The organism is Marinobacter arenosus (assembly GCF_019264345.1).
Taxonomy (GTDB): Bacteria; Pseudomonadota; Gammaproteobacteria; order Pseudomonadales; family Oleiphilaceae; genus Marinobacter; species Marinobacter arenosus.
On the sequence record NZ_JAHVAO010000002.1, the window covers coordinates 281,402 to 334,074 of the forward strand.

The following is a 52,673-nucleotide window of genomic DNA, read 5'->3' on the forward strand; positions in this document are numbered from 1 at the left end:
TGCCCGAGCCCGCGCAGCGCTACTTCCTGTACACCATCGCTCCGGGGACTCCGCTATACACGGTCGTGCGCCTCGAAATGATCGGCAGGTTCGGCATGGGGGATAAGGGTAAGCCGAGCTACCTGACCATGGCCGCGACGCAGGTACTGGCCCCGCTCCAGGGTTTTGTCTGGAAAATGTCTGCCGGGCGAGGGCTGATGCGAGTGTCTGGTTCCGATACGGAACGCTGGACGCGATTCTGGCTGGGCGAACTCATTCCGGTCGCCCGTGCCGGTGGAAATTCCGACCACGCGCTCTCCGCCTTTGGGCGATACGTGGCCGAATCTGTGTTCTGGAGTCCGGCGGCCTTGCTGCCCCGGCCGGGAGTGCGCTGGGACCTGGTGGACGAAAACACCGCGAGGGTGACGGTGCGCAAGGACGGCCTGGAACAGGCCGTTGATGTGACGGTGGCCAAGAGCGGCCAGCCGACACAGGTCAGTTTCCTGCGCTGGAGTGACGCCAATCCCGAGAAGCTGCATCGATTCCAGCCTTTCGGTGGTTACCTTTCCGAGTTCCGGGACTTCGGTGGATTCCGGTTGCCTACCAAGGTTGAGGCCGGCAACTTTTTTGGTACCGCCGATTATTTTCCCTTCTTCCTGGCCGATATTACCGACCTGACGTTCCCCGGTACCTGACTCGGTCGCTCAGCGCACCACGAACACCGAGATGTCACTGTGCCTGACGATGTTGGCCGCGTTCGAATGCAGGATGTGCAGACGATCACCGATGCCGGGTGTGTGCGAGGCCATCACAATCAGGTCGGCCTTGGTGTCGTCGATGGCTTCCAGAATTTTGTCATCAAGCTCCACCGCGGTATCCGGGGTCGACATGACCTTGCTGCTGGTCCGGATGCCGTGGGCCTTGCCTTGCTCCTCGGCGAACTCACGGAGCTTTTCGGAAAGCTCTTCCGGGTTGTGGGCGGCCTGGCCGGGAGCGGTGTTGGTCACGGACAAGTAACACAGCTTGGCGTCGTAATGTTTGGCAATGTCGATGGCCGTGCTCAACGCTTTTGGCATCTTGTCGGTGTGTGCCAGATCAACGGGTACTAGAATCGTGCTGTACATAGCTGCCTCCTTGTAGTGCCTTCCGGGCAATACATTCGTTTCGGGCGCATGTTAAGCATGGCAGTGGGTCTGAAAGGCTGTCAAAAAATGAGGGCATAAAAAAAGGCAGCCGAAGCTGCCTTTTTGCGGTTATTGCTTAATCCGTCAAGGATTAAAGAGCAACAACGTTCTCCGCCTGAGGACCTTTCTGGCCCTGAGTCACGGTGAACTCAACTTCCTGGCCTTCGGCCAGAGTCTTGAAACCACCGCCCTGAATGGCGCTGTAGTGAACGAATACGTCCGGGCCGCCTTCACGAGTAATAAAACCAAAACCTTTTGCTTCGTTGAAGAACTTAACGTTGCCGGTAACAGTAGACATAGATAACTTTCCTGAATTCAATCTTTAATATGCCGCCAGACTATCCTCGTGATAGTTGGTCGACGTTGTGCGGGAAACAAAAAACTGGCGGGATCAAAAACAGGACGTACAACTATTAAAGCGTTAAGGCGTCTTATTGATGAAATGCTTTGCTAAATCTTTCCAACGGCACTCACTGTACTCCACAAACCTGCAGATGCAAAGGAATTTCTTATAAGCACAAACCCGTGGCAACCTCGGGTTGTGGTGCCGGTCACATCCATAAGGGAGGAGCCTATGAAGTTTATCTTCGAAGTTCGAATGAAAGACGGACACACCGCAGAGGAGTACGCCGACGCCTGGGTGAGGGCGAGCCGGCTGATCCAGCAGGCGCCCGGTGCCCGTGGCACGGAGCTGCATCGCAAGATTGGCGACCCCGACACTTTGATTGCCATCGCCAGTTGGGACAGCAAGGCGGCCAGGGACGCCATGGAATCCAAACACAATCCGCGAGTGGCGGAAATCATCCGAAGCGCCGCACCGTTCGTGGACATCACGCCGCTTGGGGAATTCGACGATCCGGAATGGGTGGTGATGCCGCCGGAGAATTCAGATCACTAGTCATTATTCGGATAGACGTTTGTTTTGACGACATGTTTGTAGCTGGCAGTGTGTCACGAAAATACCCGTTACATCCCGTTACACTGAGCCCTCAAAATAACAAGCGGGGACTCTGTTGTGGCGGTAAAGGGAATGACGATCGGTTTGCTGTTCGCTTTTATTCTGGTCGGTTGTGGGGGCAGCGGAAGCGAAGGCAATAATCCGGCAGAGAGCACCGGGTCCGACGCCGAGACGGTGGACAACCAAACGGTTCAGTCAAACACCGGTTACTTTGTTGACGCGCCTGTAAAAGGTCTTCGTTACCGCACTGATACCCTCGAAGGCACGACGGATGCACTGGGCCGGTTCAACTATCAGCCCGGTGAGACAATTTCCTTCCGTATCGGCGGCACAGAACTCGGAGCGAGCGACGCGGTTGGCTTTATGACACCGGGCAGCCTTGATGAAACGGGGCAGTGGGACGGCACCCGCGCCATCAACATTGCCCGGTTATTGCTCACGCTCGATTCAGACCAGAATCCACTTAATGGTATCGTCATTGACGATCAGGCCCACCTTGCATTTGCCGACCTGGGCTTTGACCTGTCCGTCTCTCCCCAACAGCTGACCGAATCCAGCGTTTTGCAGGAAGCACTGAAAAATGCGGATCGCATCGGTCTCGTCACGGTTGACTACGCACGCGACCATCTGAGCTCCGTGGCCGAGCAATTGCCGGATGCGCCCTCAGAGGCCGATATCATTGCCTTGCTTGATACCGGTCCTAACTATTCTGGTCGCCAGACGCCGATGACGGCCACGCCGGATAACCTTCGCCAGGCCGCTCAGGTATTTTGGGCCGACCCCGCGAAACCGGCGCCGGATATTCACTGGCTCTTGAGCCTGTTTGACCCCCAGATTTTGCGAGACGTGTTTGTTCGCTTTGATGGCGATCAGGCCCAGCCCCCGGGTATCCGTGTCTTGGGAAATGTTGAATACGACGAGAATGATAAAACGCTATTTAAGTCAGCGAGTCTCGTGGTGTCATTTGATGATTTTAACTACGGCGGGCGCGCATATAACGGTTCCGTGGTGACGGAGATCCTGCCGGGGGAAGCCTATGAACTTATCTACCTGCCCGAAGATGCAACGGAGACGACGACGGTCAATATAGAAACCTTCGAATACGGTCTTTATTTTTACGATCTTCGGGTCACGGGGGCTGACGGTTCACTTGGCATTCATGGTTGGCAGAGTGTCGTTCAAACGGTTGAGAACCCCTATCGAATTCACCGTGAGTGGACGATGGATGTGACTCTCCGGGAGCTGTACACCGACCGGTTGGTAAGGCTGTTCGCAGAGAACCTCATGAGTTACGACGAAGATCTTGAAGGAATGGGTGCCAACTATGGCCGCACCGCGATTCTGGAGGGCCCGGTTACCGTTGCTCATTCGTCACTTGGATCGTTCGACGTGGATGGGACAATTCGCAAGGATGCTCCTGACGGTATCGTCGAGGAGGCACATCTGGAATTCTATCGTGACGATACGACTATGTTCGGCACAGTGACGGCGATCCTGCCACCTGAATCCGAGGATCCGAATGGTCATGTTCTGTCTGAAGTGTTGTCGCCTGAGACTGGCGAGTCAGTGGCATTTGAACGGTTCGAGCTCAAAACACCTTTGACCAGATCGGACGAGACCGAAAATTCGACTCCCTAGGCGCCGGGCGAGTGTGGTAAGTCAGACGGGTAGGCCCCATTGCTGCATTTGCCTGCTATCTTTAGATACAGTCACTTAGGGTAGTCGGAGCAGGGCATGTTGGAATCCATTGGGGCGGGCACGAGCTCGTGGTTGTATCCGGGCCTGACGGCCATCGTGTCCGTTGTTCTGACCTTTGCCATTTATCGGCTCGTTCTCGCGTTTATCCGGCGGCTGACACGCCGCAAGGCGGTACCCCGGCTGTTTCTGGATGCATCGGCCAGGGCGCTGGGTGTCTTCATCTGTTTGATGGTGCTCAATGGCGTCCTCGAGGCTGCCCCTTCCGAGCTCCCGTTTCTCACCGAATTCCAGCACATCGGGACGCTGCTGCTGATCCTCGCCGGCACCTGGACCCTGGTTCGCTGCACCTCCGCCATCGGCGATGTGATCGTCACCCTGAATCCGGTCCTTGAAGGGGAGTGGAAGCGGGCGAGGAAAGTGGAGACCCAGACCCGCTTCCTTGTCCGTGGCCTGAATATCCTGATCGTGATTCTTGGGCTCGGTGCGGCGCTGATGACCTTCGATTCGGTTCGTCATGTCGGCGGCAGTCTTCTGGCGTCGGCAGGTGTCGGTGGCATCATTCTGGGTTTCGCGGCCAGGCCGGTGTTGGGAAACCTGCTGGCCGGTATGCAGATTGCGCTGACCCAGCCCTTCCGTATCGACGATGTGCTGTACGTCCAGAATGAGTGGTGCTGGGTGGAAGAGGTAACCGCCACCTATGTGGTGTTACGGGTCTGGGATCTGAGGCGCCTGATCGTGCCGCTGCAGTGGTTCATCGAGAACCCGTTTCAGAACTGGTCCAGGAACACTGCCGATCTGATGGGCACCGTGTTCATCCGGCTTGATTACGGTATGCCGATCTTACCCTTGCGCGAGGAGTTTGCCCGGCTGTTACGGCAGGCTCCGCAATGGGATGGCAAGGTGGAAACGGTTCAGGTAACCGATTCCGATGATCGCACCATTCAGGTCCGTTTCCTGATGAGTGCGCCAGATTCCAGCCAGGCCTGGGATCTGCGATGTGCCGTTCGGGAGGGATTGATTACGTTCCTTCAGGAGAATTATCCGGAGTATCTCCCGCGGATCCGTGCCCGCCTGGTGGACGGCGAACCCGTTCTGGAAGCGTCACCGTCGCCACGGTGAGCGCGGCCCCTGCAGACGTTCGCCCTGCCACTCGGGAATTGTGCCGAAACGCAGGCTTTCGGCGTCCCAGTCCTGTTCGGCCTGCACGATCTCTTCCTTGTGATAGCCCACGTAGTTCCACCACATGACAACCTCCTTATCCAGCGGCTCGCCTCCGATAAGGAGGAGCTGGGTCGATGGCTCGCAGATCACCGTCAGCGTTTTCTGGCCAGCCTCCAGATAGGCAAGTTCGTCCGTTTCAAAGCGCTCGCCATTGATTTCGCATGCTCCGGTCAGTGCAAGGATGCCGTATTCAAACTCCGAGTCCAGGTCCAGTTCAAGCGTCTGGGCCAGTTCGCAGAATATGTCCACGCCAACGAGTGGTGAGTACTGCAGGGTGTCTGCCGTTCTGCCGTTAAAGTGGCCGGTCAGTAGCGTCCAGGTTGCTCCCTGGTTCTGCCAGCAGGGTAGGGAAGAATAATGATCAAATCGTGGAGGCACATCCCGGTCTGCCTCGGGCAGCGCGATCCAAAGCTGGGCCGCGTGCAGTGTCCGGTCGCCGAAGAGTGACTCTTCGGTGTGACTGATCCCGTGGCCGGCGGTCATCAGGTTGACCTCGCCCGGCCGAATGGGCTGGGCGGTGCCCAGGCTGTCCCGGTGCAGAAGTTCGCCCTGAATCATCCAGGTGAAGGTTTGCAGCCCGATATGGGGGTGCGGACCGACACGCAGCCCCTGCTGAGCGTCGTCGAAGGTGACCGGGCCGATGTGATCGAGAAAGCACCAGGCACCGATCTGGCGCCGGCCGCGGGTGGGGAGGTTTCGGGCCACGGGAATGCCGCCCACTTCTCCGGTCCTTGGCTGAAAGCGTTGCGTCATGTTTTCCGCCTTTGACAGTGAAACTTCAGCATGGTCTGCACACAAGGAAACGGCAAGCCCCTTTTTTCAGAGGCAATCGGGCTGAACGTATCAGAAATTTGATGGCCCGGGTTGTCGGCTTATGGTTAGCTGGGTAATTATGCGGTGTTGCCAACCAGGCCGGAGCGTCCTGGTTTTACAAACAATGATTATGAAGGAGTCCTGCCTTGTCTGATCTTGCCACCTACGAAAGCTTCACTGTTGAAGTCCGGAATTACGTTGCCCATGTCCAGTTCAGCCGTCCGGATGTGTTGAACACGATGAACAAGGCGTTCTGGCTCGAGCTGCCGAGATGTATGCAGGATATTGAAGCCAATTCCGACGCCCGGGTCATCGTGATTTCCAGCACCGGCAAGCATTTTTCGGCAGGCATGGATCTGGGTGTGTTCAGCGATCCGAAGGCGGTACCGATGAGTGGTGATCCGGGACGTATGGCAGAAAATCTCCGGCGCGTTGTCCTGCAGCTTCAGGACACCCTGACGTCGCTTGAGAAAGTTCGCCTGCCGGTTCTCGCGGCCATTCACGGTGGTTGCATTGGCGGTGCCCTGGATCTGGTGTGTGCGGCCGACAGCCGGTACTGCACCGAAGACGCCTATTTCACTATCAAGGAAACCGAGCTGGGCATGACGGCGGACGTTGGCACTCTGCAGCGGCTGCCGAAACTGATGCCGGAAGGCGTGGTCCGCGAACTGGCCTACACCGGTCGCAAGTTCTCTGCCCGGGAAGCCCAGAACCTGGGCTTCGTGAATGCGATCTATCCGGATCAGGAGGCGTTGCTTGAGGCGGTCATGGATATCGCCGGCCAGATCGCGGCCAATTCACCCCTGGCGGTCACCGGATGCAAGGAGATGCTCAACTACAGCCGTGACCACTCGGTCGAAGACAGCCTTCGCTACATGGCGACCTGGCAGGCGGGCATGTTCCGCCCTGGCGACATGATGACCACCTTCCAGGCCAAAGCCCAGAAGAAGGTTCCGGAGTACGGTGACCTGCTTCCGGTGAAAGGCCTGTTCGAGTCCTGAATGGCTGTGGGACGCGCCCGGTCTGGAATCTCCCCACTGTCCGCCCTGATGTTTCAGGGTGGCATTGGGGTGGTGGGGCTGGTCGCGATTCTCGCGTTCGGCATCCCGGTTCAAAATGACGGGCTGTCCTGGCGACAAGGTATTGCCTGGGGCTGCCTGGGGGCCTTCGCAACCTATGGCGTGCTGATTGCGCTTACCCGCATCCCCGGCCTGTTCCCGGACAATCTTGAACGCCAGATGAGAAACCTCCACGACTTTGCGGCCAGTTTTGGTGCCGCGGTTCTGGTGGCGTTATCGGTTGTGGCCGGGGTCGGGGAGGAATTATTGTTCCGGGGGGCGGTGCAGGGCTGGCTCACGGGCAGCCTCGGTGAAGTGACCGCCATCGCCGTTGCCTCATTGCTGTTTGGCCTGGTGCACTACATTTCCTTTACCTATTTTCTTGTTGCGACAGGGCTTGGATTGGTGCTCGGCTCCGCCTATGCACTGTCAGACAGCCTCGCCATGGTCATGATCTGGCATGCGGTGTACGACATGGTCGCGCTGTTCTGCCTGCTGCGTTTCCCGCACTGGTTTGGCGTGTCGCCGCGACATCACCCCTAGTGGGTATCCTCCTGCGGTGCGCTCTTCCGCGCTTCAAAGCTGGCGAGCTCAACGTTGATGGCGTTGGTGGAAATCTGGATCTCGTAGAGCGAGTACAGGAGTGAGAAAGATAGCAGAACCAGGCTGATGCCGAAGGCCACGATGCCAGGCATCTCCGCGCCCAGGAACAACAGGAACATGGACACGGTGCACAGGAAGAAACTCAGGACGCCATAGGCCTGCATGCGCTTGGTCAGCACAATGCGTTTGCGCAGCATGTTGATCTGGCGGGCAATCAGCCCATGGTCTTCCTCTGTGTCCATCTGTTTCAGCTGACGGATGAGCTGGGCAAGAACCAGAAAGCGATTGGTGTAGGCCAGCAGCAACAGGGAGATTGCCGGGAACAGCAGGGCAGGCGTTGTCAGGTCCAAAATCGGTTCCTTGTCTTTTCGGATAGAGGGGCCTCTTCACCGGACGCCCGATACGATACGCCGGTGAGATGCAACCGGCCTGTTGTAAATATAGACCCAGGCTGAGCCGTGCTGTGTTGCCATGCGGGTGCGCAGGTACAGGCTCTCTTTCGGTGCCGCCGGGAAGTAGTCCTCCAGAATGTCCAGATCCGCAAGGGTGCGGTCGTCGATGGCATACACCTCAACCAGAACCCCCTTCGAGGCCCTGACCACGGCACCCGGGTAGGGGCCGAGATCATACAGCGTCAGCCCGGGCAGGGAATCCTCACCAAGATACGTTGCCCCCCGCAGCCATTGGCTGTTGGAGCCACCGCGCTTCAAGGTGCCATAAACCGCGACCAGGTGTTTCATCGTGGCGCCGGTGCTGTTGTCAGGTCGGGGATACGCCGATCAGCCACTGGTGGGCCCAGACGACGAAGACGACATACACCGCAAGCCCGCCGATGATGGCGATCAGGTCGTTTGCTTTCCCGGCGGGGAGCGCAGGGATCGCCCGCTGGGTGCGTCGTTTCATGGAAATGCGGTCAACAACGGCCCAGGCCAGGAAGGCTCCGAACAGAATCACATCGTGCAGCATGCCGTTTGCCAGCAGGTGGGCCAGGGCCCATAGCTTGACTGCAACCAGTGTCGGGTGTTTGACCGTGGCCTTGATCCGTCCGGGGAAGTAAGTCGCCAGAAACAGTGGGAACACCGGCACCAGCAACAGCATGGCCAGATGCCGTAACCAGCCCGGCGGCGAATAGAGAACGGTCGGGTCCATTCGGGCAGCGCCGTAGCCATTCACGATCAGGGCAATCCCGATCAGGGCGATGATGGAATAGAGGCCTTTGTAGGGCCATTCGCCCAGAGCGGCCTGCAGGCGGTTACGCAGTGGCTCGTTGACGATGGATAGCGAGTGAATACCGAGAAACAGAACCAGGCCGGCAATCAGTGTGGCCATTCCCAGAACTCCTTTAGTAAGTGAATGGTTTGGCGGCGATCAACGCATCGGTCAGTCGATCCATGATGCCGCCGCCGTGGCGCCAAAAATGCCAGTATAGCTGTACCTGCAAGGACTTACCGGGTGCAATGCTCACTAATGTTCCGGCATCGATCTCCCGGCGCGCCTGCATCTCGGGAATCATCCCGTACCCCATGCCCGCCAGGGCGAGTTTTACGAACCCCTCCGAGGACGGGCACAGGTGATGGGGAACGCTGCCATGGAAGCCGCATTGGGCGAGAAAGCGGTGCTGGAGCTGGTCGTTGGGCCCGAACACGATGGCCGGCGCTGTCTCCAGGCTGTGTTCGTTGAAGCCGTCACCGAAGTGTCGCCGGACATACTCCGGGGTGGCCAGCGGGAGATAGGCCATGCTGCCCAGCGGCACGCTGCGTGCGCCGGCCACGGGTTGCGGGCTGCTGCACAGACAGGCGGCCACATCGCCTTCCCGCATGCGTCGCAGGCCAATGTCCTGATCCTCGATGACCAGGTCGAGCAACAGGGCCTCGTCACTGCAGAACGCGCCGATGGCCTCGGCCCACCAGGTCGCCAGGGTGTCGGCATTCAGGGCGATTCGCAAACGGGCGGACGGTTCCGAAATGGCAGGAATCGACCGGGCGAGATCGCGCTCCAATAGCTGAACCTGTTGCACATGGTTCAGCAGCCGCTGCCCGGCGGGCGTGGCTTTCAGGGCAGGGCTGCGCACCAGTACCGGCTGGCCCAGGCGGATTTCGAGCGTCCGTATGCGCTGGGACACCGCAGACTGGGTAAGGCCCAGCGCGGCGCCAGCGCGTTCGAATCCGCCACACTCGATGACCGTCGCCAACGCTTCCAGCAGTTTGTAATCGATCATTAGAAAAACTTATGTAGCATTATGAGTATGAATTTCCAGTATAGCGGGGAATCGCTATTCTTGCGCCATCAACTGAGGAGTTCGCGCTGTGCTGGAAAGTTATCTGACAGGATTGGTGGTCTGCGGTGGCATCATCGTGGCAATAGGGGCCCAGAATGCCTACATACTCAGTCAGGCGATCCGCCGTGAGCATCATTGGTGGTCCGCCGGAATCTGCATGATTGCCGACGTGTCCCTGTTTACCCTGGGCATGTTCGGGGTCAGCGCGGCCCTGATGGCCGTGCCACAGGCACTGGAAATCCTGCGCTGGCTGGGAGTCGTTTTTCTCGGCTGGCTGGCGGTGCAGGCCTTCTACCGGGCCAGTCGCGGGCGGGTGGCGCTGGAAGCCGGCGAAATTACCCGGCGTAGCCTCAAAGGTGTGCTCTTTACCACGCTGGCGGTCACGCTGCTGAACCCCCAGGTCTATCTCGATACCCTGCTGCTGATTCCCGCGGTGGGCGCGCAGCAGGAAAGCACGACCACGTTTCTGGCCGGGGCCAGCAGTGCTTCGATCCTGTGGTTCACCCTGGTGGCGTGGGGAGGCTCGGCGTTGGCGCCCGTCCTGTCGCGCCCGATGGCCTGGCGCATCATTGACGGGGTCATCGGTCTGATGATGGCCGGTATCGCCCTGCAGCTTGCCTTTGGTGGATTGTAAGCCCGGGGACGCCGGAAAAAAATTCAAACGACTGTATGAATTTCTGTTGCATCTGCGGGTGCACCTGTAGAAGATAGGCTGCTATGTAAAGCCGAATTCACTGCAGGGGCGTGCTCATGAACAGAAAAATCCGCGAGTGGTTTGCCAGCGCCGGGGCCATGCGGCGCATGCTGACAACCTTCGGGCCCTACCTGGGTGCCGGCGTCAAGGTGAGCCACATTGCCGACGATTTCAGCGCGGCGACGGTCGAGATGCGTCAGCACTGGTACAACACGAACTACGTGGGTACCCACTTCGGTGGGTCGCTCTACAGCATGGTGGACCCCCTCTACATGCTGTTGCTGATGCGACGGTTGGGTACCGATTACATCGTGTGGGACAAATCAGCCAGTATCGAGTTTATCCGGCCGGGCAAAGGCCGGGTGAGTGCCCACTTCGACCTCACAGACGACCGCGTGGCGGAGATCCGCCGCAAGACCGCAGGCGGTGAGAAATACCTGCCCGAGTGGGACATCGAGATCAAGGATGACAGTGGCGAGTTGGTGGCCCGGGTTCACAAGGTCCTGTACGTGCGTGAGAAACGCTAGAGCGAGTCGGGCTCGCTAGTCGAATCGCCGTGCCTCGGTATACCGGTCCTTCCAGTAATAACCGTCGAGTTTCGACTGGGTGACGCCCACGGACGTGGAGGCGTGAATAAAGCGGTCATCGCCCATGTAAATGCCCGCATGCTGTTCCTTGCCGCGGATTCGGAAGAACACCAGGTCGCCCGGTTGGATGGCATCGGGCGCAACGACTTTGCCATACCGCAGCATCTGTGAAGTCGTCCGCGGCAATTGTTGACCAAGGCCTTCCCGGTACGCGGTCAGGATAAAACCGGAGCAATCGAATCCCCGGGCCGATGTACCGCCATACTCGTAGGGCGCGCCGGCATAACGTTCGTAGACCTGCCAGAGCCGCTGGGCCCTATCCGACGACTGAGCCGGCTCAACCGGCGTAAGCCCTGCATCGTGTCCGGTTTGCAGGTTCTGGTTGCTGGCACAGCCGCCGAGCGCAAAGGCCAGAATCACCAGGATCAGTGATTGTCTGAGCGTGACTGCCATTCCGTAACTCCGGGAAGAAGGTTTACCGCCAACCTTATTATCGAATGGTTGGAATGTCAGGTTACGATTTGGTGTTAATGGGTTGATTTGCTGGGGGGCGTTGCGGCCATCCGGTTCTCGGCGGTTTTTTCCAGGATATGGTCAGCATCCAGGCTGGCGATCGACACCCGGGTATCCCTCGGTATATCGCCGCTCAGTTGCAGGGCAAGATAGCGCATGGCACACACTCTCAGAAACGAAGTGAAGTTTCCGAGATCGTGCCCGGCATCAATGGATTCATGGTAGAGACGCGTAATCATCTGTGGCAGGTTCATGCCATCGCGTTCCGCCAGTTCGGCAAGAACATTCCAGAAGGTATTCTCCATGCGCACGCTGGTCACCATGCCATCAATGCGGAGCGAATGGGTTTTGCTGACCCAGAGATCCGGATCCGCATTGATGAAGAGCTTGCACATGTCGGTCGTCCCCCCGGCGGGTCCGGCCGGGGGAAACCCGGCATCCCGTCCTGTTACTTGTCCAGCAGTTTGAAAAATTGGGCCAGCCAGGCCGGGTGGGCAGGCCAGGCGGGCGCTGTTACCAGATTAGCATCGGTGACGGCCTGATCAACTTCAAGGCCGGCGAAGCTACCGCCCGCCAGTTCCACCTCAGGCTGACAGGCCGGGTAGGCTGAGCATGTACGTCCCTTCAGGACCCCGGCTGCCGCCAGCAACTGTGCGCCGTGGCAAATGGCGGCCACGGGCTTCTCGGTATCGAAGAAATGACGCACCAGGTTTTGTACGTCGGTGTTGAGCCGCAGGTATTCCGGTGCCCGGCCGCCCGGAACCACCAGGGCATCGTAATCGGCCGGGTTGAGGCCCTCAAAATCGGCGTTGAGCGCAAACCGATGGCCGGGTTTCTCGGTGTAGGTCTGATCGCCCTCGAAATCGTGAATCGCCGTGGCGACCGTGTCGCCGGCTTTCTTGTCCGGGCACACCGCATGTACGGTGTGGCCGACGGCCTGCAGAGCCTGGAATGGCACCATGGTTTCGTAGTCTTCGGTGAAATCACCGGTGATCATCAGAATTTTTTTCCCGCTCATGGTTCTCTCCTTGTGTTGGTTCCTCAGACCAGCCAGTGAAAGCTCGGCCCTGATCTCAGGAACCATAGCAGTGGTCCTGCCGCAGCGGGTATTAGCGGGATACTACAGAGGCATCGGGAGCGTCAGATCCTGTTGATCAGATCCGGGGTGTTATGGCGCGGGTTGTTGACGTCCGTGGAGACCCGGAACGCCTCAAGCTGATCCCCCGGCAGGCGGTGAGTGGCAGCGCGAATGCCATCGCGGTCGGTCAGGGACGGATCCAGCCAGCGCGGGAAACAGGCAGGATCAAGCACCACTGGCTGCCGGTCGTGGATGTGCCGAAACGCCTCGCTGGCCGGTTCGGTGATGATCGCGCAGGCCGTGGTGTCATCACCCTCTCTGGGTGTCCAGATACCTGCGAAGAAAATGGCGGGCGTTCGCTCTGGATTGGCCGGTGTGAGGTAGTGGGGTTCTTTCCCTTGAGCGGTCTGTTTCCATTCGTACCAGCCGTTGGCCGGGATCAGGCAGCGGTGGTGGGCGAACGCCTCGCGGAAGTACCTGGATGTGGCCACGGTTTCGGCGCGGGCGTTGATCGGGGCAGGGGCCTTGTCGCCCGCCCAGACCGGCCGGAAGCCCCAGTGCGAATGCGTGAGGATGAGGGGGCCGGTCATGCTGGTTCGAATCATCGGAATGCCCACCCCGGGCGGGATGTTGTACTCCGGGTCGAAGTGGCCGTCGACTTCCAGGCCATCCGGAAAGAAATCGTTGATCAGCGTTTCCGGGGGTGTATAGAAAGTGAATCGTCCGCACATCGCTCCGTCTACCGGGTTTTCGAGGCCTTGAGCCCCGGGATTTGTTACCCTTGTTCCATGCTGAAACTATCCAATGCTGTTGAACTCGCCGACTGGGAGATCGACATCACCCAGATCCGTGCCCAGGGAGCCGGCGGCCAGAACGTGAACAAGGTCGCCTCGGCTGTTCATTTGAGGTTCGATATCCTGCACTCGAGCCTGCCTCCGTTCTACAAGGAACGACTGATGGCGCTGAACGATCAGCGGATCAGCAAGGACGGCATCCTTATCATCAAAGCACAATCCTTCCGCACTTTGGAGCTGAATAAGGAAGATGCCCTGCAACGCCTGAAAGACCTGATCCTGGAAGCGGTAAAGCCACGCAAGGCGCGCAGGCCGACCAAACCCTCCAGGGCCGCCCAGCGCAAGCGGGTCGACCGCAAAACCCAGAAGGGAAAGACCAAGGCGCTTCGAGGCAAGGTTCAGGTCTGAGCCTGCTGCTGGCCGTGGCCGGCTTCAACCTCCTGCAAAAATTCCCGGATATCCTCGAAAGCCTCTTCCGCCTCGGGCAATAACGGGACGAAGATGTGCCACACATGGACCATGCCGGGCCAGGTGTGCAGCACCACCGGCGATCCCTCGGCCTGGGCCTTGGCGGCGTATCGGCGGGCGTTGTCCAGCAGCATTTCGGTGTCGCTCGCGTGGATAAGAGTCGGTGGCAGGTTGCGGAGATCCCCCCGTACCGGCGATGCGACGGCACTGGCCGGAGATACCCGGAAAGCGGCAAGCGTGGCCCACCAGATGACCGGCAGGGGAATTTTTGAGAGCCCACCGAACGCGGGCCCGAGCAGTGGGTCTGTGCGAATGTTGTCGCGATTGCTGGGCGCCGTCAGGGTCAGATCGGTAGACGGGGAGAGTGCCACCGCTGCGTCCGCCTGACGGAGCCCGTTGTCACGGATCCAGGCCAGCAATCCCAGCGTGTGGCTGCCGCCGGCCGAATCACCCGCCACCACCACAAACCTGGCCTCTCCGGGGCCATCCGGCCCATGTTTTAACATCCAGGCGTAGGCCTTTCGGCAATCCCGGACCCCGTCCATGTAACGATTTTCGGGCATTAACCGGTAATCCACCGCAAAAACCGCCGCATTCGCCAGGTGGGACAGTCGGTCGGTAATGGCCCGGTGGCTCCTGGGACTGCCCGCAGCCCAGGCGCCACCGTGGATGTACAGGACTCGCCGGCGTGTGTCGACACCTGGCGCAATCACCCATTCTCCCTGGGGGCTGTGGTTTTTTCGAAATTCCGAATCGAGGTCGAGCCCGTCGCTCAGGCCATCCATGTGTTTCCGCAATGCGGTCAGTCGCGCCTTACCCCTCAACCCACGGGAACTGTGGCCGAGTTCGCGAATGCGACCAAGGACTTCCTGATGGGCGTCGCTGGGTGAGCCTTCCCGGACCGGATGGTCGTGACGGTCCAGGTGAGACAGGTCCTCCACTCGGAAAAGCAGCAGCGTGACGACAATGATCAGGGCTACGATGGCCAGAAGAATCCAGAGCATGGGGCGTCCGTATCAGATTGGCCCCGGACATGGGGGCGAACTATGCTTTCAATAATACTCGCTGATCGTGGCGGGATCTGCCCTCAAAGATCACAGAAGGAGTAGGGCGATGCAAATAGCCTATCGGGCCAGGGATATCACCGAGGCGCACATCGTGGCGGGGTATCTCAATGCCCACGGGATCGACGCCCACGTGGGTGGACATTACCTGCAAGGTGCCATGGGCGAGATCGGGGCAGCGGGTTTCAGTAATGTTCATGTGGAGGATGAGGACCTGTATAGGGCCCGGGAACTGGTGCAGGAGTATGAAGCCGGCGGCCACACTGCGGTCGCGTCCGACAAGGGTGACGACAAACCGGATTTCTACGCCCGTTGGTTCCTGCTCGTCCTCGCCATCCTCGCGGTGCTGTTGATCAATATCTACTGATCGGCAGTTTCCACAGCGACGTACCAACGCACACGGTTTTCAAGATTGGGGAGCACAGTTATGGCAAATCAGCCGGTCATGCTGATTACGGGTGCCTCGTCGGGCATCGGTGCGGCTACAGCGCGAGCAGCCGCCCACCAGGGCTACCGACTGGTGCTGGCGGCGCGATCCAGGGAAAAGCTGGGAGGCCTGGCTCAGGAGTTGGGTGAGAAGACGAGCATCCTGACGGTTCAGTGCGATGTTCAGGATGGCGACCAGCAGAAGGCCATGGTCGACAAGGCCATGGCCACGTTTGGCCAGATCGATGCGGTCTTTGCCAATGCCGGGCGTGGCGGTGAACCCGGGGGGTTCAGTCAGGCCGATCCGGACGTCTGGAAGGACATGATCCTGACCAATATCTATGGGGTCGGGCTGACCGTGCAACATTGCCTGCCGGCACTGCGGGAAAGCAAGGGGCATCTGTTGCTGACCGGTTCTGCGGCCGGCCGGGTGACGATTCCGGGCTCCATGTACAGCGCAACGAAGTGGGCGGTCTCCGCCATTGGCTATGGTGTTCGCGAAGAGCTTCGCGGGTCCGGTATCCGGGTCACCTTGATTGAACCCGGCATGGTGGACACGCCGTTCTTTGACGAGCGCCCGGAGCACGCGTTGTTGCCGGAAGACATCGCCAGTGCGGTGATGTATGCCGTGTCCCAGCCCGCACATGTGGATGTGAACGAGATTCTGGTGCGTCCGACCCCGGCCGAGAAGTAGCCGTTCCAATGCGATCCCCGCCCTGGCGGGGATAGGGGCATGGGTTGTTGCGCTTTGGAAACTCTTTTGCTAAATTAAATCGCACACGATGTAATCGTTAGCGAGGTAAATGCCTTGGAACTGGATAAACGTCATGGCTGCGCGTCCCGGGACGACTTGCTGAAGCTCGACCAGCAGATGTGCTTCGCCTTGTACTCGGCGTCGTTGGCAATGACCAAGCTTTACAAGCCGCTGCTGTCCGATCTTGGCCTGACCTACCCGCAGTACCTTGTCATGTTGGTCCTGTGGGACCACGACGGCGTGTCAGTCTCCGCACTCAGAGAGCAGTTGCACCTCGATTACGGAACGTTGACGCCGCTGATCAAGCGTCTGGAGTCGCAGGGGCTGCTTTCCCGCCGTCGGTCTGCCGACGACGAGCGTCAGGTGCTGATTCATCTGACGGAACAGGGGCGAGACCTGCGGCAAAAGGCGATGGGGGTTCCGCCCCAAGTGGCGTCGGCCTCGGGGTGCTCCCTGGACGAGCTTGACGACCTGAAGAACCAGCTGACTGCCCTGAGGCAGCGCCTCCACGATCACCTTGAATCCGGGGCACCCTGAGGTTGCATGGCAGCCTGGGGTATCCATCACCGAAGAAGCGAAGGAGAGTGTTATGTCCATTGAACAAGTTGTTTATCGTGCGTCTGCAGAAGCCACCGGCGGTCGTGATGGCCGGGCCATTTCATCAGACGGCATTCTCGATGTGGAACTGACCACGCCCAAAGAGCTCGGCGGTGCCGGTGGTAAGGGTACCAATCCCGAGCAGTTGTTTGCCGCGGGCTATTCCGCCTGTTTTATCGGCGCCATGAAATTCGTGGCGGGTCGTGACAAGCTCGACATGCCGGAAGATGCGTCCATTGAAGGCACCGTTGGTATCGGGCAGATTCCTGGTGGGTTCGGCATCGAAGTGGAACTCGGGATCAGCCTGCCAGGCATGGACGACGCCCAGGCCAAGCAGTTGATTGATGAGGCGCACAAGGTTTGCCCATACTCCAACGCCACCCGGGGCAACATCGACGTTACCCTGAAGCGCGTCGACTGAGCTGCGGAGCGCTTGACTCGCTGTCGGGTTTTCCGGCAGCGGCTTCCTTCCTGATTGCCCTGTTTTCCTTCCTGCCCTTGCCAGATTCCCGGTTAGCCGCGACGATTAGAGTGAATATTCCCGTGACCGGAGGCTACCGTGAACCCTTCTGAACGAGTGGCATTGGTAACCGGCGGTGCGAAAGGCATTGGCCGGGGTATTGTCCAGCATTTGAGCAACGAAGGCTGGAAAGTCGTTTTCAGCGACCTTGATGACGCCGTTGGCAAAGCGCTGGCGGCATCGGGCGACGGCTTGCTGAAGTTTGTTGCGGGGGATGTGGCCAGCGAACGCGATGTCAAACGGCTACTGCGGGAGACCCTGTCCTGGGGCGGTCGCCTGGACGCCGTCATCAACAACGCGGGCATTGCCCATCCGGAGACCGGCCCCGTCGAGTCGCTGAGTCTCAAGGAGTGGCAGCGACGGCTGGACGTCAATCTGACGGGCCCGTTTCTGATCACCAAACACGCGGTTCCCCACCTGAGGCAAAACCGGGGTGCCATCGTCAACATCGCCTCCACCCGGGCCCTGCAATCCGAACCGGATACCGAAGCCTATGCCGCCACCAAAGGCGGCATTGTTGCCCTGACTCACGCCCTTGCCATGAGCCTCGGCCCGGAAATCCGGGTCAATTGCATCAGTCCGGGCTGGATCGATACCCGTGCCCATCAGGGCCGAGCCGAGGGCGTTCCGCCGTTGACCAAGGAAGATCACGCCCAGCATCCGGCCGGCCGGGTCGGGGTGCCGGAAGACATCGCCTCGCTGGTCGATTATCTGATATCGCCACAAGCCGGCTTTATCACCGGCCAGAACATTGTGGTGGACGGTGGCATGGTCCGGAAGATGATCTACGGGGAGTAGATGAATGCCGCGCCTGTTCTTCGCCCTCGACGTTCCGGCACCGGTCAAGAAAAGACTGCTCAAGGTGAGCGCTCCGGTTGCCGGTGCCAAGTGGCAGAACGCTAACCAGTTGCACCTTACGCTGTTGTTTCTGGGCCAGGTGGACAGCGAGTTACTGCCGGAAATCCGTGCGGCGCTTCGTGAGTTGCCGCTGGCCCGCTTTAACCTTGAGGTCCGGGATGTCGGGTGTTTTGGCCAGCCAGACACACCGCGCAACCTGTGGGCTGGCGTCAGTCCTGAGGCGCCGGTGAGCGCACTCCATGATCTCCTGAAGCAACGCTTGGGGCATCTGGGGTTCCGGTTCGAGTCCCGGCCCTTCCGGCCTCATATCACCCTGGCACGGTTCAGGAAGCAGCGGGGTTCTGTGGCCGGGCTGCTGGCGGAACACCGGGACGCGTTTTTCGGCAACGTCGAGGTCGACGCCTTTGTCCTGCTGGAGAGCAACCAGGGCGGTGCGGGCTCTGTCTACACCGTGGTCGAGCGTTTCGAACTGGCGAATTCCCTTGACGAAACCGCCGACCCTCACCAAAGATGAGGAAAGTCCTGCGCTTGCACTGAGGTGGTTATGAGTCCCCCGTTTTCGGATCCCGATCAGCGCCTGTTCGTGCGCAATGCTTCCCTCTCCGATATTCCCGGAATCATTGAACTGAGCCGCCGAGTGTACGAAGGCACCGGCATGTATGGCTACACCAAAGGCCCCTTGACTGGCCAGATCAACACCTTCCCCGACGGCCAGTTTGTTGCCATGCTCGGTGACACGGTAGTCGGCTACTGTGCAACCTTCCGTATAGACGGCTCGATTGCATTGGCGCCCCATGACTGGACCTCCATCACCGGTAATGGCTACGCCTCGCGTCATGATCCGGAGGGTGACTGGCTCTATGGCATGGAAGTGTGCGTGGACCCTGAATGTCGCGGTTACCGGATTGGCGAGCGGCTCTATAACGAACGCAAGCAGCTCTGCCAGACCCTCGAATTGCAGGGTGTCGTGTTCGCCGGCCGGTTACCGACCCTGCGCAAGCGCCTGAAGAAATACGAGTCCGTTGAAGACTACATTGAGGCCATCCGATCGAAAGAGCAGTCGGATCCGGTGTTGTCGTTCCAGCTTCACAATGGCTTCGAAGTGCACGGCGTCATTCCCCATTATCTCGATGCCGATCACGACTCGCTCGGGTACGGCATTCATCTGGTCTGGCGTAACCCGAAAGTCCCCCAGAACGGTACGGGCGAACAGAGCAAACGCTATGGACGGCGAATGCCGGACACCGTGCGTGTGGGTACCGTGCAGTACCAGCAGCGCCCGGTGAGCTCATTCGATGAGTTCAGCGAGATCGTTCGCTATTTCGTGGATGTTGTCTCCACCTACAAGGGCGATTTCGTCGTGTTCCCCGAGCTGTTTACGCTCCAGTTGCTGTCCATTGAGCGACGAGAGGGCAGCGCCGCCGAGGCGTTTGCCGCGGTGACCCATTACGCGGGGCGCTACCGGGACCTCATGCGGGATCTGGCGCTGCGATACAACATCAATATCATTGCCGGCTCCACGCCGGTGCGCGAGGAGGATGGAACCGTTCATAACACCGCCTACATCTGCCTGCGCGATGGCCAGGTCTTCACCCAGCCGAAGATTCATCCGACCCCGAACGAGGCGTACTGGTGGAACGTGAAAGGCGGGAATCGGGTCAGCGCCATCGAAACCGATTGCGGACCGATCGGCGTGCTGATCTGTTACGACGCCGAATTCCCGGAGCTGACCCGACACCTGGTGGATCAGGGGGTCCAGATTGTCTTTGTGCCGTTCTGTACCGACGAGCGCCAGAGTTACCTGCGGGTACGTTATTGCTGCCAGGCGAGGGCGGTGGAGAATCAGGTTTACGTCGTCATGTCTGGCAACGTCGGCAACCTGCCCAACGTGCCAAACATGGAAATCCAGTACGGCCAGAGCTGCATACTGACGCCCTGTGATTTTCCGTTCGCCCGGGATGGTATTGCCGCTGACACAGAGCCCAACGTGGAAACGGTGGCCTTTGCCGACTTGCGTCCGGAAGTACTGATTACTGCGCGCAACAGCGGCACGGTGAAGAATCTTCAGGACCGCCGCCATGACCTCTACAGCGTGAACTGGCGAGGAGAATGATGCGGCCGCCGCTACCGCTTGGTGCTGCGCTGGCGCTGTTTCTTTGGCTTCCGGCTAGGTGCCGGTTTGGCACCTGAACGCCCCGGGGGCTTCCCGGCCGGCTTATTGCCAGCGGCGGATTTGCGGGCTTTGTTGCCAGGACGCTTGCCAGTGGCAGCGCCGCCCGGTTTGGCGGGGCGGGTTTGTTTGCGGGTTCCCGGCGGTGCCTCGGATGAGGAATCTTTGATGGCGTCGAACAGCACCGCCAGCTCCTTGCTGGTGAGGTCTCGCCATTGGCCAACCGGCAGGCCCCCCAGGCTGACGTTCATGATGCGGATGCGTTCGAGTTTGGTGACGTCATAGCCGAAGTGTTCACACATCCGGCGTATCTGGCGATTCAGACCCTGGACCAGAACAATCCGGAAAACGAATCGGGATTCCTGTTGAATCTTACACTTCTTGGTGACGGTGCCCAGGATCGGTACGCCGCCGGCCATACCTTGAATAAAGTCTTTGGTGATGGGCTTGTCGACGGTGACCAGGTATTCCTTTTCGTGATTGTTGCCGGCCCGGAGAATCTTGTTCACCAGGTCACCGTTGCTGGTCATGAAGATCAGCCCCTGGGAATCCTTGTCGAGCCGGCCAATGGGGAAAATGCGCTCGCTGTGTCCGACAAACCGCTGGATATTCTGCTTTTCGGCGGTGTCGGTGGTACTGACGATGCCCACCGGCTTGTTGACGGCAATGAACACCAGGTCTTCTTCTGATCGCGGCTCAATGACCTGGCCGTTGACCTTGACCGTGTCGGTCGGCAAGACCTGATCGCCCACCGTGGCGCGTTTACCGTTGATGTAGACGTTGCCCTGTTCGATGTAACGGTCCGCCTCCCGCCGGGAGCAGAGTCCGCTTTCGCTGATGTATTTGTTCAGACGGGTGGAGGAACTGGTGGTCATCGGTGGTCCGGTCGGTGGCTGAGTGAGCACATGATAGCAGGGGTGCAACGGGCTTACAGCCTCTGCGCTGGCGCTTTCACACCGGCTCTGCCATGATTTGGGGTCATTCAAATCATGCTTCGAAAAATGTCACCCACAAGCACAAGGTCTTTATGGAAAAGACACGCATCACGATTGTCTCGGTCACCGGTATTGTTCTGTTTTTCCTGGCGAACTACCTCTGCCGCTTTCTCCTCGGCTTCACGGGTGTGCTGCCCTCGGTGCTGATCGCCGTTTTGATTGCGGCCTACATGGGCTTCTCCGTGGCCCGCGCCCTGAAGCGGGAGCCTCTGCCGGAGGAGCGGTCGCGGGCGCTGTGGATTTACGGCGGGTTTCTGGGGGCCTTGTTCCTGGCGTTTGGGGTCTGGGTATTCATGGATACCGGCTTCGATACGCTGACGGCCGCGACCCTGCTTTCCCATTACCTGCCGTATCCGGCGTTTGCCCACGTTTTTCTCTCGGACAGACTCATCCGCCTGTTTCTAGACGGCAACGCGCAGGCCTGACCCGTGCGGAGAACCCGTTGACGACGCTGACCTTGGACAAGCTCTCCGTGGGATCGCTGGAGGGCATCGATCTCTCGATTTCCGGTGGTGACATCGTCTGCGTGTCCGGTCCTTCGGGCAGCGGAAAGAGCCGCCTGCTCCGGGCTGTTGCGGACCTGGATCCTCACGACGGGGAGGTGCGGCTGGACGATACCGCCCAGGGCAATGTCCCGGGGCACACCTGGCGTCAGCAGGTCATGATGGTGCCGGCGGACAGCCAGTGGTGGTTCGAGGATGTGGGTGCCCATTTCGGGCCGGATGCCCGGACGGTGCCCGGTGCACTCGGCTTCCCGCCCGAGGTGATGGACTGGACCGTGAGCCGGTTGTCCTCGGGGGAGAAACAGCGTTTGGCGGTCCTGCGGGCGCTGACCCGGAATCCCCGGGTCCTGTTGCTCGACGAACCTACCGCGAACCTGGATGACGCCATGATCCACCAGGTTGAAAATTGGCTGCTTGCGGAAATCCGGAAACGGGATCTGCCGGTGATCTGGGTCGCCCACGATACCGCCCAGATTGAGCGTGTGGCGAGCCGGCATTACCGGATCCGGGGGCACACGCTGGAGGCGGTCCATGGAAGTCATTGATCTTGCCTGGTGGAAACTCGCGCTTACGGCGGTGCTGATCCTGGTGCTGGCGGGCGTTAGCCTTGTCACCCGGCTTGGCGTTGCCCGCAGCCTGCTCATTGCCGCCACTCGCACGATCATCCAGCTGGCGTTGATCGGGTTGGTGCTGGAAGCACTGTTCGCATCCTCCGAATTCTATTGGGTTGCCCTGCTGGCCATGATCATGCTGCTGGTCGCCGGACGGGAAGTCATGGCGCGGCAGCATCGCCGGTTGCGGGGCTTCTGGTCCTTTGGCATCGGTACCGGGGCCATGTTTGTTTCCTCCTTCACGGTGACGGTGCTGGCGCTGGTCGTGGTGATTGGTCCTGAGCCCTGGTATGAGCCGCAGTATGCGATTCCACTGCTCGGGATGATGCTGGGTAACACCATGACCGGCGTGGCATTGAGTCTGGACCGCCTGAACGAGTCGGTCTGGAGCCAGCGCTCGATCATCGAGAACCGCCTGATGCTCGGTGAGCCCTGGCAGGGTGCACTTGAAGACATCCGCAGGCACGCCATGCGAAGCGGTATGATGCCGTCCATCAACGCCATGGCCGCCGCGGGCATCGTCAGTTTGCCTGGGATGATGACCGGTCAGATACTGGCAGGGAGTCCGCCCGCGGTGGCGGTCAAATACCAGATTCTGGTGATGCTTACGATCACCGTCGGTACCGGTTTCGGGACCTTGATGGCGGTGTCCTGGGGCAGTCGGCGACTGTTCGACGATCGTGAGCGTCTCCGACTGGACCGTTTGTTAACACAGAAGAACTGATAAGGCTGCACGAGCACTCATGAAAACATCCATCCCGACCAACCTGATCCTCGGTTTTCTGGGTGTCGGTAAAACCACTGCGATTCTGGACCTGTTGAAAGCCAAACCGGACGGCGAGGTCTGGGCCGTGCTCGTCAACGAATTTGGCGAAGTCGGCATTGACGGGGCGATGCTCCAATCCGAGGGCGCGGCGATCAAGGAAATTCCCGGGGGCTGCATGTGCTGCGTGGCTGGCCTGCCCATGCAGGTCGGGCTGAACCAACTGATCCGGCAGGCCAGGCCGGATCGCCTGATTATCGAGCCTACGGGACTGGGTCACCCGTCACAGATCCTGGACACCCTGACCGGTGAACACTACGCCAACGTGCTTGATCTGGGTCCGGTGATCACGCTGGTCGATCCGCGCAAGCTTGAAGACCCTCGCGTGCTTGAGAACGTGCAGTTTCGTGACCAGGTGGCGGCCGCTGACATTCTGGTCGCCAACAAGACCGATCTGGCCTCGCCGGCGCAGATCGACGCGTTCGAGCAGTGGGCTGCCTCCCTGTCCAGTCCAAAGCGTGGCGTGTTCCGGACGAGTCAGGGCCGGCTGCGACCCGAGTGGCTGGACGGTCAGACCGACTTGCCCACGGTAACGACGCCGCACGCCCATCACCATCACGACGAAAAACACGTTGAGCCCGCGCCCGACATTGGCGAGCAGCCCTGGCAACTGGTCAGGAATGCGGGGCAGGGATATGTCAGCCTGGGCTGGCGGATTCATCCGGAGATCCGGTTTGATGAGAAACGGCTGATGTCGCTGGCCATGGACGATCGGTTTGACCGGTTCAAAGCGGTTGTGCACTGTCTCGACGGCTGGCGAACGCTCAACATGGTGGACGGTTCGCTGTCTGTGACGGAGTGCGAACCCCGCGAACTGTCCCGGATTGAAGTCCTCAGTGTCGATGAGATTCCTGAGGCTGAGATGGATGACTGGGTGCAGGCGGCTGCCGGACTCCGGGAGGGCGACGCCATCAGAGGCCAGATGTCGTGAACTGCCCGGTGTGCGAGCGGGGCCGACTGGTGGATTTCGAGACAGTCGGCACCCATCACTACCAGCGCTGCCCCCTGTGTGAAGCCACGGTCATGGCAGAGTCTTGTCGGCTATCGGAAGCCGAGGAGAAAGCGATCTACGATTACCACGAAAACGAATCGGGCGACCCCGGTTATCGGCGCTTTCTGTCCAAACTGGCGGAACCGCTATTGGAGCGGCTGGAACCCGGACTCTGCGGCCTGGATTTCGGCTGCGGGCCGGGGCCCGAGCTGGCCGGGATGCTGAGGGACGCCGGCATGGACATGCGTGTCTATGACCCGTTTTTCCATCCGTCAACGCAGGCCCTCCGTCACCAGTATGATTTTCTGACCTGTACCGAGGTCATTGAACACCTGCACAAGCCTGCAGCGGTATTTCGACAGCTCGACGGTCTGCTTAAGCCGGGTGGCTGGCTGGGTATCATGACGTGCTTCCAGACGGACGATGCCCGGTTCGCCAACTGGCATTACCGCCGGGATCCCACCCATGTGGTTTTTTACCGTGAGCAGACGCTGGCCGTTATTGCCGGCCAGTTGGGTTGGGAATTGATCGTGCCCCGAAAAGACGTCGCACTGATGCGAAAGCCGGCTACTGCTGAGGGGCGCTGAGGGCAGGACACGACAGCGTCGGGCAACTTTCAGGACGCGGCACGACCTTGCCTTGTTCGATCTGAGGGCCGAAACGCTCTGGGGCCAACGCGGAAGCGCAGCGTTGGGCCTGCTTGGCCTCCTCAATGCATCCGGTCTCGCCCAGCGTATGGGCCAGGTTGTTCCAGCCGACGGCTTCCCGGGGGAAGCGGGTAACCAGGCGGGTAAAGTGGTCGGTGGCGTCCGTCAGGTTCTGGCGCGTGTAGGCAATGTTGCCCTGGCCCAGAATGGCGGCGGGTTGATCCGGCCACTGTTGTTCCGCGGTCTGGTACGCGGTCATGGCGGCATGGGTTCGCCCCGTGGTTTCGAGGTCGTTGGCTGAGGCGAGAAAGGCCAATGCCTCGGCGCTGGCAGGAATCCGGTCGGGTGGCAGCATAACGGCCGCCCAGTTGTCGGTTCGGGACCAGGTGTTCATGAACACCTCCACACTGGTTTCATGGCGCTCACGAGTGTCTGTATGCAGGATGATGGTCTGCTTCTGGGGGTCGAAGCCGATCACCACGGCAAAGTGCCACTGGGGCCACCAGTTAAACAGCAGGTTCTGCATCACCAGCACGGGATTGCCTGCAGCCACTTCCTCAAGCAGGCTTTCCAGGCTGCCATCCAGCGGGTAGACCAGCATGTTGTGGGCGCGCCCGGCGGCCACCATTTCCACCTGCAGCGATCCTTCCCGGCCGGGAATGTAGACCAGATCGCGCAACAGTTCCGGGTTGGTGTTCAGACCCTGGCTGTTGAGCATCATGGCCAGTGAAGCCGGCCCACATTGATAGCGTTCCTGAGGGTAGAACGGCACATCGTCCAGAACAGTGCGTGTCTGAAGGGTCTCATCGCCTTCGGGGGCAGAGGGCCATTTGGGGGCTGAGGCGCAACCGGCCAGCAGCAGGACCAGTAAGAGACTGATCAGGCTGCCGGTCGGTTTAAGAGAGAGCGTGAAAGGCACTTACCGGATGCAGTTGATGAACGGGAAGATGTTCGTGGCACACAGCATATCGGTAATGATGAAGACAAGCAGAAACAGCACGATGATGCCGACCACGTCCTGGCCGGCGGGGGCTTCCGCGAGTTGCTGCTCGAAATCGGCCAGTTCCTGCGGCGTGAGGTTCTGGATGCGGTCACGGACCTGATCGTCGCTCACACCCATCTCGGCCAGCTTGTCCTGTACTTCCTGGGTTTCCAGCATATCCATCAGTTGCTGACGATCCAGTTGCACTTCCTGACCACTGATCATTTCGCCGGTGCCGACCATGGCGGCGGACGCGGTGGAGGACCAGACAGACCCCAGGCTGATCATCAGGGCCATGAAAAACGAAACGTATCTCAGGTGCTTTCTAATACCGGACATCTTTGGCTCCTGCTTCTAGTTGTGTCTTATGACCATAAACCAGACACAGGTGACCGTTCAATATACGAAATTGTCATCTGCTGGCCATCAGAACGTTGAAAGACCGGTAAATTCCATAAGGCGATAGCGCCAATACCGGACGCTGGAGTGATCGGCCCACGCCTCGTACGGCAGGCTCATGACCGGATCATCCCCCGGGCCAAGCTGCCATTGTTCGTTGAAGAAGTGCGTGACTTTACGGGCCGTGGGAGCGCCGGGCGCCAGGGACAGCCAGACGCTGGTCTCCAGGTTGAGGTCGTCCAGGTTTCGGCGGGTAAAGTTGGCGGAACCCAGCAGTATCTCGCTGTTACCCTGTTCCGGGCGCAACATCAGCAGCTTGCTGTGGCACTGTTCGCCCTGGGTATTGCACCAGCGCACCGATACGCCGGCCTCGTGCAGTTCCAGTGCGGTCTGACGGTTGGGAACCCCACTCTTTGAATGACCAAAGGCTTCGTTATTGGCGTCCAGCAACACCCGCAGGGTTGCGCCTCGCCGCTGGGCCTCCAGCAGGCCTTCCACGATGCCTCGATGGGAGAGGTAGAAAATCGCCAGGTCCAACCGGTCGCCGGGGCCGGCGCGGCCAATCATGTCCAGGGCCGAGTCCCGGATCGCCGATTCGGTGAGCACTCGTAGGTGGCCCGGGCTGGGGATGTGGTCACGTCTGTTGTCCGGCGTTGCCTCGAGATCCTCGATAACACCAATCCACCGGTCGACAACGGAGGTGTCGGCACCGGACATGGACAGAACCGCCCGCTCGCTTTTCAGGAGATCGCCGACGGCGGCACCGGTGAAGCTGAGGCCAATGTTGCTGTGGCGGCTGCTGCCGTCGTGGGGGTTGGCGGAGGTGACCAGGCCCCGAAAGCCGGCCTCCTGGTCGACCACCAGCATTTTGCGATGGTTGGCCTTGAAGTTCAGCAGGGCCAGGTAACTGCGCAGGGTGACTTTGCGGTCGCCCAGAGCGTTGGACAGCCAGCCGTGGTCTGGGTTATTGCCCAGCCACTGGCAGCACAGCCGCCAGAGGGAAGACCAGGTCGGGTTGCTGTCCCGCAGCGGGGGCAGGCTGGTCTCGATTACGGTAATTCCGGCGTCGCGCAGCGTTTCGAACCAGGGCGATCGGGAGCCGCCGTACATGGTGTTGAGCGGGTCGGAAATGACGATCACATCGATGTCCGGCCGGGCTCGTTTACGGGCAACGAGGGCGTCCGTTAATTGCTTCGCCAGGGGGCGGTGGGCAACGTCTTCCGGCCCCGTGCTGTTGTAAAGAAACATGTCCACCAGAACAAACGTCTCGGCATCGCCAATCAGGCGCAGAACCTCGTCGAAAATCTCATGGTCCCGGGTTTCAGAGCCGTCAGCATGATGGCGGGTGACGTCGGTGAGGAGCACCGGGTTCTCCAGTGGCAGGACGCTGCCCCGGTAACTGATGCCCGATGGCAGGGATTTGTGGGTGTGATAAAGGCCCATGCCGGCCAGAAGGAGAAAAAACAGGGCTATCAGCAACTTCAATGTCATGTCTGTACGTCCGCGTCCTGTGTCGATGCTCGGGCTACTATACGTGAGCTTCCTCTCAGGTAAACAAACACTTACAAAAAACACTTCGTTCCCGGTATCGCCGCGGGCCCACTGTTTCTAAACTAGCCAGATCAATCGTTTAGAATAACGTGTCCTGTGAACTCACTTTTCTTCCTGTTTTCGCACCTGTTCAGCCTGAGGCTGCTGGTGGTCGTGGCGGCGGTGGTGTTTGCCGTTGCCGGCGATCACCTTGCGTTCCTCAGTTGGGCCGACCGTGTTCTGCTCAGTTTGCTGGGCGCCCCGGATTCCGACAACCTGTCGATGCCGATCCCGGCTGACGCGCTGCAGGCGACCCTGACGGCGCGCGGTCTGTCCGAGCCGGTCTGGTCCGATCTGGCCATTCGCGTGGGCCTGGTGTTGTCAGCGCTCTATCTGGTGCTTGCAATCCCGAAGATGGGGGCGTCGGTGGCGCTGCCGGTCACGCTCCTGCTGGGTGGTTCGCTGATTGTTCTGCAGGCAGCGCTGACCTTCTACAACAGCGAATGGTTGCCCCTGGGTGAGGTGATCACCTTGCTGGGCGCCGGGTTTGTGACCATGCTCTTCTGGCTTCAGCCGGATCGTGAGATACGCGCATTGAGCGCCAACGTCCGCGAGGCCCGTGTTCGACTCGCCAAGCTGCTGCTGCAACAGGGGCACACCGACGAGGCCCTGGACGCCATAATGGCTTGTCCGGTGTGTGAGGATGCGCTGGAGGTTCGTTATGAGATCGCCATCCAGCAGGAACGGAAGCGTCAGTACGAGAAAGCAATCCAGACGTATCGGGGCATCCTGGAGAACCGGAAGCACTTCCGGGACGCCGCAGACCGGTTGGCGGCGCTGGAGAAACTCTCCCCGGAAACAACCTCCCTGCAGACAGGTGGTTTCGACAGTACCCGAACATTGCTGATGCCGGCGCAGTCCCTGAGCCGACCCACCCTGGGCAGGTACGAGATTGAACGGGAAATAGGGCGGGGTGCCATGGGCGTTGTGTACCTCGGCAAGGACCCCAAGATCGCCCGTACCGTCGCCATCAAGACTCTGAGTTATGAGGCCTTCGACGACGGCCACCTGGCGGAGTTGAAAGACCGCTTCTTCCGCGAAGCCGAAGCCGCCGGCCGGCTCAATCACCCGGCCATCGTGACCGTTTATGATGTCGGCGAAGAGGCAGACCTCGCCTACATCGCCATGGATTATGCGAGGGGCCGGCCCCTGAGCGATTTTGGCAAGCCGGGGCGGTTGCTGCCGCTGCATACGGTGCTGGATATCGTGGCCCAGGTGGCGGATGCCCTGGCCTATGCCCACAGCCAGAAAATCGTGCATCGGGATATCAAGCCGGGCAACATCATCTACAACCCGGACGACGGTGGCATCAAGATTACCGACTTCGGTATCGCCAAGATTTCCGACGATTCCCGGACTCGCACCGGCAGTGTGATGGGCAGCCCGCTGTATATGTCGCCGGAGCAGCTCAAGGGCCAGAAGGTCACCGGTGCCTCGGATATCTACAGCCTCGGTGTCACCCTGTACAAACTGGTGAGCGGGGAGACACCCTACCAGGGGGATACCCTGGCCAACCTGACCTACCAGATTCTTAACAAGCGTCCCCGCAGTGTTCGCGAATTCAATGCCGATCTTCCAAACGGCCTGGTTCGACTGATCAATAAGGCAATCCAGCGTGAACCGGACAAGCGATTTGCGTCCGCGTCCACCATGGCCGAGGCAGTCCGCCGGCTCGCCGTCAGGGAAGCAAAGGAGGTCTCCTGATGGGCGTTCAGATTGCAGGCCGTAGCCACACCGGCGCCGTACGGGAAAACAATCAGGATGTGGTGGTGTGGCAGGTTCGTGATGGCGGCGATGGCGCACTGATGCTCGTCGCCGACGGTATGGGTGGGTACCAGGGGGGCGAAATCGCAAGCCGGCTGGCGGCGGATTCCGTCATGGAGGCACTCACGCCCGGGTTGTTCGGCGGTGAAGCACCCTGCAAGGAACGTCTGGAGGCTGCACTGGTACTCGCCAATGAACGCATCCAGGCACGACGGGCCGAGGACAGTCAGTTGGACAAGATGGGCACCACCCTGGTGGTGGCCTGGGTTGAGGGCTCCACAGCGCATATTGCCCACGTGGGGGATTCCCGCTGCTATCTGATCCGGCAATCTCGAGCGGACTGCCTGACCCGCGACGACACGGTGGTTCAGAACATGCTTGAAGATGGCAGCATCTCCGAGACGGATGCCCCCAACGTGCCGTTTCGAAATGTCCTCACGCGGGCGGTCGGTGCCATGGACCCACTTGAAATCAGCTACGGTAGCCACGCACTGAAGCCCGGTGATCAGTTGCTGCTGTGCTCGGATGGCCTGACCAACTCTGTCCCTCAGTCAGACTGGGAGGACCTGATCAAGAACGCTGACAGCACGGAATCCGCCGTGGATGCACTGATTGAAACCGCCCTGGACAATCAGGCGTCGGACAACGTGTCTGCAGTATTAATGACCCTGAATTAAGCAGAGGAACCTGACATGGCATCGTTTTCACAGCTGGTAGACAACGTGGTCGTCAACACGTTTGAACTGGAGCAACCCGAGACCCGGATCGGCCGGCGCAACGACAACGATATCCAGATCGACGAGATTTCCGTGAGTGGTCATCATGCGGTGATCGAGGCCGTCCCCAACGCCTACCTCGACGGTACGATTGACTACTACATCACCGACAGCAACAGCACCAACGGCACCTTCGTCAACGACATCCGCATCGAGAGCCGTCAGCGCCTGAACAGTAACGACATGGTCCGGGTCGGCTGGAATGAGTTCCGTTTTATCGACGAGGACGAGAACGCGCTCGAGAAAACCGCCTACATTCTGGACTGAACGCCGGGACCGGGTTCAGTCGAGGTTGTCGATGACCAGATCGGAGAAGCGCTGCAGCAGGCTGGAGGCCACCGGTGCCGGTTCGACCGCTGCAAGCAGTGCGTCCGGATCCAGGTTCTCGGCGGCCAGCTCGGGCGCCTGGACGCCCAGGTAGGCTGTCATGATGGCGTCCGTGAATTCCGGGTGGAACTGGACGCCCCAGGCGCAGTCGCCAACCCGGAATGCCTGATGGGGTTCAAACTGACTGCGGCCCAGCAGAACGGCTCCTGGCGGTAGGCCAAGCACCGATTGCTTGTGGGTCAGTTGAGCCTTGAACGTTGCCGGCAGGCCGGCAAACAGTAGGTCGGATTCGGCGACCGGCAGCAGTTCGATTGTCTTGGTGCCGGTTTCACGGCCCTCAGGGTGGTACCCGACCTCGCCGCCCAGGGCATGAGCAAGCAACTGATGGCCATAGCACACGCCCAGAACCGGAATCCTTTGATCGACAGCGCCTGCCAGCCATTGGGCAGTCGCTTCGCTCCATGATGCCCGGTCACTGACCATGGCGGGGGAGCCCGTCACCACGATGCCGTCCCAATCGTGGGCATTGCCGGGGACGTCACCCTGCTCAACGTTGACCACGGTGAGCGCGAGCTCGTTCGAAAGTCCCCGAACGAACCAGTCCTCAAAATCACCGGAAACCTCCCTGATGGTGGGGTAGGTGGTTCCGGTCTTCAGGATGACGACCCTGGCCTGGCGGCTCACTCGGCTTGCTCGGGCAGTTGGGCGTTGTGGAACACGTTCTGGACGTCGTCCAGATCATTCAGCATGTCGAGAAACTTCTCGAACAGGGGAATGTCATCGCCTTCCACCTGGGTGGTGGTTTTCGGCAGGAACTGGATTTCGTCGGCTTCAAAATCAATGCCTTCGAAGGCTTCTGTCAGAGCCTGGCGAGCCTTGGCGTACTCGGTGTTGGGAGTGAAAACGGTGATCAGTCCGCCTTCGTTTTCGATGTCCGTGACGTCGACGTCCGCTTCCATCAGTGCTTCCAGTACGGCTTCTTCGTCGTCGTGCTTGAACGCGAAAATGGCGCAGTGGTCGAACATGTGCGCCACGGCGCCCGGCGTGCCGATCTTGCACTTGGTCTTGGTGAAGGCGAGACGGACGTCCCCGAAAGTGCGGTTCGGATTGTCGGTGAGGCAGTCGACAATCACCATGCAGTTGCCCGGGCCATACCCTTCATACCGGGCCGGGGAATAATCCTCGCCAGCGCCGCCCTTGGCCTTGTCGATGGCCTTTTCGATAACGTGAGACGGTACCTGGTCCTTCTTGGCCCGATCAATCAGCCCTCGGAGGGACAGGTTGCCATCCGGATCTGTGCCGCCGGACTTGGCCGCCATGTAGATCTCTCGACCGTATTTGCTGTAGACCTTGGTTTTCGCTGCGGCCGTTTTGGCCATCGACTCTTTGCGGTTCTGGTAGGCTCTGCCCATCTGCGCTGCCTCTCTATTTCTTGGGAAAGGGCCGGATTTTACTCAACTATGGCGTCATCGAACAGGCTTATTTGCCTTCTCAATGCATGTTGAGCGGGCGTGGTTGCCCCCGTTTGCAGGGGTCGGGAAGCCTCGGTGGACTCTGAACCAAATTTCTTTTCAATTTCATGTAACGATTTGCAGAATTTACCCTCTAAGCCTTACCCGGTTGAGGCCGGGTTTATCCTGAATTCGTGGGTCAGGCCCGGGTGGCTGGCCCGATGATGCTGTTCCTGAGTCCGGGGATATCGGGCTTAAGAAGGAGGGTATCTCAATGAAACAGGTAGTGATTTGTTCGGCAACACTGGCGATGACGCTGTTTGTTGCACCATTATATGGCGATAACTGGGAGCGTCAGAACCAGCGTCAGGCGATGATGGAGCATCAGGCGCAGATGGATTCCAGCATGGCGATGCGCCACAGCTATTCCGAAACAGAACAGAACCGCCGAAGGCAGTTGGAGCGGGGCGCCCCGCAAAGCATCGAGGACATCGAGAGTCTGCCGTCTACGGCAGCGGGTCGTCCCGATGACCGGGGAATGGAATACCGGGACGACATGAATGACAGAAGGAAAGGTCACAGGGGAGAGATTGAATACGATTACTAGAAAGCATTCCCCCATAGAGTCGGTTGTCAGGTTCGCCTTGGATCGACACGCCGGCACCAAGGAACAGCCGTCCGGGGCCGTTCCTTTCTGATCAGATATAGTCCACCGGGCGCCGATAATTTTCCTGCGTCATCAGGTCAATTCCGCACTCCATGTCGCTCACCCAGTCCAGGAAGCGCTCAACCATGGCCGGTCCTTCGAAGCGCTTGCCGTGCTGGGGCACGATCATATCCACGTCCAGTTCCCTCACCATATTCGCCCACAGCTGACAGACCTTTCTGGAAGCAATGTAACGGCGGTGAAAGCCGATCATGCTGGGAATGTGCTTGTCGAAATCGGCGACGGGCAGATGGTCGTCCTCGCCTCCGAGTGAGGCGCCCAGGTCGCCAGAGAAGAGTATCTTCGCCACCGGATCGTAGAACTGGAGGTTGCCAACCGAGTGCATGAAGTGGGCCGGCAGGCACTGCAGGTAGGAATCGCCGAACTTCACGTTTGCGCCGGCGTCGGGCACGCTCACGATGCGGTCGTAGACGCTGCCGCTGAGCTGGCTGGTGACGTAGCCGGACACCAGGTGAGGCAGGAATCGCGCCCAGAGCCGGGAGGTGACAATCTTGGCCCGGGTGTGAACGATCCACCGGTCGATGGCGCCGATGATGTCCGGGTCCTGGTGTGACGCGAAGACGTAATCCATATCGCGAATGTTCATATACCGCGATGCCGCGACAGAAAGGGGGGTGTAGGTGAGATCTCCGCCCGGATCAATCAGTGCTTCGTGCTTGCCATCAACGATCAGGAACTGGTTGGACTGAACGCCCTCGCCGGTTACCAGTGAATCGAACATCAGGCATTTGTGGTGTCCGTTATCAAACAGAACAATCGGCTCGGCTGCCATGTGAAATCTCCCGCTGGACGTGGAATAACCGGCCCCATGGCCGGTTACTGCAAAGTGCGCGGAGATTACAAAATCGCGAATAGCAACCTATTGCTGCAGGTCAAATATCTGATATTCATCAAGTAAGGTTTTGTACGCGCAACCGGTGTTCAGGCCAGTTCGGGCACACGCTTGATGCCCCGGCGGATGCCTTGCTCCAGTGCCGAGCTGACCACTTTGCCGGTGAAGGGCACGATGTCTTCGAAGCGAATGGTGTAGTGGACACGGGTGTAGCCTTCCGGGGTGTCCTCGAACAGGATTCGGCCGATGTGGTTCTTGATCGGGCTCATGCTGGTGATGGTGTACTCGATCAGTGAATCCGGCTCGAAGTTCAATATGGTTTCTTTCAGGCCCAGCGGCCCGATACCGATTTTGCGGACAGAGCCTATGCCGTTCGGGTCGGCCTGGTCGCTGTCCTTGATGCGCTTGACGGGGGCTCCCAGCAGCTTTCCGAAACGTCGGTGATCCGCGAACAGGGCGAACACCTTGCTTCGGGGAACGTCAAATGTTTCTTCAATTTCAATCGTGTACATAGCCATAGGCTCACTCTTCTTGTGCGTTATGTCGCCCAAGAGTATCCGTTTCATTTTACCAACAAAAGTCGCGGTAATGGACAGGTCCAAGTCTGGCCCGAATCGCCCGGTTCAGTGCCGGGCCGTGTGTCGGTAATCCCGGGGTGATTGACCCATTACCTTCTTGAATAACCGCGAAAAATAATAGGCGTCGTCATAGCCCAGACGGCGGCTGATGTCGGCGAAAGTGAGCTCGGTGGTGTCCAGCATCTGACAGGCCCGCTCCACCTTCAGGTGCAGGAAGTGCTGGATGGGCGAGGTGCCGGTCTGTTCCCGGTAGCGGGTCGCGAAATGCGCCGGCGACACGCCGGCGAGTTCGGCCAGTTGCTCGAGGGAGATACGCTCGTCCAGATGTTCGCGCATGTAGTTGTGGATGGTGTCCAGCTCTGCCTTTTGCTCGTGGCTGGTTTCGTCCGCGTTCAGCGGCACAGCCGCCATCAGCTGGCGCAGCCGGTTGGCTGCGTGAATGAGGCCCCGGGCTCGGAAGCCGGTCTGCCGCACCGAGAGCAGGCCGTTAAAGTCCACCAGCAGACGCGGCTGGCGCCCCAGATGCCGGATCCGGGTGGTCCCCGAAAACCCCATGTAATTCCGAAACTCCTCGGCCAGGGGACCGGTGTAGTGGACCCAGTGGATTGTCCATGGGTTGTCCGGATCGGAGGTATAGCGGTGGTGCGCGCCGGCCGGTAGAAGCAGCAGATCCCCGGGCTCTACCGTGTAGGGCTCACCCAGCACGTTCAGGAACGCCTTGCCCTCGGTGCAGTAGATCAAAAGATTGTCGCTGTGGTGCTCCCGGTGCATGTGATGCCCCGCCGCCCTGCGATAGTGGCCGAACGCCAGGGGGTACAGGTCCCGGGTCAGCGGGTGGCTGGAGAGCAGCCGGATTATGGGGGCTGGTACCACGTAGCGAACGCTGTCTTCCGGTACCGGCCACTGCGAGGTTTGTGTCATTGCCATTGTCGCTGTTTTTGGTGGTGATCGAAAGATAGTCCATCAAGAGCGAAATTTAGTCAATCACGCTCCCGCACACCCCGTGCTAGTCTTTTTGCATTCGTGGTCGGAACCTCACGGTTTTCGGCTTGCTTCCCTCATAACAACAAACAGGGATTTTGCTATGAAAAATGTACCTCTGTACCTTGCCGGTGAATTCATCCAGAGCCAGACCCATGAATGGATCGATGTCACCGACCCCGCCACCAACGAAGTGATCGCCAAGGCTCCGTGCACCACGCACGCGGAAATGGAGCAGGCCATCAAGTACGCGGGTGAAGTCTTCAAGACCTGGAAGGAAACGCCTGTGTCTGAGCGTGCCCGGGTCATGCTGCGCTACCAGGCGCTGCTGAAAGAACATCATGACGACATCGCCGAAATCCTGTCCCAGGAAACCGGTAAAACCTTTGAAGACGCCAAGGGCGACGTCTGGCGCGGTATCGAGGTAGTCGAGCACGCGGCCAACGTGGCCTCCCTGATGATGGGCGAAACCGTCGAAAATGTGGCCCGTGGCGTTGACACCCACTCCTGGACCCAGCCGCTGGGCGTATGTGCGGGCATCACCCCGTTCAACTTCCCGGCCATGATTCCGCTGTGGATGTTCCCGATGGCCATCGCCTGCGGCAATACCTTCATTCTGAAGCCGTCCGAGCAGGACCCGCTGACGCCGATGCGCCTGGCGGAGCTGTTTGAGGAGGCCGGTGCCCCGAAAGGCGTGCTGCAGGTTGTTCACGGTGGCAAGGAGCAGGTCGACACCCTGTTGACCGATCCGGCGATCCGCGCCATCTCCTTCGTTGGTTCCGTTCCGGTGGGCCGCTACATCTATGAAACCGGCACCCGCAATATGAAGCGCGTGCAGAGTTTCGCCGGCGCCAAGAACCACATGGTCATCATGCCCGATGCCGACAAGCAGCAGGTCATCAACGCGCTCGTCGGTGCCTCCGTCGGCGCGGCCGGCCAGCGCTGCATGGCGATTTCCGTGGCCGTGTTCGTGGGTGAGGCCCAGCAGTGGATTCCGGAACTGAAAGAAGCTATGGCCAAGGTTCGCCCGGGTGCCTGGGACGACGCTGGCGCCAGCTATGGCCCGATTATCAGCGCCAAGGCCAAGGACCGGGTTGAATCCCTGATTGCCACCGGTGAAGCGCAGGGCGCCAACCTGCTGCTCGACGGCCGTGGATGCACCGTCGATGGTCTGCCGGACGGCAACTGGGTCGGCCCGACCCTGTTCTCCGGTGTGACCACCGAGATGGACATCTACAACGAGGAAATCTTCGGCCCGGTTCTCTGTTGCATGGAAACCGACAGCCTGGGTGAGGCGATCGAACTGATCAACAACAGCCCGTACGGCAATGGTACGTCCATCTTCACTGCATCCGGTGGCTGCGCCCGCCGCTTCCAGCACGAGATCGATGTGGGCCAGGTGGGCGTAAACGTGCCCATTCCGGTACCCCTGCCGTTCTTCTCATTCACCGGCTGGAAGGGGTCCTTCTACGGTGATCAGCACGCCTACGGCAAGCAGGCGGTGCGCTTCTACACCGAAACCAAGACGGTCACGTCGCGCTGGTTCTCAAGCGAAGCCAGCACCAAGGCGAACTTCTCTATCCAGTTGCGTTGAGTGTGTTGTAGGTGGGGTAAGTTGGGCCGGAACCTGTTTCCGGCCCCCTTTTTTGCTCCGCCTCAGCCCAACCTCTTAGATCTGGAGTGATTCAATGGACTTTAATCTGACCGAAGACCAGCTGGCGTTCCGTGAGGCAGCGCGCGCGTTTGCGGAGAAATCCATGGCGCCGCACGCGGCAAAATGGGACGACGAGCATATCTTCCCCATCGACGTCATGAAGGAAGCCGGCGAGATGGGCTTTATGGGCCTGTACACGCCGGAAGCGCTGGGCGGCATGGGGCTGTCCCGTCTTGATACGTCGGTGATTGTTGAAGAGCTGGCCGCGGCATGCCCGTCCACGGCGGCGTTCATCACCATCCACAACATGGCGACCTGGATGGTGGCCAGTTTTGCCTCGGATGACCTGAAGCAGGAGATCGTGCCCAAACTCGCCAGTGGTGAATGGCTCGCCTCCTACTGCCTGACCGAACCCGGTGCCGGTTCGGACGCAGCCAGCCTGCGCACCAAGGCGGTCCGTGACGGAGACAGTTACCTGATCACCGGCAGCAAGGTGTTTATTTCCGGTGCCGGCAGCACCGACATCCTGGTGCTCATGGCCCGAACCGGCGCCCCGGACAGCGGTGCCAAGGGTATCTCCACCTTCGTGATCCCGGCGGATGCCGAGGGCATTACCTACGGCAAGAATGAAGAAAAGATGGGGTGGCGCAGTCAGCCGACCCGAATGATCAGCCTTGAGAACGTGCGTATCCCGGCTTCCAATCGCGTGGGCGAGGAGGGTGACGGCTTCGCCATCGCCATGAAAGGGCTGGACGGCGGCCGGCTGAACATCGCCACCTGTTCCCTCGGGGGCGCCCAGGCCGCACTGCTGCGAGCCCGCAACTACATGCACGAGCGTGAGCAGTTCGGCAAGCCCCTGGCCGCGTTCCAAGCCCTGCAGTTCAAGCTCGCCGACATGGCGACCAACCTGGTGGCGGCCCGCCAGATGGTGCGGCTGGGGGCTTTCAAGCTCGACAGCGCCGATCCGGAAGCGACCCTGCATTGTGCCATGGCCAAACGCTTCGCCACCGACGTCTGTTTCGACGTGGTCAACGATGCGCTGCAGCTGCACGGTGGCTACGGCTACATCCGGGAATACCCCCTGGAGCGCTACCTGCGGGACCTGAGGGTGCACCAGATACTCGAAGGCACCAACGAAATCATGCGCCTGATCGTCGCCCGTCGGCTGCTGGATGACGGCGTGGCCGAAGCGATCCAATAAGGAGAATTCCATGAGCGACCTGATTCAGCTCGAAAAACGCGGACATATTGCGGTACTGACCATCAATAACCCGCCGGCCAACACCTGGACGGCGGAATCCCTGCCAGCGCTGCGCGACACCATCCGCGAACTGAACGCGGACCGGAACATCTTTGCGCTGGTGGTAACCGGCCAGGGGGAAAAGTTCTTCTCCGCCGGCGCCGACCTGAAAACTTTTGCCGATGGCGACAAGGCCCGTGCCAACGAGATGGCCCAGGCGTTCGGTGAAGCCTTCGCCACCCTCAGCGCTTTCCGGGGTGTGTCCATTGCCGCGGTGAACGGCTACGCCATGGGCGGCGGCCTGGAGTGTGCGATGGCGTGCGATATCCGCATTGCCGAGGAGCACGCGCAGATGGCCCTGCCCGAAGCCGGTGTGGGCCTGCTGCCGTGCGCCGGTGGCACCCAGAACCTGCCCTGGCTGGTGGGAGAAGGCTGGGCCAAGCGCATGATCCTCTGCGGCGAGCGCGTCAAAGCGGACAAGGCCCTGCAGATCGGTCTGGTGGAAGAAGTCGTGCCGTCTGGCAAGAGCCTGGAAAAAGCGCTGGAGCTGGCGGAAATGGCCTGCAAACAGAGCCCGTCCTCCACCGCCCGCTGTAAATCCCTGGTGATGAGTGCCCGTGACGGCCGCAGCCACGAAGACGGCTGGCGGATGGAGCGTGAGCTCTTCGTGGAACTGTTCTCCACCGAGGACCAGAAGGAAGGCGTGAACGCGTTCCTCGAGAAACGCGCACCGGAATGGAAGAACCGCTGAATCCCGTGGCAGTGCAACGGTTGAAGGAAATGTTATGAGTGACCAACCCATCGTTTTTGAAGAGTGGACAACCGGCGACGATGCGCTGATTGCCGTGGCGCGACTGAACACGCCGAAGGCCCTGAACTCCCTCTCGCTGGAAATGATCCGCCTGCTGGCGCCACAGCTCAAACGCTGGGCGGAAGACAGCCGTATCCGCGCCGTCTGGCTGGAAGCCGAGGGCGACAAGGCGTTCTGTGCCGGGGGCGACATCGTGGCCCTGTACCGCAGCATGACCGAGCCCCAGGGCGCCAGCGAAGGCGAAGCCTTCTTCACCGAGGAATACGAGCTGGATTACCTCATCCACACCTTCCCCAAGCCGATCGTCTGCTGGGGCCATGGCATCGTCATGGGCGGTGGCATGGGCATCATGGAAGGGGCGTCTCACCGGGTCGTGACCGAGGGCTCGAAACTGGCCATGCCGGAGATCACCATCGGCCTGTACCCGGATGTGGCCGCAGGCTGGTTCCTCAACCGCACCCCCGGACGGACGGGGCTGTTTCTCGGCCTGACCGGCGCCCGGATGAATGGCGCCGATGCGTTGTTCACCGGCCTTGCCGACCGATTCATCCGGCACGAACTCAAGGCGGACGTGATCAAAGAACTCCGGCGACGGAACTGGCAGGGCGAGAATGGCCATGCGGTTGTTGGGAGCGTTCTGCGGCAGTTCGAACAGCAAAGCGCCGATGTCATGCCGGAATCCCCGGTCCGCACCCATTTCGACGAGATTAACCGGGTCACGGACGCGGATTCGCTGGAAGATGTGGTCAACCAGCTCAAAGAGCTTGCCGGTGGTGAGGGCTGGGTGGCGAAAGCCACCAAATCCCTGGCATCGGCATCACCGACCTCTCTGGCCCTGGTCTGGCACCACCTGCACAACTGCAAGCACGATGGCCTCAAGGAGGTTCTCGACAAGGAGCTGGTGTTGTCCCAGAAATGCCTGAGCAAGGGCGAGTTCGCCGAGGGTATCCGGGCGCTGCTGATCGATAAGGACCAGCAGCCACGGTGGCGCTACGCCTCCCTGGCGGAAATGGACAGTGCCTGGATCGACGATTTTTTCAAACCATAGCCAAACGGCCACCGGCACCGGTGGCCCACTCAATCGAATAGAACAATAAGGGGAAGAGATATGGCAACGATTACATTTATTGGTCTTGGCAACATGGGCGGTCCCATGGCCAGCAACCTGGTGAAGGCCGGTCACGACGTGACCGTGTTCGACCTGTCAAAAGACGCCGTGCAGGCGCTGGTGGCCGAAGGCGCGAAGACCGCAGAGACCGCCCATGAGGCTGCGAAGGGCGCGGAATGTGTGATCACCATGCTGCCCGCGGGGCAACACGTGGAAGCGGTCTATCTCGGCGAAGACGGCCTGCTGGCCAAGCTGCCCGAGGGCACCCTGGTGATTGATTCCTCCACCATCGCGCCGGAAACGGCCCGCGGTGTCGCTGAGGAAGCCACCGCCCGGAACATTCCCTTCCTGGATGCGCCGGTCTCCGGCGGTGTCGGTGGCGCCAAGGCCGGTACCCTGACCTTCATCTGCGGCGGTGCGGAGGACACCTTCAACAAAGCCAAGCCGATCCTGGACGCCATGGGCAAGAACATCTTCCACGCTGGTCCCCACGGTTCCGGCCAGGTCGCGAAAATCTGCAACAACATGCTGCTGGCGATCCTGATGGCGGGCACCAGCGAAGCCCTGGCGCTTGGCGTAAAGAATGGCCTGGATCCGGCCGTGCTCTCGGAAATCATGAAGCAGAGCTCCGGCGGTAACTGGGCCCTGAACGTCTACAACCCGTGGCCGGGTGTGATGGAAGCGGCGCCTGCATCCCGCAATTATGAGGGCGGCTTCCTGGTGAACCTGATGAACAAGGACCTGGGCCTGGCGTTCGACAACGCGGTGAAAAACCACGCTTCGATTCCCATGGGTTCGCTGGCCCGCAATCTCTTCGAGATTCACGCGGGGCAGGGCAACGGCAGCCTGGATTTCTCCAGCATCCAGCGACTGTACAAGCCGGAGTAAGGGCAGGAGGGCGCGGCCCGCTCGTGCCCTCGGTTCTGCGTTCCATGAGGATGCGCCGGGACGGGGATTTACGGGCGTTTTCGCGGCTTGCCGTACAGTGCCCGCAACTCGTCCTTGGCCGCTTCCAGTCGCTCGCGCTGCTCTGGCGCGAGCTGTTTTCCTGCGCGGTTGATGTAGAACGTCAGCATCGACATCGCGGAGCGGTAGGGGTCTGACTTCCGTCGGGTGCTGTCCTCCGCGGACTGCTTCAGCGAACGGGCGATGTCGCGGGGATTCTTCAGGGAGAACACCCCGTGTTCAAGATTCAGCGCATCGCTGGATTCCGTGACCCTCTGTGACCAGTGTTCGGTGCCCTTCATCGATTTCGCCATCACGAGTCTGGCAGGCACACCCGTTTGCTCTGGCTGGTGAGCCGGTTCCATTTCGGTTCGTTATTGTTGCGCGTCTTGTACAGGTAGTCGCTTACGTCTTCAAAGTGGGTCTGGGTAGCGCCCAGCTTTCTCGCCTCCGTGCGGTGCCGGCTGGACAGCATGGCCAACGCCTGCTGTTGATCGGCATTGTCATCCAGCATTTCGCTGATCATCGACAGGTGGGAGGCGCAGAAAATATGCATGTTGCGCTTGTCGTAGTCGATTTCTTCCGACCACCCGTTGAGGCTGATGAAAACCAGAATCGTCGCAAGACCCGCTGCTCGTTTCATGGGTAATTGTCCTATGCCTAGGTGTCTGACCACACAGCATACTCATTGCCATTGGGGTCTGTGAAATGGAAACGACGCCCCCCGGGAAATGAGAAGATGTCCTTAACGATGTGCCCGCCTGACTGATTCACGGTTTCCAGCGTGGATTCCAGGTCGCCGCTGTATAGAACAACGAGCACGCTCCCGTTGCGGGTCGTCGCCACCTGGTCGGATTTGAAGAATCCGCCGTCCAATCCGGCATTCTCAATGGCGACGTAATCTGGGCCGTAGTCGACAAACGACCATCCGAACGCATCAGCAAAGAACCGCTTGGTGGCTTCAAGGTCGGTTGACGGAAGTTCGACGTAGTTGATTTTCCCGGTTTCTTTCACAGTTTCTTCCTTGTTGTAATGACGTTCTGTGAGGGCGATGAGATACGAACATAAAGGACCAACGATGGATTTCATAGCCCCCTGAACCAGGTGCGGCGTTACTCAAAGCGCGACGATCAGGCAGCAGTGCGGGGCGCCAGTCAAATCAGGCGGCCAACCGACTCTTCGATCAGAGGTCGAAACAGGCGTCGGTACTCGCCCGGCGTCAGGCCCGTCAGGCGCTTGAACAGGCGGCGAAAGAAGGACACATCCTCATAGCCGGCCTCCAGGCTCACTTCCTCTACAGACAGCTTTCCCTCCTCCAATAGCCGCTTGGCCGCTTCGATGCGAAGATTCTGCAGGTACTCGATCATCGAGGCGCCAGTGGCAGCCTTGAAGCGCCGCTTGAGCGTTCGCTCGGGCAGGGGGGAGCCCTCTATCAGCCGGGAAATGGCTGCGGGATCCCGGCAATGCTCCTTCAGCCACTCCTCGCACCGGCGCACCGCCGAGTCGGCATGGTGCGTTTGTCGGACCAGGCCCGTGAATGGAAGCTGGCCCTCGTCATGCCATTTGAGCAGGTAGACCTTGGCAATCCGCAGTGCTTCGCCGATGCCCACGTGGCGGGCAATGATATGCAGTGCCAGATCATGCCACGACGTGGTTCCGCCCGCCGTCACCAACCGGCCACCGGGATGGGCGTAAACCAGGTTCGTTTCCGGCCTGAAATGCACCTTCGGATAGTGAGTGCGAAACAGCTCCTGATACCCCCAGTGAGAAGTGGCCTCGCAGTTATCCAGCAGGCCGCTTTCGGCCAATAACACCGACCCGGAGCAGGCGGAATAGATCGTGGTACCCGAGCGGAACCTGGCGTTGACCCACTCCATGAGCGCGTCATAGCGACCACGGATCTCTTCATGGGGACCAAGCCAGATCTCCGGGAGGATCAGGATATCCGCAACAGGGTCGTCGGCGATGGCATAAGCCGGCTGCACCGGTATCCCGTGGCCGCAATAAAATGGCGTGGTCTCGATGGAAACAATCTGCACATCAAAGGGTTGGGATGGACTCGCATCGCCCACCAGCGTTTGCCATATGTTGCCTGTCGACATTAACACATCGACCATTCCATACAGCGCCGACCCCGCCGTTTCCGGCAGCGCCAGAATGAGAACTTTTTTCTGCCGGCATGACATGTTTCGTCCCCCCTTAAATTGGTGGCACGAATGCCCCCTTTTTGTCAGATATCCATCTGAGCGTGTCCGCCGCCTTGTCTTACTTTATACCCAGACGCCACACAAAGCGTCTCCCGGTTCCCGGGTCCCTGTAGACGATGAAGCAAGGTGAGAATGATGAACGCACAAGTAGATATCCAAAGCCGAAATGGCCTTGACCTGGTTCAGATGGGGCAGACAGTTGAAGCCCTCAAGAACAATCCTAGCCTCGCGCAGTTCGAGTTTCGGGCAAGCAACCAATGGGTGAACGGCGGTGAAAACCGCTCCACTATTCGAGGCTTCTACGGCGCTGGCGCCGAAGACGACTCCCGCATTGAAGACTTCGTCTTCACAAACGGAGAGCCACCGGTCCTGCTCGGCAACAACGAAGGCGCGAATCCGGTGGAATTCCTGCTGCATGCGCTGGCTGGCTGCGTCACTACCACTACCGTTCTGCATGCAGCCGCGCGGGGCATTACGATCAGGAAGTTGTCGACCAGACTGTCAGGCAATATCAACCTGGAAGGACTGCTGGCGCTGAACGACGACGCCACGGTTGGTTACGAGAGCATCCGCATCCTGATGGACATCGACGCTGACTGCAGTGAGGAAGAGCTGGATGATTTGCTGTCGTTCGCCAAGAACCACTCTCCTGTATGCAACACGGTGTGCCGGCCAGTTTCAGTGATGCTTGAGCGGATTTGAGAGAAAGCCCATTAGAGATCCAACCGCATAGCAGGCGCGAACAACCGCGTTTGCTATGCGGTTGATGTTGGGGCCCAGCACCGAATCGCGGTGATAGCCCCCCAGTAGAAGGTATGCATTGGGAAAAGCGAGGGAAAGATACCGAGGTCTTTCAGTGGGCCAACCTGATCCTTACATGGTCTGCTTGTCGCTGATTGCAGGGTAGCCCGCATAATCTTCGCCCTTTCCCGGGGGCGGCAGGAGGCTGGCCGCGAGAGCCTGGAAGCCAATCATCCAGGCATGGCCGTGGGAATCGACAAAGCCTTTCACCAAGGACATCTCCGGAGATCGGGCGCAAGCGCCCGATCCCCAGATTGGACCCGCGAACCAGGGGGAAGTTTAAACGTGGGCCTTAATGCCGTCGTCAGGCGTTTCCCGATGGTGGCTACAAACGATTGAGAGCTTCCACCATTGCCGGAACCACATCCGTATGATGGTGTGTCATCTTCCACCCACTGGCTTCTCGCTGATAGATATTGGTCACGCGAACTTCGCCCGACACCTTCTGCCCGCCCAGAGTAAACTCGGCGTCCTCTGTGCCGAGTTCGTAAGCGACGTCTCCCGCGACGCGGATAAGTTGATCCTTCAGTTCAACTTTCCCGTCTGTTGTCGCCTGGGCTACCTGCTCCCAGGCTTTTTGAACCTCGCTCCATCCGACTTGCCGACCACCGACCGGGTGCATGGTGGTGACATCCGTGTTGTGTGACCAGATATCAGACAGTGGGGCGGCATCACCATTGAGCATGGTGTTCAGCGCCGCGTAGAACTGCGTTGATGCCTTACGGACTTCCTCTTCTGTGGACATGGGAGGACCTCCCTTTTGTGGCGGTATGCGACGGTGTACCGCGCGCGCCTTACGCCGTCAGGACTGTTTGCTTGTATGGAGGCGCAACCAGATCACGGGTAGTGAATAAGATCAGTTTATAGCGCCGCCATCGAACAAAGTTGGACCCAGATCAAGTTTGCGACTTGCTGGGTCGCCGGGTTCGATGGCGGGAGTGCCGAACGATCTGACTGGCCTCTTTTTATCGGTCAGCTAGGGGCCGACAGGGTGCTCTTCGAATTGCTTGGCGGAGTCGCCAATCTTGAGCCAGCTCGGCTTTTCTGAAACAAACTCATGGAACTGGTTTTCAATGGCCATATCGCCATCAATGCAATTGGCCGCGATCGGAAACGAGTCCTCCGTCGACAGTACCTCGCCCAGCGCTGAGCCGCAGATTGAGCAAAAACACCGATTGTATTGGTAGGGCGGTTCGGCTTTGAACGTGGAGATGTGATCACGCCCCAGGGTAATCCGGAACGTATCGGACTTAACAAACATGAGGGTGCTTGCACCCACTTTGCGACACCGGGTGCAATGGCACGTGCCCATCATACCGGGCATTTCCGTTAGCTCGAACTGAACAGCTCCGCAGCAGCAACTTCCCTTGATCATATTGTGTCCTTACGAAAGATGATGGAGTCAGTTCAGCAATCTATATCAAAAGCTGTATAAATGTACAGTTTTCTGTGCTGTTGTTTGTTCTGATCAGTGGATTTGCACCGTTCGACGAAGCGCTGGCGAAAGAGCTTCTGGTCGCTGTAAAAAAGGGAATCTAGGAGGGCTCACGAAGCACTTCGATCTTTACGTTGATTAAGCCTTCGGACGTACTGCCGATGCGACGGAACGCGGATTTGGACAGGTCGATTATTCGGCCTTGAACGAATGGTCCGCGATCATTGATCTCGACAGTGACGCTCTTGCCATTCTTGATGTTCGTTACTTTTACCATTGAACCGAAAGGTAACGTCTTGTGTGCAGCGGTCAGTCGGTCGTGCGTGTAGAGCGCACCACTGGCTGTGGTTCGGTTCTGGAATTTATCCGCATAGTAGGACGCCTGCCCGGTTTCAGTGAAGCCAGCCCCAGGCTGAACCGTTGAGCATCCCGCTATCACGCTAAAGAATGCAATGACCAATACGCGTCTGAAAGTGATCATCATAATCCGAGTCTTTTGTTGTGTTCACATAGGTATAACTGTGGGGCAGGGGCTTTTCGAGCGCTCCGCCGGTATTGTCCCCTAGGCGTTTATCCACCACTAAGCCATCACGGCAAGGCATCCCGCAACCAACGCATAGTGCGGGCGCCAGGATCCCCGCGTTAACGACCAGGCCGAGCAAACAAGGCCAAGCAACCCAACCGGGGCGAACATGTTTACTCCGAAAATCATTCAGGTCTCACAGTCATAGCCAAGCGGTCTACCTTCACAGAATCCGGATAGTGGCCAGATTGCCAACAGCAGCAATGATGCCGATAGCAGTAATTCAATCCAAGACACTACTTTCAGCATGTTGGTGTGCCACCCGGAAAGGGATACCGCCCGCCGCTTCACTACCACCGAGGCCCGTGACCTCAACGTCAATGATCACTTCGCCTGGCTTTGGACGTGGTGGAGCGAGATTTACGAGATCCAACTGGTGCGGACCATTGAGCAGGAGAGCTTTCATCCAGGTTATACCTCCTTGTATAACGCGTTGTATAAGCGGGGTGCTTTTGCACCACTTTGTTTGACACTTTAGGCACTGAGGTTTTCATACTCGTCCGGGGATTGGTAGCCCGGACTCGAGTGCAACCGCTCAGTCGTGAGAATCCTTACGGTGGGCGTGACTCATCAGATACAGCCCACCGGCCAACGCCAGAACCGACACGGCAAGGTATATTGCGTCCAAGGGGGTTTGAAACCTTATATCAACGACCGCCCTGAAGAACTCAATAATCACAGCCAGTATTACGACCCGGGCAATTTTGTCTTTGAGCTGATCAAAGGATCCGACGTTGAACGGATGGCTAGGGGTTCTGTCTTCAGACTGGTCAATCGGTGAGATGAAAAGGCGATAGATGCCAGAACCGAAAATCAACAGGACAATAGCAATCAGGTAAATGTCGACCGCAATGATAATTTTAGGAATAACGGTATCGTGAATATCACCCGAGCCGACGCCCAAATAGTACGAAATGGTGTCAACGACAATGCCAAACACATCTGCGGTGCCAATTAGAAACAAAACTGTCGCCCCCAGAAGGCTAGGAACGACAGCGAGCATCACAAGCAGGCGAGAGTTCCAAAGGAAGAACTCGAAGCGGTTCTCCAATTTGCTGGGCAGTGGCTTCTCTCGTTCTTTCTCTTCACGCATATCAGAATCCAATTAATGTTTGCGCTGAATGATCATGAGTGCGACTTGATGATACGTGGCAGCCGTATAACGCCGCAATCACGCGCTTGTCGCGTGGTTTGCCTTGTAAGCGCCGGTGAAAATTACGGACGCAGGCTTATGAGTCTTGGGGTGAATGGGCTCACGTATCTCCAGCAATTGAAATCCGTTGTCTGAGAACAGGGCCACCCAGCTTTCGAGCGTTCTGAAGTACCAAGGAGCCGGATCAACAAAGTCTGAGCCAAAACCAACCCAGGATCCTTCCCGCCAACCGTCGATATAGGGTAGGTCGCTCGCGACCACCGGATGAGGGGTTTGAACAATAAAAACCCCGTCCGTTTTCAGGCTCGCCGGTACGGCTCCAAACAGCGTCTCGACCGACTCCTTTCCAAGCAGCGAAAAATTACAAACAACGACGTCGAACAAACCTTCAACTGCACCGGCAGCGATGTCTTCGTACGATGCGACCAGAAAATGTCCCCCGCCGGCACTTTCGGCCTGCTCAATGAGATCAGGTACTACATCGACCCCGACTAGATGCGATACTTGAGACGCGAGTTCACGGATGAGCCATCCCTCGCCGCACCCAATATCGAGGACAGATTCGGGAGAATGACTCAACACAGCCTCGACGATTGCCTTGTTCGTGATTAGTTTGCGGCTCTCGATATGACCACCTCGGACAGCCGCAGACCACTGAGAGGCATTCTTCTCCCACGAGTTGACAATTTTTTCATCACTATACGGGTTCATAAGGCAATCTGTTCTAAGCGGCTAACGCCTTGGGTAAGCTGTCGGTATGGAGCGCAGCTTAGTACCGGTCAGTTTCACCCATTGGTTATGCATGGTGACCCTCGATTTTTCGGTTCGCAAACCTAACAAATTCATTTTCTTCAATTTGATCTGCAAATGACCTTTTTGGAATTATGTGTGCAACCGAAGTATCCAAAAACAGATAGATGTGGTCCTGGTTGACTGCTAACGATTTCACAGCACCCCACTCAGTAAATGAGCTGTAGTTTTTGGCCTGCTCACCTATTCCACTTTCTCCTACTTCATATATATGCGATCCAAGCACCATGCCGTTTTCCAACGGCATGTAGTTTCGCATCTGTCTGGCACTAACAACCAGAAAATAGATTACCAAAACCAGGAAGGGGAAAGCTGCGGCGCCACCCGACACCCAGTCAAAAATTCGATGTTCGCCGCCGTAGAACTCAAACAAAAACACGAAATATGCTGCATAAATTATTAGAAAACAAAAGTTGAGATACGAAATTTTTTGTTTTCCAGGGGCCGTTCCCGATGAAAGAACCGCTCCAACATAATGCAAATATGCCTCAAAATCTTTTTGACTTATATTTGTCTCAATTTGCACTTACTGATCCCTTGTAGCGAATGCATAACGCTGGGCACAGCGGCCGCTGAAAGCGGTCCGGTGGTCATGAGCCAGCAACTTCTGCGCCTTGTTAAGCGCGCTATTCACAGACGAATCCATGATTTTCCTTGTAATACTCTACTTGTTCTTTGGGCATACTCTTGAAAAGTGCACAGATCGTAAAGCTGCCAATTTGTCTGCCGTTTTCGACGTAGCCCCAATCAGAAATCATCGACCTATCGAATTCGATCACTTGGCCATATGAAACTGATCGCACAACTTGAGGCTCATTAGCCAAAACACCCTCGAATTTGCCATTCACTATTGCACGAAAAGGTGTTACCCAAAAATGCTCAGTGCCATTACTATCGGAAACCATTACTTTTAGCTTATAACTCTCAACATTCGGAATGTTGTCTGAGTGCTTTTGCAAGAAACTATCAAGCGTTCTCCTTGCATTCTGAATGGCTTCGATCATGACTGGATCTTCACCTTCAACCCAAACCACTTCATCTTCATCGAGCTGGCCAGCTTGGGCGGAATGCGCTATCAGCAGAATGAGCAAAATCGACAGTTTTTTCATGATTAGCGAGACTCCATGTCTTTAAACGTTTAACGCGGAGCGAAGCGGCGGCCGTCCGCCTTGCACGATTGGTTAGGCTTTTGGCTTTATTATCGAGGCCCCACAACCAATAACGAATATAGCGAATAGAAATATAACGACAGCGAGACCCTCATTGCCGAACGAATTTCCAATAAGGTTTGCTATATGAGCGCCTAGGCTCGCCCAGCGACTAGAACCGTCCCACTCCGAAAATTCTTGTTCAGACAATAGGGCGACACCGTAGTTAGCGAGAAAAACTCCTAAGACGATCAACAAACTTCCGGCAATCGGTAACGCCTTTTTCTCTCTCGCACTTTTATCGGTCTCGCTGTAACCAATCCAAAGGATCCTAAATACCGCAATTATTACCCAGTTCGCCAATAGGCCATGCATTACCGCCTTAAACCACGAATGTATCTGACCAAATATTGTTAAATTTATTAGAATTAACAATACGCCGGCTATAAAAACCAGAATCCATTTCATTTTTTATGCACGCCTAACGCTGAGTGAGCTTTGCGGCTGCCGGTGCACAGCACCGGCAGCCGCAACAGTGACTTGTTATGTGCTTAGTCATGGAAGTGCTTCAACTTAGATTCCTTGATGTAGGGAGAGAGCGATTCCACAGCTCCATTATTTTTATGCCAGATGATATAGGTGTAATCCCATTCTTCGCTTATTACACACCTCAATTCCGGGATTATTAAAGTTGTGAACATCGAAGAGTCTTTGCTCATACTATCTGTGTAGCTCGATAGCACTGACTCTATGTTGCTTACCTTACGAGTAGATTGGCTTTTGAAGTCGACGGTCTCAAGAACGAAGGCCTTAGCCAGACTTCTCAGCAGCTCGTTAAACCTAGACCAATCCTCTTCCGTCACCTGATCTAACTTATGGTAGTGCTCATCACCGAGCCAACCCTCCCACAGTGACACATACTCTTTGGAAAACTCTGGTCTAACATTCCATTCTTCAAAATATTCACTAAACATAGTTATTCAACAACACGTAACGCCGTTGTTCAGCGATGCCCTTGTAGCGCAGCGAAAAGGGCATCCGGTGGAGGGCCTAGTGGCCCGGAACGAACTGCAACTACTTGTTAGAGAGGCCCTTGGCACGTAGCTCCTCTAGTCGCTGTTTGCTCGTTGAAGTGCGAAATAAACCGCCACACATGGGCGGATCTGGCATTATCAACTGGAACTTTGCTCCGCACTCCTTACAACGATAGGCAGATTCAAACGCCGTGTCTGCGGTTACTGCCTCCCACGCATCTGACGCAACCATTCTGGCTGAAAAGTTCTCAGCCTGTTCGAAGTCCGCCTTGGCTATGAAACGGCCTAAGATCTTCGACGGAATATTTGTGCAGATAGCGCAGTTCATATCGAGGCTCTAACGCCAATATCAAGCGGCGCCCCGACAGGGGCGTCCGGTGGACGGCCGCCAGGCCGGGAACGTACTTGAATGAATGGTTAGAGCATGCCAGCGACCAGCAAGTAGCCGATACCTGCCTCCACGATCACCCCACCCACATTCTTGCCGCTGAAAGCCTGATCCAGAAAAATGGAGACGATGCGGAATACCGCCGCTAATAACCAGGCCACCCCAACCGCAACGTAAACCTCTGACTGCTGAAACCACAAACACGCCGCACCCAACCCGACAAAAAGCCCGCCGTAAGTGGCACGGACCTCTGATAGCCCCAGCGCTCCCTCTGGGGCAACTCCGACAAGATCAGAAACTTGTCGGGGAGCCACCAAGCCCAAAATCCCGAGAGCCAGTGTGCAGACGGCACCGAGAAGAGGAATCAATTCCATAAATTCAGATTCCCCCTGTACGGTCAGTAAGCTCTAACGCCCGCATTTGCGGCTGGTTTGGAGCGCAGCGGAAAACCAGTCCGACAACATGCGCTTGTTAAGAGACATTGGAACGCTCCGCTTCGTCTAGCTTCTTTAAGGCGAACTCGCCCCTTTCATTTACCGAGCGAGATTTATCTGAAGCGAATTGCTCAGCGAACGCTCTAGCTGCAGGACCTAGATTGCCTAGTTCTCGTATTAGAATCTCTGCTGAAACTCGTCTAACTATAGAAGAGCGATCTTCAGAGGATCGTTTTAGCAATTCGAACAGTGGAGTTTTTATATTCAGTTTTCGCTCAGCGACCACAGGTTTTAGCCTGCCTTCGCAATATCGAATATCGGTCCACTCCCACTTCCGGCCCTCCATCCAAGCAATCCGCCCTTCAAATAAACTGCGGTATGCTTTCGCTCGAACTGATGGCTGAACAGCAAAACTAGCAATTTCTTCAATTTTTTCATCAAGTATCGACGTGCGACCGAGCTGAGAAAAGAGTGATGGCATGGGCCCGGAAGCCGATGAAATCAACTTATACCGAAGCGACTTTGCTATTTCCTTTTCGCAAATGATTTGCAGAAGAACATCTTTATCCACATTTTCTATTCTGCCCCAAGAGGTCCAATTGGACAGTGCGATGCATAGCGCTTCAACCACATATTCTGGGTCAGTTGATCTTGCTATCTCAGGAAGTTTGTCCCTTGCTGCATTTCGAACCTGTGGCACCCAGTCATTAAGCCTACGAACAGCAAGAGAAAAAAAGAATGTATTCGGTGCCGCACCAGACAAAGCTCGTAAAGCTTTTTCTCGCTTGTGACCATCCCAGCTAATCAGATCAAGCCAAGTTACTAGTTCTTTAGGCTTCGACCATACCTTCCACTTTGGAGGATTTGATTCTCTTAGTGCCAACGAAAACTCAGAGCGAATCAATCGCTCCCAGAAGTCAAAGCTCGAAAGAGGTAACTCATCCGTGACATCAATCAGTGCAGACATATCTGCCACGACCTTACTGCCCGAGTTTATCGAGTTAGCAAAGTCCTTTACTGCTGAAATAATCTTATCTTCCATGATCTGCGATTGTTGCACCTGCTACTTGCCTCTTAACGCCGAACACACCGGCGGCCTGACCAGGCCGTCCGGTGCTGTGTATTGTTATGCATATTTTGCCAGCATCCGCTTAGCTTCGTCTGGCACATGCTCATATGACGGGTACTCTGGTTCCATCTGCGATACCAACTTCCATTGCTCAATCGCTTTTTTCTTTTGGCCAGATTCAAGGTAGGCAGTTGCCAAGAACAATCGTGCATCGCCTTCACAATAATGAGGCTTCAACTCGATACCGTGTTCCAAAGGCGCAATGGACTGCTTCCAATGAGATAACCGCTGAAGGCAAACCCCATACGCAATGAAGTAACGAGGATCATCTGACCCTTCGATAAGCTTTTTGTACACAGACAATGCACCGGGGAAATCTTGTTGCTCTTCGAGCTTAAGCGCCTGCTGGTAGTCCTGCTCTTTACTCATAGTTGTGATGCATAACGCTTTTGTTTAGCGGCGGCCCGAAAGGGCCATCCGGTGGAGGCCGTAGGCCGGAACAAACTACAACAACTTGTTATGTGATTTCACGGTCACTTCACTGGACCTGACATTGTCGAC

General features: G+C 58.3%; 69 protein-coding genes (2 of these 69 running past the window's edge). 31 read left to right on the forward strand and 38 right to left on the reverse strand.

Annotated elements, in window-relative coordinates; genetic code table 11:
• Positions 1-674, forward strand: partial view of a DUF6544 family protein gene (locus KXD86_RS15710; protein ID WP_218637101.1) — the 3' portion only. Its footprint begins 166 nt before the window's first position; the window shows 674 of its 840 coding nt (coding positions 167-840); its start codon lies off the left edge, out of view; its stop codon occupies positions 672-674.
• Positions 675-683: 9 nt separating this feature from the next.
• Here KXD86_RS15710 and KXD86_RS15715 read toward each other — a convergent pair whose 3' ends face one another.
• Positions 684-1,103 (reverse strand): universal stress protein, encoded by a 420-nt coding sequence (locus tag KXD86_RS15715; RefSeq protein ID WP_218637102.1) that lies wholly within the window; start codon positions 1,101-1,103, stop codon positions 684-686.
• 151 nt (positions 1,104-1,254) lie between these two features.
• Positions 1,255-1,461, reverse strand: a complete 207-nt coding sequence (locus KXD86_RS15720; RefSeq protein WP_036130097.1) for a cold-shock protein — start codon at positions 1,459-1,461, stop codon at positions 1,255-1,257.
• Between the two features lie 276 nt (positions 1,462-1,737).
• On the opposite strand from KXD86_RS15720, the gene KXD86_RS15725 reads away from it, so the two are divergent.
• The 3 genes from KXD86_RS15725 (at position 1,738) to KXD86_RS15735 (ending at position 4,938) form a co-directional block, all read left to right on the forward strand.
• Positions 1,738-2,061, forward strand: a complete 324-nt coding sequence (locus KXD86_RS15725; RefSeq protein WP_218637103.1) for an antibiotic biosynthesis monooxygenase family protein — start codon at positions 1,738-1,740, stop codon at positions 2,059-2,061.
• Positions 2,062-2,193: 132 nt separating this feature from the next.
• Entirely contained in the window at positions 2,194-3,759 is a 1,566-nt protein-coding gene (locus tag KXD86_RS15730; RefSeq protein ID WP_218637104.1) for a hypothetical protein, read from the forward strand.
• Positions 3,760-3,855: 96 nt separating this feature from the next.
• Positions 3,856-4,938 carry a mechanosensitive ion channel family protein gene (locus tag KXD86_RS15735; RefSeq protein WP_218637105.1) on the forward strand — a complete coding sequence of 361 codons (1,083 nt, stop codon included), beginning with the start codon at positions 3,856-3,858 and terminating at the stop codon, positions 4,936-4,938.
• On the opposite strand, the gene KXD86_RS15740 is transcribed toward KXD86_RS15735, so the two are convergent.
• Positions 4,921-5,793 carry a pirin family protein gene (locus KXD86_RS15740; protein WP_218637106.1) on the reverse strand — a complete coding sequence of 291 codons (873 nt, stop codon included), beginning with the start codon at positions 5,791-5,793 and terminating at the stop codon, positions 4,921-4,923. The two genes, KXD86_RS15735 and KXD86_RS15740, sit on opposite strands and share 18 nt — an antisense overlap.
• Positions 5,794-5,999: 206 nt before the next feature.
• On the opposite strand from KXD86_RS15740, the gene KXD86_RS15745 reads away from it, so the two are divergent.
• Both KXD86_RS15745 and KXD86_RS15750 read left to right on the forward strand, forming a co-directional pair.
• Positions 6,000-6,854 carry a crotonase/enoyl-CoA hydratase family protein gene (locus KXD86_RS15745; RefSeq protein ID WP_218637107.1) on the forward strand — a complete coding sequence of 285 codons (855 nt, stop codon included), beginning with the start codon at positions 6,000-6,002 and terminating at the stop codon, positions 6,852-6,854.
• The gene (locus tag KXD86_RS15750) at positions 6,855-7,454 is read left to right on the forward strand and encodes a CPBP family intramembrane glutamic endopeptidase (protein ID WP_218637108.1); all 600 of its coding nucleotides are present in this window, start codon (positions 6,855-6,857) and stop codon (positions 7,452-7,454) included.
• Here KXD86_RS15750 and KXD86_RS15755 read toward each other — a convergent pair.
• Genes KXD86_RS15755 through KXD86_RS15770 form a run of 4 tightly spaced genes read right to left on the reverse strand, consistent with a single transcriptional unit; the run spans position 7,451 to position 9,732 of the window.
• Entirely contained in the window at positions 7,451-7,864 is a 414-nt protein-coding gene (locus tag KXD86_RS15755) for a DUF2721 domain-containing protein (protein ID WP_218637109.1), read from the reverse strand. The genes KXD86_RS15750 and KXD86_RS15755 overlap by 4 nt on opposite strands.
• A 36-nt stretch (positions 7,865-7,900) precedes the next feature.
• Positions 7,901-8,254 carry a gamma-glutamylcyclotransferase family protein gene (locus tag KXD86_RS15760; protein ID WP_218637110.1) on the reverse strand — a complete coding sequence of 118 codons (354 nt, stop codon included), beginning with the start codon at positions 8,252-8,254 and terminating at the stop codon, positions 7,901-7,903.
• Between the two features lie 19 nt (positions 8,255-8,273).
• A complete protein-coding gene (locus KXD86_RS15765; RefSeq protein WP_218637111.1) occupies positions 8,274-8,843 on the reverse strand; it encodes an NnrU family protein in 570 nt (189 codons plus the stop codon).
• Positions 8,844-8,856: 13 nt separating this feature from the next.
• Complete coding sequence (locus KXD86_RS15770; protein WP_218637112.1) at positions 8,857-9,732, reverse strand: LysR family transcriptional regulator ArgP; 876 nt, start codon at positions 9,730-9,732, stop codon at positions 8,857-8,859.
• Positions 9,733-9,820: 88 nt separating this feature from the next.
• Between KXD86_RS15770 and KXD86_RS15775 the strand changes: the two genes are divergently transcribed.
• Positions 9,821-10,426, forward strand: a complete 606-nt coding sequence (locus KXD86_RS15775) for a LysE/ArgO family amino acid transporter (protein ID WP_218637113.1) — start codon at positions 9,821-9,823, stop codon at positions 10,424-10,426.
• Positions 10,427-10,542: 116 nt separating this feature from the next.
• Positions 10,543-11,013 carry a DUF4442 domain-containing protein gene (locus KXD86_RS15780; protein ID WP_218637114.1) on the forward strand — a complete coding sequence of 157 codons (471 nt, stop codon included), beginning with the start codon at positions 10,543-10,545 and terminating at the stop codon, positions 11,011-11,013.
• Positions 11,014-11,028: 15 nt separating this feature from the next.
• On the opposite strand, the gene KXD86_RS15785 is transcribed toward KXD86_RS15780, so the two are convergent.
• The 4 genes from KXD86_RS15785 to KXD86_RS15800 all read right to left on the reverse strand — a co-directional run bounded on the left by KXD86_RS15785 (position 11,029) and on the right by KXD86_RS15800 (position 13,395).
• Positions 11,029-11,526, reverse strand: coding sequence for a C40 family peptidase (locus KXD86_RS15785; protein WP_218637115.1), 498 nt, complete (start codon positions 11,524-11,526; stop codon positions 11,029-11,031).
• Positions 11,527-11,600: 74 nt separating this feature from the next.
• A complete protein-coding gene (locus KXD86_RS15790) occupies positions 11,601-11,981 on the reverse strand; it encodes a ribbon-helix-helix domain-containing protein (RefSeq protein ID WP_218637116.1) in 381 nt (126 codons plus the stop codon).
• 53 nt (positions 11,982-12,034) lie between these two features.
• Positions 12,035-12,604 (reverse strand): DJ-1/PfpI family protein, encoded by a 570-nt coding sequence (locus KXD86_RS15795; protein WP_218637117.1) that lies wholly within the window; start codon positions 12,602-12,604, stop codon positions 12,035-12,037.
• Between the two features lie 122 nt (positions 12,605-12,726).
• The gene (locus KXD86_RS15800; RefSeq protein ID WP_218637118.1) at positions 12,727-13,395 is read right to left on the reverse strand and encodes an SOS response-associated peptidase; all 669 of its coding nucleotides are present in this window, start codon (positions 13,393-13,395) and stop codon (positions 12,727-12,729) included.
• A 57-nt stretch (positions 13,396-13,452) separates the two neighbouring features.
• Here KXD86_RS15800 and arfB point away from each other — a divergent pair, with 57 nt between their 5' ends.
• Entirely contained in the window at positions 13,453-13,866 is a 414-nt protein-coding gene (arfB, locus tag KXD86_RS15805; RefSeq protein ID WP_218637119.1) for an alternative ribosome rescue aminoacyl-tRNA hydrolase ArfB, read from the forward strand.
• On the opposite strand, the gene KXD86_RS15810 is transcribed toward arfB, so the two are convergent.
• Positions 13,857-14,930 (reverse strand): alpha/beta hydrolase, encoded by a 1,074-nt coding sequence (locus tag KXD86_RS15810; protein WP_218637120.1) that lies wholly within the window; start codon positions 14,928-14,930, stop codon positions 13,857-13,859. The genes arfB and KXD86_RS15810 overlap by 10 nt on opposite strands.
• A 109-nt stretch (positions 14,931-15,039) precedes the next feature.
• Here KXD86_RS15810 and KXD86_RS15815 point away from each other — a divergent pair, with 109 nt between their 5' ends.
• The 7 genes from KXD86_RS15815 to KXD86_RS15845 all read left to right on the forward strand — a co-directional run bounded on the left by KXD86_RS15815 (position 15,040) and on the right by KXD86_RS15845 (position 20,258).
• On the forward strand, positions 15,040-15,357 hold the full coding sequence (locus KXD86_RS15815) for a putative signal transducing protein (RefSeq protein ID WP_218637121.1): 318 nt from the start codon (positions 15,040-15,042) through the stop codon (positions 15,355-15,357).
• Positions 15,358-15,417: 60 nt separating this feature from the next.
• A complete protein-coding gene (locus KXD86_RS15820; RefSeq protein ID WP_218637122.1) occupies positions 15,418-16,110 on the forward strand; it encodes an SDR family oxidoreductase in 693 nt (230 codons plus the stop codon).
• A 177-nt stretch (positions 16,111-16,287) separates the two neighbouring features.
• A complete protein-coding gene (locus tag KXD86_RS15825) occupies positions 16,288-16,707 on the forward strand; it encodes a MarR family winged helix-turn-helix transcriptional regulator (RefSeq protein ID WP_218637178.1) in 420 nt (139 codons plus the stop codon).
• A 52-nt stretch (positions 16,708-16,759) separates the two neighbouring features.
• Positions 16,760-17,188 carry an organic hydroperoxide resistance protein gene (locus tag KXD86_RS15830; RefSeq protein ID WP_218637123.1) on the forward strand — a complete coding sequence of 143 codons (429 nt, stop codon included), beginning with the start codon at positions 16,760-16,762 and terminating at the stop codon, positions 17,186-17,188.
• 138 nt (positions 17,189-17,326) lie between these two features.
• A complete protein-coding gene (locus tag KXD86_RS15835; RefSeq protein ID WP_218637124.1) occupies positions 17,327-18,085 on the forward strand; it encodes an SDR family oxidoreductase in 759 nt (252 codons plus the stop codon).
• 4 nt (positions 18,086-18,089) lie between these two features.
• Positions 18,090-18,659 carry an RNA 2',3'-cyclic phosphodiesterase gene (gene thpR / locus KXD86_RS15840; protein WP_218637125.1) on the forward strand — a complete coding sequence of 190 codons (570 nt, stop codon included), beginning with the start codon at positions 18,090-18,092 and terminating at the stop codon, positions 18,657-18,659.
• Between the two features lie 30 nt (positions 18,660-18,689).
• Complete coding sequence (locus KXD86_RS15845; RefSeq protein WP_218637126.1) at positions 18,690-20,258, forward strand: carbon-nitrogen hydrolase family protein; 1,569 nt, start codon at positions 18,690-18,692, stop codon at positions 20,256-20,258.
• Between the two features lie 11 nt (positions 20,259-20,269).
• Here KXD86_RS15845 and rluF read toward each other — a convergent pair whose 3' ends face one another.
• Positions 20,270-21,190: a 23S rRNA pseudouridine(2604) synthase RluF gene (gene rluF, locus KXD86_RS15850; protein ID WP_218637127.1), complete on the reverse strand. Its 921-nt coding sequence runs from the start codon at positions 21,188-21,190 to the stop codon at positions 20,270-20,272.
• Positions 21,191-21,342: 152 nt separating this feature from the next.
• Between rluF and KXD86_RS15855 the strand changes: the two genes are divergently transcribed.
• The 5 genes from KXD86_RS15855 to KXD86_RS15875 are packed head-to-tail and all read left to right on the forward strand — an operon-like array spanning position 21,343 to position 24,825.
• Positions 21,343-21,735 (forward strand): hypothetical protein, encoded by a 393-nt coding sequence (locus KXD86_RS15855; protein WP_218637128.1) that lies wholly within the window; start codon positions 21,343-21,345, stop codon positions 21,733-21,735.
• Positions 21,736-21,752: 17 nt separating this feature from the next.
• The gene (locus KXD86_RS15860) at positions 21,753-22,358 is read left to right on the forward strand and encodes an ABC transporter ATP-binding protein (RefSeq protein ID WP_218637129.1); all 606 of its coding nucleotides are present in this window, start codon (positions 21,753-21,755) and stop codon (positions 22,356-22,358) included.
• Positions 22,345-23,148 carry an ABC transporter permease gene (locus tag KXD86_RS15865; RefSeq protein ID WP_218637130.1) on the forward strand — a complete coding sequence of 268 codons (804 nt, stop codon included), beginning with the start codon at positions 22,345-22,347 and terminating at the stop codon, positions 23,146-23,148. The genes KXD86_RS15860 and KXD86_RS15865 overlap by 14 nt, the downstream gene beginning before the upstream one ends.
• Positions 23,149-23,167: 19 nt before the next feature.
• Positions 23,168-24,178, forward strand: a complete 1,011-nt coding sequence (locus KXD86_RS15870) for a CobW family GTP-binding protein (protein ID WP_218637131.1) — start codon at positions 23,168-23,170, stop codon at positions 24,176-24,178.
• Between the two features lie 29 nt (positions 24,179-24,207).
• On the forward strand, positions 24,208-24,825 hold the full coding sequence (locus KXD86_RS15875) for a class I SAM-dependent methyltransferase (protein WP_312846314.1): 618 nt from the start codon (positions 24,208-24,210) through the stop codon (positions 24,823-24,825).
• Here the strand turns inward: KXD86_RS15875 and KXD86_RS15880 are convergent.
• The 3 genes from KXD86_RS15880 to KXD86_RS15890 form a co-directional block, all read right to left on the reverse strand.
• Positions 24,806-25,804, reverse strand: a complete 999-nt coding sequence (locus tag KXD86_RS15880) for a PA2778 family cysteine peptidase (protein WP_218637132.1) — start codon at positions 25,802-25,804, stop codon at positions 24,806-24,808. The two genes, KXD86_RS15875 and KXD86_RS15880, sit on opposite strands and share 20 nt — an antisense overlap.
• The gene (locus tag KXD86_RS15885; protein ID WP_228739638.1) at positions 25,805-26,164 is read right to left on the reverse strand and encodes a PA2779 family protein; all 360 of its coding nucleotides are present in this window, start codon (positions 26,162-26,164) and stop codon (positions 25,805-25,807) included.
• A 129-nt stretch (positions 26,165-26,293) separates the two neighbouring features.
• Complete coding sequence (locus tag KXD86_RS15890) at positions 26,294-27,757, reverse strand: phospholipase D-like domain-containing protein (protein ID WP_218637134.1); 1,464 nt, start codon at positions 27,755-27,757, stop codon at positions 26,294-26,296.
• A gap of 156 nt (positions 27,758-27,913) precedes the next feature.
• On the opposite strand from KXD86_RS15890, the gene KXD86_RS15895 reads away from it, so the two are divergent.
• The 3 genes from KXD86_RS15895 to KXD86_RS15905 are packed head-to-tail and all read left to right on the forward strand — an operon-like array spanning position 27,914 to position 30,663.
• On the forward strand, positions 27,914-29,560 hold the full coding sequence (locus tag KXD86_RS15895; RefSeq protein WP_218637135.1) for a serine/threonine-protein kinase: 1,647 nt from the start codon (positions 27,914-27,916) through the stop codon (positions 29,558-29,560).
• Positions 29,560-30,297, forward strand: a complete 738-nt coding sequence (locus KXD86_RS15900) for a Stp1/IreP family PP2C-type Ser/Thr phosphatase (protein ID WP_218637136.1) — start codon at positions 29,560-29,562, stop codon at positions 30,295-30,297. Before KXD86_RS15895 ends, KXD86_RS15900 begins: the two co-directional genes overlap by 1 nt.
• Positions 30,298-30,312: 15 nt before the next feature.
• Positions 30,313-30,663 (forward strand): FHA domain-containing protein, encoded by a 351-nt coding sequence (locus KXD86_RS15905; protein WP_218637137.1) that lies wholly within the window; start codon positions 30,313-30,315, stop codon positions 30,661-30,663.
• Positions 30,664-30,678: 15 nt separating this feature from the next.
• On the opposite strand, the gene KXD86_RS15910 is transcribed toward KXD86_RS15905, so the two are convergent.
• Entirely contained in the window at positions 30,679-31,407 is a 729-nt protein-coding gene (locus KXD86_RS15910; RefSeq protein WP_218637138.1) for a glutamine amidotransferase, read from the reverse strand.
• Positions 31,404-32,135 carry a YebC/PmpR family DNA-binding transcriptional regulator gene (locus KXD86_RS15915; protein WP_218637139.1) on the reverse strand — a complete coding sequence of 244 codons (732 nt, stop codon included), beginning with the start codon at positions 32,133-32,135 and terminating at the stop codon, positions 31,404-31,406. The genes KXD86_RS15910 and KXD86_RS15915 overlap by 4 nt, the downstream gene beginning before the upstream one ends.
• A gap of 313 nt (positions 32,136-32,448) precedes the next feature.
• On the opposite strand from KXD86_RS15915, the gene KXD86_RS15920 reads away from it, so the two are divergent.
• The gene (locus tag KXD86_RS15920; RefSeq protein WP_218637140.1) at positions 32,449-32,781 is read left to right on the forward strand and encodes a hypothetical protein; all 333 of its coding nucleotides are present in this window, start codon (positions 32,449-32,451) and stop codon (positions 32,779-32,781) included.
• Positions 32,782-32,872: 91 nt separating this feature from the next.
• On the opposite strand, the gene KXD86_RS15925 is transcribed toward KXD86_RS15920, so the two are convergent.
• From KXD86_RS15925 to KXD86_RS15935, 3 genes are all read right to left on the reverse strand, one after another.
• Complete coding sequence (locus KXD86_RS15925; protein ID WP_218637141.1) at positions 32,873-33,673, reverse strand: oxygen-binding di-iron domain-containing protein; 801 nt, start codon at positions 33,671-33,673, stop codon at positions 32,873-32,875.
• Between the two features lie 149 nt (positions 33,674-33,822).
• Positions 33,823-34,251 carry an SRPBCC family protein gene (locus KXD86_RS15930; RefSeq protein ID WP_218637142.1) on the reverse strand — a complete coding sequence of 143 codons (429 nt, stop codon included), beginning with the start codon at positions 34,249-34,251 and terminating at the stop codon, positions 33,823-33,825.
• 105 nt (positions 34,252-34,356) lie between these two features.
• Positions 34,357-35,232 (reverse strand): AraC family transcriptional regulator, encoded by an 876-nt coding sequence (locus KXD86_RS15935; protein ID WP_218637143.1) that lies wholly within the window; start codon positions 35,230-35,232, stop codon positions 34,357-34,359.
• Positions 35,233-35,395: 163 nt separating this feature from the next.
• Between KXD86_RS15935 and KXD86_RS15940 the strand changes: the two genes are divergently transcribed.
• The 5 genes from KXD86_RS15940 to mmsB all read left to right on the forward strand — a co-directional run bounded on the left by KXD86_RS15940 (position 35,396) and on the right by mmsB (position 40,993).
• Positions 35,396-36,886 carry a CoA-acylating methylmalonate-semialdehyde dehydrogenase gene (locus KXD86_RS15940; protein WP_218637144.1) on the forward strand — a complete coding sequence of 497 codons (1,491 nt, stop codon included), beginning with the start codon at positions 35,396-35,398 and terminating at the stop codon, positions 36,884-36,886.
• A gap of 94 nt (positions 36,887-36,980) precedes the next feature.
• Positions 36,981-38,147, forward strand: a complete 1,167-nt coding sequence (locus KXD86_RS15945) for an acyl-CoA dehydrogenase family protein (protein WP_218637145.1) — start codon at positions 36,981-36,983, stop codon at positions 38,145-38,147.
• A 10-nt stretch (positions 38,148-38,157) separates the two neighbouring features.
• Positions 38,158-38,937 carry an enoyl-CoA hydratase gene (locus KXD86_RS15950; RefSeq protein WP_218637146.1) on the forward strand — a complete coding sequence of 260 codons (780 nt, stop codon included), beginning with the start codon at positions 38,158-38,160 and terminating at the stop codon, positions 38,935-38,937.
• 34 nt (positions 38,938-38,971) lie between these two features.
• A complete protein-coding gene (locus tag KXD86_RS15955; RefSeq protein WP_218637147.1) occupies positions 38,972-40,045 on the forward strand; it encodes an enoyl-CoA hydratase/isomerase family protein in 1,074 nt (357 codons plus the stop codon).
• 60 nt (positions 40,046-40,105) lie between these two features.
• Entirely contained in the window at positions 40,106-40,993 is an 888-nt protein-coding gene (mmsB, locus tag KXD86_RS15960) for a 3-hydroxyisobutyrate dehydrogenase (RefSeq protein WP_218637148.1), read from the forward strand.
• A gap of 68 nt (positions 40,994-41,061) precedes the next feature.
• Here the strand turns inward: mmsB and KXD86_RS15965 are convergent, their stop codons facing one another.
• The 4 genes from KXD86_RS15965 to KXD86_RS15980 all read right to left on the reverse strand — a co-directional run bounded on the left by KXD86_RS15965 (position 41,062) and on the right by KXD86_RS15980 (position 43,236).
• Entirely contained in the window at positions 41,062-41,382 is a 321-nt protein-coding gene (locus KXD86_RS15965; protein WP_312846315.1) for a DUF3175 domain-containing protein, read from the reverse strand.
• Positions 41,364-41,693, reverse strand: a complete 330-nt coding sequence (locus tag KXD86_RS15970) for a hypothetical protein (RefSeq protein WP_218637149.1) — start codon at positions 41,691-41,693, stop codon at positions 41,364-41,366. The genes KXD86_RS15965 and KXD86_RS15970 overlap by 19 nt, the downstream gene beginning before the upstream one ends.
• Positions 41,694-41,710: 17 nt before the next feature.
• Entirely contained in the window at positions 41,711-42,139 is a 429-nt protein-coding gene (locus KXD86_RS15975; protein WP_228739612.1) for a VOC family protein, read from the reverse strand.
• A gap of 65 nt (positions 42,140-42,204) precedes the next feature.
• Complete coding sequence (locus tag KXD86_RS15980; protein WP_218637150.1) at positions 42,205-43,236, reverse strand: GlxA family transcriptional regulator; 1,032 nt, start codon at positions 43,234-43,236, stop codon at positions 42,205-42,207.
• Positions 43,237-43,392: 156 nt separating this feature from the next.
• On the opposite strand from KXD86_RS15980, the gene KXD86_RS15985 reads away from it, so the two are divergent.
• Positions 43,393-43,959, forward strand: coding sequence for an OsmC family protein (locus KXD86_RS15985; protein WP_218637151.1), 567 nt, complete (start codon positions 43,393-43,395; stop codon positions 43,957-43,959).
• A gap of 171 nt (positions 43,960-44,130) precedes the next feature.
• Here the strand turns inward: KXD86_RS15985 and KXD86_RS15990 are convergent, their stop codons facing one another.
• The 13 genes from KXD86_RS15990 to KXD86_RS16050 form a co-directional block, all read right to left on the reverse strand.
• On the reverse strand, positions 44,131-44,268 hold the full coding sequence (locus tag KXD86_RS15990) for a hypothetical protein (RefSeq protein WP_218637152.1): 138 nt from the start codon (positions 44,266-44,268) through the stop codon (positions 44,131-44,133).
• A gap of 115 nt (positions 44,269-44,383) precedes the next feature.
• Positions 44,384-44,803, reverse strand: a complete 420-nt coding sequence (locus KXD86_RS15995; protein ID WP_218637153.1) for a YybH family protein — start codon at positions 44,801-44,803, stop codon at positions 44,384-44,386.
• Between the two features lie 231 nt (positions 44,804-45,034).
• Complete coding sequence (locus KXD86_RS16000; RefSeq protein ID WP_312846316.1) at positions 45,035-45,433, reverse strand: GFA family protein; 399 nt, start codon at positions 45,431-45,433, stop codon at positions 45,035-45,037.
• A gap of 160 nt (positions 45,434-45,593) precedes the next feature.
• Positions 45,594-45,977, reverse strand: a complete 384-nt coding sequence (locus KXD86_RS16005; RefSeq protein ID WP_228739613.1) for a septal ring lytic transglycosylase RlpA family protein — start codon at positions 45,975-45,977, stop codon at positions 45,594-45,596.
• Positions 45,978-46,611: 634 nt separating this feature from the next.
• The gene (locus KXD86_RS16010; protein WP_218637155.1) at positions 46,612-47,169 is read right to left on the reverse strand and encodes a YqhA family protein; all 558 of its coding nucleotides are present in this window, start codon (positions 47,167-47,169) and stop codon (positions 46,612-46,614) included.
• Between the two features lie 78 nt (positions 47,170-47,247).
• On the reverse strand, positions 47,248-47,940 hold the full coding sequence (locus KXD86_RS16015; protein WP_218637156.1) for a class I SAM-dependent methyltransferase: 693 nt from the start codon (positions 47,938-47,940) through the stop codon (positions 47,248-47,250).
• Between the two features lie 85 nt (positions 47,941-48,025).
• A complete protein-coding gene (locus KXD86_RS19025; protein ID WP_218637157.1) occupies positions 48,026-48,565 on the reverse strand; it encodes a YcxB family protein in 540 nt (179 codons plus the stop codon).
• A gap of 100 nt (positions 48,566-48,665) precedes the next feature.
• A complete protein-coding gene (locus KXD86_RS16025) occupies positions 48,666-49,148 on the reverse strand; it encodes a YegJ family protein (RefSeq protein ID WP_218637158.1) in 483 nt (160 codons plus the stop codon).
• A 72-nt stretch (positions 49,149-49,220) separates the two neighbouring features.
• The gene (locus KXD86_RS16030; protein ID WP_218637159.1) at positions 49,221-49,655 is read right to left on the reverse strand and encodes a hypothetical protein; all 435 of its coding nucleotides are present in this window, start codon (positions 49,653-49,655) and stop codon (positions 49,221-49,223) included.
• 983 nt (positions 49,656-50,638) lie between these two features.
• Positions 50,639-50,983, reverse strand: a complete 345-nt coding sequence (locus KXD86_RS16035) for a DUF4345 family protein (RefSeq protein ID WP_218637160.1) — start codon at positions 50,981-50,983, stop codon at positions 50,639-50,641.
• A gap of 97 nt (positions 50,984-51,080) precedes the next feature.
• Entirely contained in the window at positions 51,081-52,103 is a 1,023-nt protein-coding gene (locus KXD86_RS16040) for a hypothetical protein (protein ID WP_218637161.1), read from the reverse strand.
• 66 nt (positions 52,104-52,169) lie between these two features.
• Complete coding sequence (locus KXD86_RS16045) at positions 52,170-52,541, reverse strand: tetratricopeptide repeat protein (RefSeq protein ID WP_218637162.1); 372 nt, start codon at positions 52,539-52,541, stop codon at positions 52,170-52,172.
• A gap of 104 nt (positions 52,542-52,645) precedes the next feature.
• A protein-coding gene (locus KXD86_RS16050) for a hypothetical protein (RefSeq protein WP_218637163.1) crosses the window boundary here: on the reverse strand, positions 52,646-52,673 show its 3' end. Its footprint extends 269 nt past the window's final position; only the last 28 of its 297 coding nucleotides appear in the window; the start codon falls outside the window, past its right edge; its stop codon occupies positions 52,646-52,648.

What these genes read in the sequence shown, in the direction of transcription:
- KXD86_RS15715 (WP_218637102.1), bottom strand. Translation starts at nt 1,103, where the DNA reads ATGTACAGCACGATTCTAGTACCCGTTGATCTGGCACACACCGACAAG.
- KXD86_RS15720 (WP_036130097.1), bottom strand. Translation starts at nt 1,461, where the DNA reads ATGTCTACTGTTACCGGCAACGTTAAGTTCTTCAACGAAGCAAAAGGT.
- KXD86_RS15725 (WP_218637103.1), top strand. Translation starts at nt 1,738, where the DNA reads ATGAAGTTTATCTTCGAAGTTCGAATGAAAGACGGACACACCGCAGAG.
- KXD86_RS15730 (WP_218637104.1), top strand. Translation starts at nt 2,194, where the DNA reads ATGACGATCGGTTTGCTGTTCGCTTTTATTCTGGTCGGTTGTGGGGGC.
- KXD86_RS15735 (WP_218637105.1), top strand. Translation starts at nt 3,856, where the DNA reads ATGTTGGAATCCATTGGGGCGGGCACGAGCTCGTGGTTGTATCCGGGC.
- KXD86_RS15740 (WP_218637106.1), bottom strand. Translation starts at nt 5,793, where the DNA reads ATGACGCAACGCTTTCAGCCAAGGACCGGAGAAGTGGGCGGCATTCCC.
- KXD86_RS15750 (WP_218637108.1), top strand. Translation starts at nt 6,855, where the DNA reads ATGGCTGTGGGACGCGCCCGGTCTGGAATCTCCCCACTGTCCGCCCTG.
- KXD86_RS15760 (WP_218637110.1), bottom strand. Translation starts at nt 8,254, where the DNA reads ATGAAACACCTGGTCGCGGTTTATGGCACCTTGAAGCGCGGTGGCTCC.
- KXD86_RS15765 (WP_218637111.1), bottom strand. Translation starts at nt 8,843, where the DNA reads ATGGCCACACTGATTGCCGGCCTGGTTCTGTTTCTCGGTATTCACTCG.
- KXD86_RS15770 (WP_218637112.1), bottom strand. Translation starts at nt 9,732, where the DNA reads ATGATCGATTACAAACTGCTGGAAGCGTTGGCGACGGTCATCGAGTGT.
- KXD86_RS15780 (WP_218637114.1), top strand. Translation starts at nt 10,543, where the DNA reads ATGAACAGAAAAATCCGCGAGTGGTTTGCCAGCGCCGGGGCCATGCGG.
- KXD86_RS15785 (WP_218637115.1), bottom strand. Translation starts at nt 11,526, where the DNA reads ATGGCAGTCACGCTCAGACAATCACTGATCCTGGTGATTCTGGCCTTT.
- KXD86_RS15790 (WP_218637116.1), bottom strand. Translation starts at nt 11,981, where the DNA reads ATGTGCAAGCTCTTCATCAATGCGGATCCGGATCTCTGGGTCAGCAAA.
- KXD86_RS15795 (WP_218637117.1), bottom strand. Translation starts at nt 12,604, where the DNA reads ATGAGCGGGAAAAAAATTCTGATGATCACCGGTGATTTCACCGAAGAC.
- KXD86_RS15800 (WP_218637118.1), bottom strand. Translation starts at nt 13,395, where the DNA reads ATGTGCGGACGATTCACTTTCTATACACCCCCGGAAACGCTGATCAAC.
- arfB (WP_218637119.1), top strand. Translation starts at nt 13,453, where the DNA reads ATGCTGAAACTATCCAATGCTGTTGAACTCGCCGACTGGGAGATCGAC.
- KXD86_RS15810 (WP_218637120.1), bottom strand. Translation starts at nt 14,930, where the DNA reads ATGCTCTGGATTCTTCTGGCCATCGTAGCCCTGATCATTGTCGTCACG.
- KXD86_RS15815 (WP_218637121.1), top strand. Translation starts at nt 15,040, where the DNA reads ATGCAAATAGCCTATCGGGCCAGGGATATCACCGAGGCGCACATCGTG.
- KXD86_RS15820 (WP_218637122.1), top strand. Translation starts at nt 15,418, where the DNA reads ATGGCAAATCAGCCGGTCATGCTGATTACGGGTGCCTCGTCGGGCATC.
- KXD86_RS15825 (WP_218637178.1), top strand. Translation starts at nt 16,288, where the DNA reads ATGTGCTTCGCCTTGTACTCGGCGTCGTTGGCAATGACCAAGCTTTAC.
- KXD86_RS15830 (WP_218637123.1), top strand. Translation starts at nt 16,760, where the DNA reads ATGTCCATTGAACAAGTTGTTTATCGTGCGTCTGCAGAAGCCACCGGC.
- thpR (WP_218637125.1), top strand. Translation starts at nt 18,090, where the DNA reads ATGCCGCGCCTGTTCTTCGCCCTCGACGTTCCGGCACCGGTCAAGAAA.
- KXD86_RS15845 (WP_218637126.1), top strand. Translation starts at nt 18,690, where the DNA reads ATGAGTCCCCCGTTTTCGGATCCCGATCAGCGCCTGTTCGTGCGCAAT.
- rluF (WP_218637127.1), bottom strand. Translation starts at nt 21,190, where the DNA reads ATGACCACCAGTTCCTCCACCCGTCTGAACAAATACATCAGCGAAAGC.
- KXD86_RS15855 (WP_218637128.1), top strand. Translation starts at nt 21,343, where the DNA reads ATGGAAAAGACACGCATCACGATTGTCTCGGTCACCGGTATTGTTCTG.
- KXD86_RS15865 (WP_218637130.1), top strand. Translation starts at nt 22,345, where the DNA reads ATGGAAGTCATTGATCTTGCCTGGTGGAAACTCGCGCTTACGGCGGTG.
- KXD86_RS15870 (WP_218637131.1), top strand. Translation starts at nt 23,168, where the DNA reads ATGAAAACATCCATCCCGACCAACCTGATCCTCGGTTTTCTGGGTGTC.
- KXD86_RS15885 (WP_228739638.1), bottom strand. Translation starts at nt 26,164, where the DNA reads ATGGCCCTGATGATCAGCCTGGGGTCTGTCTGGTCCTCCACCGCGTCC.
- KXD86_RS15890 (WP_218637134.1), bottom strand. Translation starts at nt 27,757, where the DNA reads ATGACATTGAAGTTGCTGATAGCCCTGTTTTTTCTCCTTCTGGCCGGC.
- KXD86_RS15900 (WP_218637136.1), top strand. Translation starts at nt 29,560, where the DNA reads ATGGGCGTTCAGATTGCAGGCCGTAGCCACACCGGCGCCGTACGGGAA.
- KXD86_RS15905 (WP_218637137.1), top strand. Translation starts at nt 30,313, where the DNA reads ATGGCATCGTTTTCACAGCTGGTAGACAACGTGGTCGTCAACACGTTT.
- KXD86_RS15915 (WP_218637139.1), bottom strand. Translation starts at nt 32,135, where the DNA reads ATGGGCAGAGCCTACCAGAACCGCAAAGAGTCGATGGCCAAAACGGCC.
- KXD86_RS15920 (WP_218637140.1), top strand. Translation starts at nt 32,449, where the DNA reads ATGAAACAGGTAGTGATTTGTTCGGCAACACTGGCGATGACGCTGTTT.
- KXD86_RS15925 (WP_218637141.1), bottom strand. Translation starts at nt 33,673, where the DNA reads ATGGCAGCCGAGCCGATTGTTCTGTTTGATAACGGACACCACAAATGC.
- KXD86_RS15930 (WP_218637142.1), bottom strand. Translation starts at nt 34,251, where the DNA reads ATGGCTATGTACACGATTGAAATTGAAGAAACATTTGACGTTCCCCGA.
- KXD86_RS15935 (WP_218637143.1), bottom strand. Translation starts at nt 35,232, where the DNA reads ATGACACAAACCTCGCAGTGGCCGGTACCGGAAGACAGCGTTCGCTAC.
- KXD86_RS15940 (WP_218637144.1), top strand. Translation starts at nt 35,396, where the DNA reads ATGAAAAATGTACCTCTGTACCTTGCCGGTGAATTCATCCAGAGCCAG.
- KXD86_RS15945 (WP_218637145.1), top strand. Translation starts at nt 36,981, where the DNA reads ATGGACTTTAATCTGACCGAAGACCAGCTGGCGTTCCGTGAGGCAGCG.
- KXD86_RS15950 (WP_218637146.1), top strand. Translation starts at nt 38,158, where the DNA reads ATGAGCGACCTGATTCAGCTCGAAAAACGCGGACATATTGCGGTACTG.
- KXD86_RS15955 (WP_218637147.1), top strand. Translation starts at nt 38,972, where the DNA reads ATGAGTGACCAACCCATCGTTTTTGAAGAGTGGACAACCGGCGACGAT.
- mmsB (WP_218637148.1), top strand. Translation starts at nt 40,106, where the DNA reads ATGGCAACGATTACATTTATTGGTCTTGGCAACATGGGCGGTCCCATG.
- KXD86_RS15970 (WP_218637149.1), bottom strand. Translation starts at nt 41,693, where the DNA reads ATGAAACGAGCAGCGGGTCTTGCGACGATTCTGGTTTTCATCAGCCTC.
- KXD86_RS15975 (WP_228739612.1), bottom strand. Translation starts at nt 42,139, where the DNA reads ATGAAATCCATCGTTGGTCCTTTATGTTCGTATCTCATCGCCCTCACA.
- KXD86_RS15980 (WP_218637150.1), bottom strand. Translation starts at nt 43,236, where the DNA reads ATGTCATGCCGGCAGAAAAAAGTTCTCATTCTGGCGCTGCCGGAAACG.
- KXD86_RS15985 (WP_218637151.1), top strand. Translation starts at nt 43,393, where the DNA reads ATGAACGCACAAGTAGATATCCAAAGCCGAAATGGCCTTGACCTGGTT.
- KXD86_RS15995 (WP_218637153.1), bottom strand. Translation starts at nt 44,803, where the DNA reads ATGTCCACAGAAGAGGAAGTCCGTAAGGCATCAACGCAGTTCTACGCG.
- KXD86_RS16000 (WP_312846316.1), bottom strand. Translation starts at nt 45,433, where the DNA reads ATGATCAAGGGAAGTTGCTGCTGCGGAGCTGTTCAGTTCGAGCTAACG.
- KXD86_RS16005 (WP_228739613.1), bottom strand. Translation starts at nt 45,977, where the DNA reads ATGATGATCACTTTCAGACGCGTATTGGTCATTGCATTCTTTAGCGTG.
- KXD86_RS16010 (WP_218637155.1), bottom strand. Translation starts at nt 47,169, where the DNA reads ATGCGTGAAGAGAAAGAACGAGAGAAGCCACTGCCCAGCAAATTGGAG.
- KXD86_RS16015 (WP_218637156.1), bottom strand. Translation starts at nt 47,940, where the DNA reads ATGAACCCGTATAGTGATGAAAAAATTGTCAACTCGTGGGAGAAGAAT.
- KXD86_RS16025 (WP_218637158.1), bottom strand. Translation starts at nt 49,148, where the DNA reads ATGAAAAAACTGTCGATTTTGCTCATTCTGCTGATAGCGCATTCCGCC.
- KXD86_RS16030 (WP_218637159.1), bottom strand. Translation starts at nt 49,655, where the DNA reads ATGAAATGGATTCTGGTTTTTATAGCCGGCGTATTGTTAATTCTAATA.
- KXD86_RS16035 (WP_218637160.1), bottom strand. Translation starts at nt 50,983, where the DNA reads ATGGAATTGATTCCTCTTCTCGGTGCCGTCTGCACACTGGCTCTCGGG.
- KXD86_RS16045 (WP_218637162.1), bottom strand. Translation starts at nt 52,541, where the DNA reads ATGAGTAAAGAGCAGGACTACCAGCAGGCGCTTAAGCTCGAAGAGCAA.